Raw genomic sequence first — 52,581 nt, 5'->3', positions numbered from 1 at the left:
CGCACTGAATGCCTCATCCTGTTGTGTTGAGTTCCGCCACGGAAAAATGACGCTTGAAAACCCGTCATCAGAGTTGCTGTTCGTGCTGATCCGCAAGCTGACCGGGAGGACACAATGATATCCCTCCCGTCAGGCACCCGTATCTGGCTGGTTGCTGGCGTCACAGATATGCGAAAATCGTTCAATGGCCTGGGCGAGCTGGTACAGCATGCACTGGATGAAAACCCGTTCTCCGGCCACCTGTTCATCTTCCGGGGACGCCGTGGCGATACCGTGAAAATACTCTGGGCTGATGCTGACGGCCTGTGCCTGTTGACCAAACGACTGGAAGAAGGCCAGTTCATATGGCCCGCGGTCCGTGACGGCAAAATCGCTATCACCCGTTCACAACTCGCTATGCTCCTCGATAAGCTGGACTGGCGCCAGCCAAAAACAGCACGTCTTAACTCACTGACAATGTTGTAAAAAGAACATGACCGCATTATAAATGGGGGTCATGAGTCAGGACTGTCTCGCCCGTATCGTTGCGCTGGAAGACGCGCTTCGCCAGAAAGACAGCCAGCTCAGTCTCGTTGCAGAGACTGAGTCGTTCCTGCGCTCAGCGCTGGCCCGCGCCGAAGAGAAAATCGAGAACGAAGAACGCGAAATAGAGCATCTGCGGGCTCAGATAGAAAAACTACGCAGGATGCTGTTCGGTACCCGCTCTGAAAAGCTGCGTCGCCAGGTGGAAGAAGCCGAAGCCCTGCTTAAACGGCAGGAGCAGCAAAGCGATCGCCACAACGGACGGGTAGACGATCCGCAGGTACCCCGCCAGCTGCGCCAGTCCCGCCATCGTCGCCCGTTACCGGAACACCTTCCCCGTGAGATACACCGGCTGGAGCCCGCGGAAACCTGCTGCCCGGCATGCGGTGGTGAAATGGTGTACCTCAGCAAAGTCAGCGCGGAGCAACTGGAACTGGTCTCCAGCGCCCTGAAGGTGATCCGCACGGTCAGGGTGAAAAAGGCCTGCGTCAGATGTGACTGCATCGTTGAAGCCCCTGCACCATCACGCCCCATCGACCGGGGTATCGCCGGGCCGGGTCTGCTGGCCCGGGTGTTAACCGCGAAATACTGCGAACACACGCCGTTATACAGGCAGACAGAAATTCTTGCACGACAGGGCGTTGAGCTGAGTCGTGCACTGCTCTCCAACTGGGTGGATGCCTGTTGCCGGTTAATGGCGCCGCTGGATGAGGTCCTTTACCACTACGTGATGGACTGCCGCAAACTGCATACGGATGATACCCCGGTGCCGGTACTGGCACCGGGCAGAAAGAAGACGAAAACCGGACGTATCTGGACGTATGTACGCGATGACAGGAGCGTGGGATCGTCAGACCCGCCAGCGGCGTGGTTCGCCTTCTCGCCGGACAGGCAGGGGAAGCATCCTCAGCAACATCTTCGCCATTATCATGGCGTACTGCAGGCCGATGCCTTCGCGGGGTACGACCGGTTGTTCAGCGCGGAGCGTGACGGAGGCCCGTTAACAGAAGCTGCATGCTGGGCTCACGCGCGCCGAAAAATCCACGACGTCTATATAAGTACTCAAACGGCGACGGCAGAGGAAGCTCTGAAACGTATCAGCGAGCTGTACGCAATCGAAGAAGCAATACGGGGCCTCCCGGCAACTGAGCGGCTGGCAGCCAGGCAGTCCCGGAGTAAGCCGCTGCTGATATCCCTGCATGACTGGTTGGTGGAGAAAAGCGCCACGCTGTCGAAAAAATCCCGGTTAGGTGAGGCGTTCGCTTATGCCCTGAACCAGTGGGATGCCCTGTGCTACTACTGCGATGACGGTCTGGCAGAAGCTGATAACAACGCCGCTGAACGTGCGCTCCGGGCCGTCTGCCTGGGGAAGAAAACTATATCTTCTTCGGGAGCGATCACGGTGGTGAGCGTGGTACACTGCTGTACGGTCTGATCGGTACGTGCAGGCTGAATGGAATCGATCCGGAGGCTTACCTACGCCATATCCTTAGCGTACTGCCGGAGTGGCCTTCCAATAAAGTGGCTGAACTTCTGCCCTGGAACGTTGAGCTCACCAGGAAATAGCTGTCAATATGGCACTTACTGATCGCTTACGTGATGGGCAACAGAAACGATGTCATGGATGCCCGTGCTATCTGGATGGTGGTTCAGCAGCCGGCTAAAGCCGTCGCTGTGAAAACCGAGGAGCAGCAGGCGGTGCTGTCGCTGCACAAGATGCGGCGCCAGTTGGTGAAGTTCCGCACCGCGCAGATCAATGCGCTGCACGGCTTACTGCTGGAGTTCGGCGAAACGGTGTGCAAGGGCCGGGCATCACTGGACAAGGCAATGCCAGAGGTGCTTGAGCGCCTGAAGGAAAATCTGCCGCCGTTCCTTATCTACCAGATTGAAGACCAGTATCGGCGGCTCAGTGACCTTGATATGCAGATAGATGGCATCGAAAAACAGCTTGCCGCCTGGGCGAAACAGAATGAGGCCTGTCTGCGGATCATGGATATTCCGGGCGTCGGCCCGTTGGTTGCCACAGCAGCAGTCGCCATTATGGGCGATACAGCAACCTTCCGCTCAGGGCGAGAGTTTGCGACCTACATTGGCCTGGTGCCAAAACAAACAGGCACTGGCGGCAAAGTACGACTTCTGGGTATCCGTAAGCGCGGCGATGCCTATATGCGGACACTGTTTATCCATGGTGCCAGGGCAGCGACGTTGCTGGCAAAAGAGCCGAATCCGTGGGTGACGGAGCTGCTGAAAAGACGGCCGGCCAGCGTCGCGGTGGTGGGGATGGCCAACAAGATAGCGCGTACGGTGTGGGCCCTGGTAGCCCATAACCGAAACTACGACAAAAAACACGTTAGCGTCAGGCCGTTCTGAACGGCCTGTGCTGACAAAACATTAACTCTTTTAACAGAAGGGTGAATGCTGAAAGGTTGCCAGGGCAGCCGTAGTGATGACAACGACAGGTAAGACCGTGACTTGCTAAACCTGAAGCGCGTCCAGAGCCTGAAGCTCGTAGTGGGAATAAGGGGTAAGTCAGCGAATCTCATCGGGGCCCGCAGCAGTGGCTGCAACAAGGCCGGATATAGAGCTGCAACCTACCGTCAACGTCAAAACCACGAATGCCTTGCAAACGGGATGCGTTCATATAGATGCGCTGAACGTCTTCTGCCGTAATGGCTGGGTGGAAACCGACAATAACCTGTGTGAAAGCGCTCTTCGTGTTGTGGCGCTGGGTCGCCGTAACTGGCTGTTCTTCGGTGCCGATGGTGGGGGTGAGGCCGCAGCGGTCATGTACAGCCTTATAGAAATCTGCAAACTGAACAAGGTCAAGCCGGAAACCTGGCTGCGTTACGCCATTGATCATATCCAGGAATGGCCGGTAAACAGGATCCATGAACTACTGCCGTGGAATGTAGCGCTGCCTGTAAACTAAACCTTACTCTGCGTCCCACGCCGTGCGCTTACCATTGGGGTAGCAGGTCTGCCTCATTTTATTAACGATGTCGATCATAACCTTCTTCAAATCACCCGGGATATCCCACCTTTTTCGCGGGATATCTGGATACGCGTACATTTCATATCAGTATCCCTCACAAAAAAGACTTTTTCCGTCTGTGATACCGGATCGATTGTGGTGATTTTCGTGACGCTATCATTGCCCATCAGGCGCGGTAACTCAACGTTTCCCCATATATTACCTTCACGCAGCGATTGCCCCACTACGGTCCTGACTTCTCCGGATACCTGTTTTACATAAGACGCGGAGACGTCCTTCCAGGCCTTAATGCTCTGCGGGTTGTTGAAATCCTATTCAGGCATTTTAATGTTTTTATCTTTGATTGTGGGTTCAGGCGTGGCACCACCGCGGGACTTGGCGATGGTTTCTGCAACGTCAGGGCCGCCGACACCTTCAGTGCGTCCTGACCAGAAAAAGGCACTGTCCGGATCGGTGGACATCAGGGGTTCTATTTCTTTAAGGTTGATGAGGCTCTTAGACGTGTTGCGCCATGCATTGAAGGCTGAGCCTCCTTTTGCGCCGTCAAGGCATCCTGCAAACGCCCCCCGTCCAGCGAAAGCCACTTCTGACCGTCAGAACCTTCTCCCCATAATTCTCCGCCTGTGTAATCCCCACCATAGCCCCCACCCATGCCTCCCGCAAAACCCAGCAGGGCTATCGCCGGAACAGCCAGAACTGCCGTAGCAGCGAGTCCCACGCCCAACAGTACTCTATCCAATCAGTCCGGGATTCCCGGACTGATTACGTCAGTCTGCTCTTTACTGCCACCAATATTGACATTGGGAGAACCGTCGCTGATTACATCACTGCATGTCAGGCGGCCCCCCCAGTCCGTTGATATAGACGCGTGAAGACTCTTCTGCCACCCGCTGTCGGGCCGTACTCGTCACGGTCACCCGCAGAAATTACGACATAACTGCCGGCCTTCCGTTGATGAACACGCTTGATGAACCGGTGACCAGATGGCCGGTTTCGTGGTGGGTGCCCATGACATGCTGCCCAGAACTTCTCCCAGTCCACCGCCACCTGCAGCACCGGTGACCGTCGAGGCCAGGACTATCGTTCCTATGCCCCCCGCCTCGCCTATCAGACCGAGCATCAGCCAGCCTTTAGAGCAGAGTGTTCTATACCGTCCCCCACGCGTGCAGCGGAAAAGGCTTCAGTTGCACCACTGGCTGAGGTAAGCCTCAACGACTTCAATCGTATCCAGACCGTCGGACAGGAGCAGTCTTGATATCAGTCCCGGTATTCTGGCACCGGTTATCTCCCGCAGCACAGATCGGCCAGCATGCTCGCCGTCAGGTATTGGAGACAGCATCAGCGGTTTGCCATCATCATCAAAGAACAGATAGCTTCCGTTTCTGACCCGGCTGAGATCAACAGATGAGTAGGTCAGAAATTGAAAGGAACACAGTCAGTTCGCGGCTGTCATGGTTATCCCCTCAGCCCCTACAACCTGATTAATGTTTAACTACTGACCGGACTTTTCGACCAGATGCGTTTTACCTGACTCACACTGCATGAGTGGCTGTGCGCGAAATTGTCATGCCAGACATGCGAAGTGCAATGATGCGTTCGTGCGTTTTGGGATCCGGCCTGCGCTCTTTGTACTTATCCAAAGCTTTTGCCAGCTCAACGCCCTGCCGCTGCCTTTCACGACGGGTCTCATAATCGTCACGTGCCGTCTGCAGGGCCACCTTAAGCAGCATCGGACTCAAGCATGATTCTGGCGACTCCGTTCTGACTGACGGCAAAGCCCGGACAGGTCCACTATGCGGGGATGACCAGCTTTACCCCTTTTGCTTTTATAGAGCCGATCAGCTGCTCGGCCTCTGTTAGCGGAAGACGGCTTATGCGGTCAATCGTCTCAGCCACGACGACTTCACCAGGCTGCAGGTCGGCAATCATGCGCTGAAGTTCAGGTCGGCCTGCCCGGGCACGGATGCCTTCTCTTTATAGACGCCGGCGACATAAAAACCCCTGCCCCGAGCATCTTCAATAATGCTGTTCTGCCTTGTCAGCTCCTGCTCCTCGGTACTGACACGTAGATATATACGTGCGGTCTGCATAGTCACACTGACAACACTGGCGAGTGAAATTCCATGTATACCGCTCCCTGGAAATGAATATTCCCATGAACTTTAAGTCCGACGTAAGTGCCCGGGCTGAGAAACGCAATTTTCTCAGCATGTACAATCTCAGTCGTGTAGATGCGCAACCATTCCGGCTGCCCGGTAAGCAGAACGGCACTGTTGCAAAGATCAGCAACCTAGTAAAATTTGGTAATAAATCTGTCAACGGTAGCGCCAATGAACGTATTTAAAGGTCGTCATTTTAACAGGGACATTATTTATTGCAAATACGGCTCAGCCACCGTGAACTGCAGGAGATGCTGGCTGAACGTGGTGTCAGTGTTGACCACACCACCCTTTATCGCTGGGTTCAACGCTATGCCCCCGAAATGGAAAAAAGGCTGCGCTGGTACTGGCGAACCCCTTCCGGGTTCTGCTCCTGCATCCCGATGAAACTTATATCAAAGTTAATGGCCGCCGGGCTTACCTCTACCACGCCGTTGACAGCAGAGGGCACACCCTCGATTTTTATCTCTCCCCCGCGCCGTAACAGCAAGGCCGCATACCGGTTCCTGAGTAAAATCCTCAACAACGTTAAAGGCTGGCAGATCCCCCGCCTCATTAACACCGACAAAGCTCCCACATATGGTCGCGCGCTGGCGTTGTTAAAACAGGAAGGCAGGTGTCCACTTGACGTTGAACACTGGCAGATAAAACACCGGAACAACGTGATTGAATGTGAGCATGGCAAACTGAAACGGATAATCAGTGCCACTCTGGGGTTTAAATCAATGAAGACCGCCCGTGCCACCATCAAGGAAATTGAGGTAATGCGTGCGCTGCGCAAAGGTCAGGCTGAGTCATTTTACTTCGGTCATCCCCAAGGTGAGATGCGTCTGGTAAACCGGTTTTTTGAAATGTAGGGCTTTTCAGTAATATAAAAGGCCACTTCATCGCGAACTTTGCAACAGTGCCTACGCAGGAACCTCAGTTTTTCCCCGTTGGAATTTTCGTAAGTGTGTATCGGAGGCCATATTGAACGATGTGTGTTATTCATCAGACGATATGACATTTGATGACAGCGGTCAGAAAGCACCTCCGCGCTGCAACGCGGAGGGCTGAGGGTTCAGAAACTTTTCCAGCCGGCATCGCTGGCCAGTGTCAGGTGCGCCGGCGCCTTACTGCCCGCTGCCGCGGCGGGTTCCGCCAGCACAAACCTGGCGACCAGCTGATTCAGCGTCTCTGCCTGCGCCTGCAGCGATTGCGAAGCGACCGAGGCCTGTTCCACCAGGGCGGCGTTCTGCTGCGTGACATCGTCTATCTGGTTCACTGCCTGCTGCACCTGGCTGATGCCCTGGCTCTGCTCAACTGCAGTCGCCGCGATTTCGCTCATTAGTTTGCTAACCTGATGGATAGCGTCATTCATCTCCCGCATGTTGCTGCTGACGTCGCTGGCCTGTGCGGCCCCGACTTCGGTCAGAAGATGTGACGCTTCGATCAGCCCTTTAATCTCACGCGCGGCGGAAGCTGAGCGCTGTGACAGGCTGCGTATTTCACCAGCCACCACCGCAAAGCCTTTACCGTGCTCGCCGGCGCATGCAGCTTCAATCGCTGCGTTAAGTGCCAGAATATTGGTCTGAAAGGCGATGCCTTCGATCATTGAAATAATGTCAGTGACCTTGTGCGAACTGCTGCGGATATCATCCATGGTCGAGAGCATGGTGGTGAGCGAGGTGCTGCTTTTTTCCGACAGCGAACTGGCATTGGCCGCCAGCTGGCTGGCCTGACATGTGTTGTCGGCGGTCTGACGTACGGTTTCACCCAGTTCAGTCATGCTGGCAGCGGCCTGCCCCAGCGAGACAGCCTGCTGCTCGGTACGCGAAGAGAGATCTTCGTTACCGGCAGCAATCTGCACTGACGCGCTGCCCACCGAGTGCGACGCGCTGCGCACGGCGCTCAGCGAACTGGCAACGCTGCGCATCAGCTGGTTGAAGAAGTGCGCCATATTGCCAACCTCGTCATGGCGGCTTTCGTCAGCGCTCAGCGTCAGGTCGGAATTTTCGCTGGCGCACATCATCACTTTGCCGACATCTGCCAGGCTGCGGCGGATGCGCAGCACGGTGAACAGGGCAAACAGACCGAAAATCACCACCGTTACCCCAACGCCGCTGATAGTGGCCCACAGCACATTATGGAAGATGCTGTGGTTAGTGGCGCGTAACCCATCACCGATAGCTATATTCAGCATCAGCTGCTTTTGATAAGCGGCGATCAGCTGGCGGATGGCAGCGCCAATGCCGTTCTGGCCTTCAATCAGGTCCAGGCTGATGACATTCTGATGCGCCCGCGACGCGTTGAGAAAGGCAGGCAGCCGCTCGTTCACACGCTGAATGTTGCTGAGCGACAACTCCGTCAGGCGTTTGTCTTCCTCACTGGAAATGTCATAGTTTAAGTAGTAATTGGTGAGCGACCTGAGACCGGCAATCTGCTTATCAATGTCCGTTTCCACCGCAGGCATGTTGCTGTCCTGCAGCTGGATCTGGTGTTTGTAAAGCGTCAGCGCCAACTGATTGCTGCGGTCAATCAGTGTGTTGAGGTTTTTAATCGACGGGATGGCACTGGTCTGCACATACTCAAAGCGCTTCTGAAAGTCGGCAAGCAGCGAGATGGCGAGCACCGCCTGCAGGATAATGGCACCAAAGAGCATGGAAAAAGTCAGCAATAGTCGTCGGGAAATGTTCATCTTATTATCCTTATCTGGGGTTCCGGCGTAGAACCCCATGCTCATTCAACACCTTCCACAGTCCCTTAGTCGGATTCAGGGCTGTAAGGCGGCAGACAGTGGCGTTCAATATTCATCACCATCGCCCGGTTCTGTGCCAGTGACGCACGGTGATGTGGCGCTTCGTCCAGTATGAGATAAATTTGCCCGCCATACTGCGATGAAAAACTCATAAATCGTTCTGGCATTAATTAGGTCCGGTGGTCGTGAGCCAGTTCAACCATCCGAAGTTTGAAGTCACTGGAATAGACGGTACGCGATTCAGGGTCGTGACGCAGACTTAGTGGTAATGGTTAATCGTCGGATACCATCCGATGATCTTATCGTGCATTGCTTCTGCACCTTGAGAAGCAGATGGTCCTGCGGGCGGGACGTTTGATATGTGTTCGCAGGTTCAGGTTATGCCGCTCGATACGCTGCGTGTATTTTCTGCTGACAACATGGCTGATTGAGTCCAGCAACGTCTGATATACCGGCCAGGCATCGGTCATGTAAATGCGATTGTAAGCATACCTGTTTTAGTTCCACACACTTTTTGAGACTTCCGGGCGCGTCAGTATTTTAATATCGTCTGCTGTCAGGTTTCCCTCAAATTGATTAATTCGAAGGCTGGATAAGCCACGAATTACATCTGTCTTTTATTTTCTTTTATATGACTGTCTTTACGAATGATATACTTTATAGAAAGGAATATATTTTTGATTGAAACATAGGTTCCTAGGTATAACAACCCACAAATTGATTAGAGAAGGCTCTTTGGGTATGCTATCATGCTCAAATTTAGATGTAATGCCGGAACTATCAAAAATGAAATAACAAGGCATAAATAATGCCATTTTTTCAAAATGCATCGCAAGCACCTTCATCGACTGTACCAGAACCAGTGAACTGGTTCTGGTATGATGCAACAAATCCGTGGGATTATCGGCAGGTTCCACCAAAGCCGCCATCATTACAACTACTGCGGCCTCGGTTATCTGAATTGCTGTTATCAGAACCTTTGAAGCACCCTTCTGCGATAACCCCGCCGATCAATCCACCTGCAAAGCCGAGCGGAGTACCGGATGACAGGCCTTTTATAAGACCACCTGCAACTCCATTTGAACAATCTCCCTGACCTAAGCCTTGGTTTTTAGCGGCAGTATTACCCAAACGTCCATTAACCTGCGCATCATAGCCTATCCCGCCCAAGGACAAGCTATCCCGGGATCTTCCAAAATTGGTTTCATGATATCCAGAATTACCACCTCCACTTACTTGAGCTATCCCATCAAAAGGCAATCCTCTGATATTTTTCATAAAATCCCACTTCTTTTATCTTTGTTAAATGTACTCTCGGTACCATTGCATGTGCAACATGCGCATTAAGAGTGAATAACCGTAATATTTTGTAAGTATAAGTGGATAATATCTTGGGTGATTGTAAGCAAATTACAGTATTCTCTTTGCACAGAATTACAATCGGTTATTTTATAACAGTTTATTCTGTGGGACACCTTAAGGCTAACCTGCATTTAGTGCAACCCGGCGGGACCGGGCGGGCGTCAATGGTGTACTTTATTGATCGCCGCCAGAATCTGTTCGGGAGAAGCCAGACCGGCAAAGACTGTGATGGTTCCGGGCGACGCATTCCCGACAGGCATCACAATCAGTCCTGGCGTATCCGTGAGCGCCTGCGCGAGCGCATCATTTTTTCCAGAATAGGGGCATGGTCCACGGCGTTCAGCTCATCCACGCCGACGGCGTGAGCCACAGCTTTAACATCCTCTATCGTCAGGTCACCCTCGATATGCCCGGTGTGGTAAATTTCGTTGCGGTATGTCAGGCAGCCAGCTGCGCCTTTTGTTTTCCAGACCCCGATACAAAGGGGCGACACCTCCCGCTTCGATGCAAATATCGGCCACATCTTTAAAGATGTACCGCACGGCGGATTTTCATCATCTGCTCCTGCTGTTGTTGCTGCAGCTTCTGGCTGACCTGCACCAGTTCTTCCGGGTGCGCCAGCAGATAGTCAGCCGCTATTCTCCCGATCCGGGCTTCCCGCTTCTGGCCTGTCGTCAGAACTTTCGGCCCAGTGCCGTCTTAAGTGCTTCCTTATCCAGCATGGCTTAAGCGAGCGACTTCTTGAGGCGGGTGCTCTCATCTTCAAGGGACTTGAGTCGCTTCACTTCAGAGGTTTCCATGCCGCCAAACTTCTTGCGCCAGGTATAGAAGATAGCATCTGAAATAGCATGCTTGCGGCAGAGTTCCCGGACCGAAACCCCGGCTTCGGCTTCGCGAAGGATACTGATGATTAGTTCGTCGGAAAATCGCTTCTTCATGGGTATGGCCTCATGTGATTTATGAAGACATTACTGACATCGCGGTGTGTTAATCAACGGGGAGCAAGTCAGACAGTCTGATGGCGGTAATAATGGCGCAGGCCATGAATCACGGTAATCTGACGATGTCCCAGACCAGCGATATTCCCTACCATGCTCTCAACGATTCCTACGAGCAATACCTACGTCTCCCCACTCTGAAGGCCGCATGTGACTGTATTGGCGACGGAATTAAGACGCTTCCAGTTTTCCCGTATTATTCACTGGAGTTGGGGGAACTGTATGGCGCTGTCGATGGGCAAAAATTCAGCGTCGAACGCCCGACGATCAAAGCCCGGGCATCAAAAAAATATTTTGGACTTGGGAAGGGCGTGGTGGCCTACACTCTGCTGTGCAACCATATTCCACTAAATGGTTATCTCATCGGCGCCCATGAGTATGAAGCACATCACGTTTTCGATATCTGGTACAGGAATACCAGCGGGTATTGTACCAACGGCGATAACCGGTGACATGCACAGTATTAACCAGGCCAATTTTGCCATTCTTCACTGGTTTGGGCTGCGTTTCGAACCCCGCTTTATCTCAACAGAGGACATGCTGAAAGAGCTATACTGCGCTGGCGATCCGGAGCGTTATAAAAAATGTCTTATCCAGCCTGTAGGTCAAATAAATGAGCAAGTTATCATTGATGAAAAACCACATCTGGAGCAGATTGTCGCCACGCTGGGGATGAAAGAAATAACTCAGGGTGCCCTGATCCGAAAATTGTGTACCTATTCAGCGGAAAACCCGACAAGGCAGGCCCTGTTTGAATTTGATAAACTGATCCGCAGTCTTTACATCCTCCGGTATCTTCGTAACCCGCAGGTGGTCAGAAACAGCCACCGGTCTCAAAATCGCATTGAATCCTGGCATCAGTTTCGTTCAGCAATCGCGCAGATTGGTGGTAAAAAAGAGCTGACCGGACAGAATGATATTGAACTGGAGATCAGTAATCAGTGCGGGCGGCTGCTCAGCATCATTATTATTTATTATAACTCAGCCCTGCTGTCACGGTTGCTGCAGAAGTATGAAGAGGTTGGTAACACCCGGGGCCTTGCTCTTCTCAAACGAATGTCCCCCGTAGCCTGGCAGCATATTTTTCTGAATGGGCATTACACCTTTATCAGTGAAGGGAAAGAACTCGATCCGGACGCCATGATTGAGGGGCTGACGTTGTCATAAGCCGTATGGCAAGTCCGCAAAATTTTGGCGGCTTCCCGCTTACAACCCCTAAAACGCGGAAGTTCGCGAAAGAACTGAATCTGGAGCCGTGCACAACGGCGGTGAGCAGCTTGCAGAACAATGGGATGGCCGAACGGTTCGTGAAAACGATGAAGGAAGACTATACGCGTTCATGCCAAAACCGGATATGAGAGCAGTCCTGCGAAATCTTGCAGTAGCGTTCACGCATTACAATGAAAACCACCCGCACAGCGCGCTGGGATATCCCTCTCCGAGGGAATACTGGCGGAAGCGGACACCGTTAACTTAAGCTACAAAAGCTGTCCGGAAATGGCGGATCAAGATCAAAACATTCGTGACCAATTTCACAAATGAATACAGAGCGAATAGACAAATAAAATAATTCTAATAGTGTATGCCGTGTCTAATGGAGAACGTACATTATGAACATCATAAATAAATCGTATAAGATTTCAAAATGGTTTAATGTTGACAGTATTATTGTCAATCGCCGTCCTTAAGTCCTCAAACTTCTCCGCATTAATATTACGTCAAGCAGATTAATTTTCTGTTTGCAACATCCCATACGAATTTTGTGATTCTGAGTTCGCTACAGCGATCGGCTTAAGCATGTATTTAACACATCTGAGCTAAATATTGCTGTGATCACCAGACGTCAAGAATAAGCATTCGTATTGCGCAAAAAATAAATGGTATTCATTACCCATGGATGCCAGCAGGACGAGTGCGTCTAAATTTAAGGATTACACATGAACAATTTTAAACATCTGCCAGAACCTTTCCGTATCCGCGTTATCGAACCGGTAAAGCGCACCACCCGTGAGCACCGTGATAATGCCATTGTCAAAGCCGGGATGAACCCGTTCCTGCTGGACAGTGAAGATGTTTTTATTGACCTGCTGACTGACTCTGGCACCGGTGCCGTCACGCAAAATATGCAGGCGGCGATGCTGCGCGGTGATGAAGCTTATAGCGGCAGCCGCAGCTATTATGCGCTGTGCGATGCGGTAAAAAATATATTCGGTTACCAGTATACAATTCCCACTCACCAGGGACGCGGCGCCGAGCAAATTTATATTCCGGTGTTAATTAAAAAACGCGAGCAGGAAAAAGGCCTCGACCGTAGCAAAATGGTGGCCTTCTCTAACTATTTCTTTGATACCACCCAGGGCCACAGCCAAATCAACGGTTGTACCGTACGGAACGTTTATATTAAAGAAGCTTTTGATACTTCTGCCCGCAATGATTTTAAAGGTGATTTTGATCTCCAGGGGCTAGAAAATGGCATCGAAGAAGTCGGGCCAAAGAACGTCCCTTATATTGTTGCAACCATTACCTGTAACTCTGCAGGTGGCCAACCGGTTTCTCTGGCTAACCTGAAAGCGATGTATGAAATAGCAAAAAAATACGATATTCCGGTGGTGATGGACTCCGCGCGCTTTGCTGAAAATGCCTATTTCATTCAGCAAAGAGAGCCCGGATATCAGGACTGGACAATTGAGCAAATCACCCGCGAAACCTACAAATACGCTGATATGCTCGCCATGTCAGCGAAGAAAGACGCGATGGTGCCAATGGGCGGCTTGCTGTGTATTAAGAACGATGGCTTCTTTGATGTCTACACCGAGTGCCGTACCATTTGCGTGGTGCAAGAAGGCTTCCCAACCTATGGCGGTCTGGAAGGTGGTGCAATGGAGCGTCTCGCCGTTGGTCTGTATGATGGCATGGGTCAGGACTGGTTGTCCTATCGCATTACGCAGATCCAATATCTGGTCGATGGTCTGGAAGCCATTGGCGTAACCTGTCAGCAGGCGGGTGGGCACGCAGCGTTTGTCGATGCGGGTAAACTGTTGCCGCATATTCCGGCCGACCACTTCCCAGCCCAGGCGCTGGCCTGCGAGCTGTATAAAGTCGCCGGGATCCGTGCCGTGGAAATTGGCTCCTTCCTGCTGGGTCGCGATCCGAAAACCGGTAACCAGCTGCCGTGTCCGGCAGAGCTGCTGCGTTTAACTATTCCACGCGCCACCTACACCCAAACGCATATGGACTTTATTATCGAAGCGTTTGAACACGTGAAAGAGAACGCCGCTAACATTAAAGGCCTGACCTTTACCTATGAGCCAAAAGTCTTACGTCACTTTACGGCAAAATTAAAAGAAATTTAATCTTCAACTATTCCAATGGCTATATCTCTGATATAGCCATTTTTGATTATGGCACTTGGCACTATTTTATTACTAGCACAACATCAACTTAACCGTTATTATTAAGGGAAGACCATGGACGAAGATTCAAAGACAAAACATTCCTCATTCTGGGGCATTATGGTCATTGCTGGTACTGTCATTGGTGGCGGTATGTTTGCATTACCGGTTGACCTTGCTGGGGCCTGGTTTTTTTGGGGCGCATTTATTCTCATCATATCCTGGTTTTCAATGCTCCACTCCGGACTACTTTTATTAGAAGCCAATCTTAATTATCCGGTCGGCTCGAGTTTTAACACCATCACCAAAGATTTAATCGGTAATAAATGGAATGTGGTCAGCGGCATTACGGTGGCCTTTGTACTGTATATTCTCACCTATGCCTATATCTCCGCCAATGGCGCCATTATCAGCGAAACGATCGCTATCAATGCGGGGACACACGTAAACCCGCGCATTGTCGGGATCGGCAGCGCGATTTTTGTCGCCAGCGTACTGTGGGTGAGTTCACTGGCTGCAAGCCGTATCACCTCCTTTTTTCTCGGTATCAAGATCATCGCCTTTATTGTGGTGTTTGGCTCTTTTTTCTTCCAGGTCGACTACTCCATTCTGCGTGATATCGCGGTCCCCGAGCATAACAGCCACTATTTCCCCTATATTCTGATGGCCGTACCAGTGTGCCTGGCCTCGTTTGGCTTCCATGGCAATATTCCCAGCCTGATCATTTGCTATGGAAAGCGCAAAGATAAACTGATTAAAAGCATCGTCTTCGGTTCCATTCTGGCGTTGGTGATTTATCTGTTCTGGCTCTATTGCACCATGGGGAATATTCATCGTAGTAACTTTAAAGAGATTATTGCCTCAGGTGGCAACGTGGACTCGCTGGTTAAATCCTTCCTCGGAACCAACCCGCACGACGTGATTGAGTTCTTCCTGCTGATTTTCTCTAACCTGGCGGTGGCAAGTTCGTTCTTTGGTGTCACGCTGGGGTTGTTCGATTATCTCGCCGACCTGTTCAAAATGGGCAATACGCCGTGGGGACGATTCAAGACGTTGTTATTGACTTTCTTACCGCCAGCGGCTTTGTATCTTATTTTCCCGAACGGTTTTATCTATGCCATTGGCGGTGCCGGATTGTGCGCCACCATCTGGGCGGTGATTGTGCCTGCATTCCTGGCGCTGAAATCGCGCGAGCGATTCCCGGATAAAAACTTTACCGTCTGGGGCGGAAAAGTCATCCCTGCGGTGGTGATTGCGTTCGGGGTGATGGTGATTCTGTGCTGGTTTGGCAACACGCTGAACCTGCTGCCGCGCTTTGGCTAAAAACGCGCTCCAGCCGGGCGGCGAGAGCGGCCGATTACTTCTGAATCAGATGTACCGACGGCGAAATGGGTCAGATGGTGGTTACCATCCTGTTTGCCGTAGCCCAAGCTGAAAGGCGGAGAATACTGGAACGTACGAATGAGGGGCGGTAGGAAGCTAAACTGAAAGGTATCCAGTTTGGCCGCAAGCGCACCATCGACAGAGAAAGAGTTCTGGCGTTTCACCGGAAGGGGACTGGCGCAACTGAAATTGCCCGGTTGCTCAGCATTTCTCGCTCAACGGTAAGATACTAGGGTGTGTCCCTTAACTTAACAACCACTTTAAAAATAACCTGATTGCTCCCAGTTTCAGCATACTCAGATAGTTTCTCGCCGTTTTTTCTGAACGTGTTGCGATACGGCGATTTTCTTTTAGTATCGCAAAACAGCGCTCCACGACATTGCGTTTTTTGTACCGTTGTATATCGAGTTTTCGACGCCTGTACTGACTGGCTTTTTCATTCGATTTGAAAGGAATTACTGTTTTTATTTCTTTTATTTTCAAATGAATACGAAAGTTTCCATCTGAGTATCCCTTATTTGCCAGGACTGCTTTTGGACGTGATTTCAGGCACCCACTTTTGCGAATAACGCCGACCCGGTTGAGTAAAGCTTTCGCATACTGGCTTTCATGAGCCTGTCCACCGCTCAGGCAAAAACTTAACGGCAATCCGGTGCCATCTGTCGCCAGATGGATTTTGGTGCCAAAGCCGCCGCGAGAGCGACCAGGCCCATGATCGTTGAGTTCATCAGGATGTTTTTTTTCGCGCCTGCGGCTGCTTTCAGGGCACGAATGTTGCTGCCATCAAGCGCTATGACATCCCAGTCAACCTGCTCTTTTTCATCCAGAATTTGGAGTAATCTATTGAAAATACTGTTCATTATCCCGGCTTTAGACCACCGGTTAAAACGGTTGTAAATCGTTTTCCAGCGACCATAACGTTCAGGTAAATCCCGCCAGGGCGCACCGGAGCAAAGCACCCAAAATGTGCCATTCATGACGTGGCGGTGCGCAAAGTAAGGGCGTCCCCCTCTGGAGGAACCTCTCTCCGGGGGAGCATAGGGGAAATCAGTGTCCATGCATCATCAGGGAAATCGTAACGAGCCAAATTAAAGAACTTTTTGTAGTCAAACCGTGCATCAGATTGTACAAAAAATAGTTACGGGACACACCTTAGAAGATGTCACAAAAGTTATAATATGATTTTTATTGAATATTACATATTTAGGAAAGAAACAAAACCATTCGTTTTGAATGAGATCCTCAAAAAAACACTTTTTCTTTAGTCAAAAAATGCAATCGATTTTCATGAAGTTAAAATTTTCATTTTAGGAACAGGATACTGCAAAGTCGGACAGGCCAATATAGAATGGAGTGGCGGAGAGAGCAGGATTCGAACCTACGACACGATAAATCGTGTGGACTCAGGAAATTTTGCAATTACCTTAATCTGGCTTAAACCACTCGCCCACCTCCCCGCATTTAATTCAAAAACACATAACCATATAAAAGAAATGGATAAAAGATGCCAAGTGATGTTTTGTGAGTTGAATCGCAGAATATCACTGTCGGCGGGTGTTTTTTTTAGTATTTGACGTGAGTGGCAAAATTAAATCTGTAGTTGATGTAGGTTCCACCTGATTTGCCACACATTAAGGGAGATATTATTATGGATGATATTGAGTTGCTTGCCTTAAGAGAAGAAAACTTCTACAAGACTGCAGAGTGCGTAATTTTCAGGGATTATAAATGCAACTGTACCAAAGGATGGAAAGACGTTGACAGATTCATTGTCTACAGAGCAGATGAAACTGGTGTGACTGAAATAATTAATGATGAAGTCGGCGACCATAATTTAGACATTCTGATTGAGCTGGCCAGGAGTAATCTTGGCAAAAAAATTATTATTTCAGGAGGACATACTGTTGTAAATCTTGACGATCGTTTTGCAGTAAGCAATGAGGTTGAGAAATCAGCCAGATTCTGTATCGATTATATTGTAAAATCAAAGAAACAGTTAAACATTTAGCCTGATTTTCTCATGGAAATCAATGATTTTTACATGGAGAAAAGCGACGGACATGAAATCGATGGTGCTAATAATTACAGAAAGATGGCGACATCACCATATATTATCCCGGAAAAAATAAATGCCTACATCAAAGAAAATAACAAACGCTATGGTATAGATATCAGGTCATTTTATGTCAGTGAAAAGACCATGGCAGATCGGTTCAAAAGACACATCAAAAATTCTATGGATGATAATATTTTGTTTAATCGACAGGGTAGCAATATTTTAATGACAGTTGACGAACAAACATTTGCCATTATAGACGATAATAAATCTACCTGCGCTGCAGGCAATGCAGCCACGTTCAGGGCGATCAAGTATTAAATTTCCTCCAATAAGATTTTTGATAATTACACTTCTCATATCGGTGTATTCCCACTTTGCTCGCGAACCAATGTTCTTAACGGATACAGGGCAGCGTCAGCGTTCTATGGAAACCTCTCTTTACCTTCGCTGCTGGTGTTTTTCGGAAGATCCTGTTTTGAATAGCACTTGTAGATAATAAGAAGACTTATGTTCATCATTAGATGAGTAATATTATGCGAATTTCATATTTATACTGGCCTGTAACTTTTTTTCTACTGCCTTTGGGACCGGTATTTTCTTTTTACCTCAGGCAGTAGGCCCCGTTGTACTTGGAATGGTACCTTTTTTTGTATTTATCACTGGTGCTATGTTAGTTTCACTAATGGCTCACTATTTTTTTTAAGTTTATCACTTTTCACCCAGATAAAGATTACCTGGCAGCCTCCTCGAAATTTATTGGACGCCGTTCTACATCTGTAATTTGTGCATTGTTTATAGTTTCGATGATGATTATTGTTCTTATAAACTTCATAGCACTGGTTAATGTGGTAAGTTCATTTCTCTCAGAGAGTTTAATTGTCCGTTTTTTTGTCTCGCTGTTTTTAAGTTCAGCCCTTTCTGTGATCTGGCTACTTTTTAATAACGAGGTGGAAAAGCTTATTTCGCGGATCGCGCTTCTTTCTATCATTTCGGTTGCAGGGGTGGCTGTATTATTTTTCTTTCAGCCAGTCCGGGAACAGTTAATAAACTTACCGGCTATGGGCTCTTTTAATAGCCTCGCTATTATTACCTGTTTTTCTTTTCACTTTCAATTTTACCCCATGCATCCAGCGCTTCACTAAAAACTCCGAAAATCCGGAAGCGCGAAAAATGATTGCAGGAAAAATAATTATCTTTGCGTTTATTATCATTTTTGTCTTGGCAGTCAGTCGGTTATTAACACCCGAAGATATTAATATTATCAACCACAGAAATATTGATGCTCTTTCTTATACTGCGAATCTCAGCGGTAATCAGGTTGTGTGGTTTGGTGCAGCACTGCTTCTTTCTCTGCTGACTGCTGGCGCCTATACAGGAACACTGACAGGTGTTATTGACGGGACAGGTTCTTTTGGTGCATTGAACAAGAGGGTTATTTTAAGCTGCAACATTTTCATCTGTACCGTGTCCGGAACAGCAAATCCCAGCATAGTGAAAATAATTGCTAATGGTTCGATGCCAGTCACAGTCACTACGGTGTTCTTTATCCCATCCGTATATTTTATAATCAAGGGAGGCATGCTGATGAAAATCGTCGGCACCCTGGTGCTGCTCAGTGGCTGTGCCGTGATAGTAACTCTGTTTATTTAAACCCTACCCAAGAACATAAACATCACCTGTTGCCGGAGAGACTGCTTCCGGCAACCACAAGCAACCCCATTTACCAGTACAATGACAACCCATTATTTTATCTGGTTTGTGAAGGTGTAGAAATTGTCTTATCTTCCAGAGCCTTAGAGGTGATGCACAGCGCAGATGAAAACCACCGAAAATGGCATGAATATGATTTATCCCGGTTATATTCTGGCAGTGACGTACGATATCAATCAACCCACGATGACCACAACCGATAAAAATGATCAACCCAAAGTCGGATTTATAAATTAAAACCCCCTCATCTTTTACATAATCCTCTTTCGTATTCTTATGACCGATTACGCCGTAAGCACGCGGTTTGGCTACAGGGATCTCTCCTGACCACATAAAACGCTCCCCGATATGTAGTGGGGTACTGCTGTACTCCATGCGAAAACGTGAAAAATCATTATGTATCGACAATTTTTTAATTCTGGCGGTATAGCCTGGAAACCTTACAGCCGAGTAGCGCTCATCCGCCACCATTGGATGGCATATTATCCGACATGCGTCAGGTATCCACGGAACACCGCCACAATGGTCATAGTGACCGTGGGAAAGTACAGCTGCGGTAAGGTTTGTCAAATCGACTCCCATTAAACCTGCATTATGCATGAAGCTATCATCAGGGCCGGTATCAAACAGAACTGAATCATTTTCATCCTGAATCAACAGACTGAGTCCGGCTTTAGCACGCAGCAAATTTTTAGAGCCGGGCTTAAGCCGGTTTTCCAGCAGGACGCTGATGGTTATGGACATGTTCGCTCTTTCCCTGAAATAATTCGTTACAGCCAGGCTGCGATAACTCTGTGAGGCACAGTCAATAATACTCCATTCCCGGAGTGGAACACGATTTATATACAGGCAGCTTTTGCTCATCTCCGGAGTCAGGACGAAACGCTGAATGATGAGGATATTGCTGTGCCACGGGCATACATTATGCTCGGCCATTATTCCTTCACACTGGCAGTGCTGGTGACTAAAGGGCATCGGCGACCATTAAAAGAGGCGTCAGAGGAAGAAAACATTGCTTAACGAATGGAAGGGACTTCCCCTGGATATGCGCCTGATTAACTCTTGTGCGATCATGGGGTAAACACAGCCCCGGAGGGATTCGTTATGACCATCACTACTGTCGGTATCGATCTTGCTAAAAATGTGTTCGCTGTTCACGGTGTTGACCTGAATGGCAAAACAGTTCTGATTAAATCCAGAGTAAGCCGCACCGCTCTTCCCGGATTGATTGCTGGTTTGCCGCCCTGTGTTATCGGAATGGAGGCCTGTTCCGGAGCGCATTACTGGGCAAGACTGTTCCGGCAGTATGGTCATGAGCCACGTCTGATGGCCGCTAAATTTGTGTCTCCTTACCGGCATGGCCGGCAAATCAGGGAAGAATGATGCAGCTGATGCTCAGGCTATCTGCGAAGCGGTTCGTCGCCCACATATGCGGTTTGTACCAGTGAAAGACGAAAGCCAGCAGGCCATGCAGTGTTTACATCGTACCCGTCAGGGTTTTATCGAAGAGAAAACAGCAACATATAATCGCCTGCGGGGCCTGATATCAGAATTCGGCGTCATTGCGCCACAAAGTACTGATGCCCTGCGACATATGGTTTCTGCACAGAAGGGTTCTTTACCCCTTAAGGTTCAGCAATGTGTTGATGATTTGCTGGAGCACGTTGATCGCATTGAAGCTAACATAGCTGAATATGACCGAATTTTGTCCCGCATGGCCAAAACCGATCACCGCAGCCAGCGGCTGATGGAATTGAAGGGAGTTGGCCCTACAACTGCCTGTGCGCTGGTCGCCAGTATCGGTAATGCCCATGATTTTAAGAATGGGCGCCAGCTGGCAGCCTGGCTGGGACTGACGCCATCGCAGTACAGCAGCGGCGGAAAGTCAAAGCTCGGCAGGATCACAAAAGCCGGCGATTCGTATCTGAGAACACTTCTGGTCAGGGTGCCCGCCCGGTCCTGATCGGGGCGGAGAAAAGGACTGACTCATTCAGTCGTTGGGTCTGATCACTGGTCGAACGCAGAGGATACTGGCGCGCTGTTGTTGCCATCGCCGCCAAAAATGCAAGGCTGTGCCGGGCATCATTGCATTACGGTGATGATTTCAGGCTGTACTCAGCCAGCTAACGCACGAAGGAACAGAATGACCATCTGATCTGCAACTCGTTGATGATAAAGGGTTAGACCCCGTGAGGATTATCTGTAAAACGTACAGGATATACGTATCCGCTTAGCGAACAAGAACCTCACGAGCGTCTTTCATCAGGGTCCGAATCGATAACGATTCATTATGACCGTTTATAGTACCGCAGTCTCTCCCCTTTATTTTTAACTGTAGTGCAGACCCACTCCATTAACACCGGCGTTGACATGCCGGGGAAGCCCTTATAGTACGTTTTCGTACGGTTGGGCTTCAGACCCCGTTACCTGAAAACCCCGTATTTTTCTTTAGCTCGATCATTCGAATACGAGCGAGCACGCTTAATCCTTTTCTCTAAATCATCGGTCAAAATCACCCTTACGTGTAAGTCACCATCATTAGTTTCAAGTCCAACGGTTAGATCCTCTTGCAAGGTTCTTCCAGTAAGCGCGCAAATAATAGTCACAACAACAGACACCCATGAGCCAGGATCCTCATACGGTTTAACACCATATATTCGGATAATATTACTTGCAGGGAATATATAGTTTTTCCCTTCATTCCTAATCAACTTAATCATCCCTTTATCTGAAATCTGAATGTCATCGAAATATTGATCCATGTTCCTAATCCCTTAAATAAAATGTAAATTTTGTCATAAACTAAGCAGATTATCAGCATTCCTGCTGAATGCTTTCTGAACCCGCCGCAAGGTCTAATTAAACATAACATCTCTTAGCGGAAGTTATTAAAAGGCCGCTCGTAAGCAGCCTTCAGACATGTTCAATAGTGATAGCGGCAGGATGCTATCAGCAAGGCATCATCGCTTACGGCATAGACAAGCCGATGTTCAGCTGTGATCCTCCGAGACCAGAACCCCGCAAGGTTGTGCTTCAGAGGTTCGGGCTTTCCCTTCCCCTCAAAAGGCGCCCTGCTGGCATCCTTGGTGAGCTCATTTATTTTTTTTACCGTTTTTTTATCCGTATCCTGCCAGTAAAGATAATCTTCCCATGCTTCAGCAGACCACGTCAGTTTCACTCAATGATTTCCCTTTCCACACCGTTACCGCTTTTAAGGCTTTCTATCGAGTCCATAAGTCTGCGCGCATTTTTCGGAGACCGAAGCAGATATGCAGTCTCTTCAAGTGAGTTGTACTCTTCAAGTGACATCAACACGCATGATTCACCGTTCTGACGGGTGATAAGTACGGGAGCTCTGTCCTCAACCGTTTGCAGCATTGTTGTAGACAGATTCTGTCTTGCTTCACTGTAACTTACTGCTCTCATATAAACCTCCAACAATTGTACATTTCATTGTACAATGATTTTTATAAGGAAGAAAGTCAGCGAATAAGCATTCAAAGCTGCCCCCTGATTTACCATAACTACCCTGTTGCGAATTACGGTTATCCGGGTAGTGTGTTCTTGCCCCGCGGTCTCCAGACAGCTTTTGTATCTTAAGTTAACGATGCCCGCTGGCGTCGATATTCCCTCGGGGAGCGGTATCTCAACGCACTGTGCGGATGGTTCATTATAATGACTGAACGCCGTTGCAAGGTTCTGCAATGCCGTTCGCACATCGGGTTTTGGCATGAACGCGATGTAGTCTTCTTTCATCGTTTTCACGAACCGTTCAGCCATGCCGTTACTCTGTGGGCTGCTCACTGCTGTTGTACAGGCTTCCAGATTCAGCTCTCTCGCGAACTTACGCGTGTCATGTGCCGTATACGCCGAACCGTTATCTGTCAGCCACTGCACCGGTTTATCCGGGAGCCTGGCACCGAAGCGCTTTTCAACCGCACCCAACATCACGTCCTGAACGGTAATACTGTCATAGCCGCCGGTACTCGCAGCCCAGTCTATGGCTTCTCTGTCGCAGCAGTCCAGTGCGAACGTCACCCTTAGCTTGTCACCGTCATCACAACCGAACCCGAAGCCATCGGAGCACCAGCGCATATTACTTTCTGCTACCGCGATCCTGCCTTTATGTTCACGCTTCGGTCTCTCAGGTTTATCATGTAACAACAACAGGTTATGCTCACTCATCACTCGGTAGACTCGTTTGACGTTTACCGGGGGAAGACCTTCACCACTAAGCTGCTTTCGCAATATCGCCCAGGTCCGGCGATAACCATAACTGGGCATATCACTGATAATATTGAGGATGCGTGACAACACCTCCGCATCAGCTTCCTCATTGCATCGGTTAAAGCAACCATCCTGCCAGTCAGCAGAACGATGAACCCGCGGTGATAACTGCGCACGCGACACACCCATAGTGCTGCTGACCTGAGCTATTCTTGTCCTTTGGCAACAAGGGCGCATGCGCTATCCATTTTCGCGACTGTCCATACTCCACGGCCTCTTTGAGGATCTCAACCTCCATCGTCTTCTTACCCGGCAGACGCTGCAGTTCACGAGGAGTTGCCCCCGCTAAAACGGACACGGCTAATTTATAGCGAGTAGCGAACTTCTGTACTCTCCCGGTGACTGCATTTTCAGTCCTTTATGGGGATGCCAGTTATTATAGTCTTCCATCCATTCTGTCAGTTTTTCCATTACGGTCACCGCATCCGGCAGGTCATTCACATACACGTAGTCACGCCTGAACGTTTTCACGAACGATTCCGCCATCCCGTTGCTCTCCGGACTGCGCACGGGCGTCGTACACACGTTGAACCCGGGTGAGGCAGCGAACGTCCTTGTCGCGTCCGCTATGTAGCAACTGCCGTTATCGGTCAGCCACTCAACGGCGTGTGGCAGGTAAAGCGTATTTCCAAAGCGCTTTTCTACACTCTCTGTCAGCAGATCCTGTACCATAACGCTGTTTATACCACCTGTTGTGGCCGGCCAGCAGATGGCTTCACGATCACAGCAGTCAGGGCTGAACACCACCCGCACGACTTCCCGATTCCAGCAGCGGATTTCGAAACCATCTGAACACCAGCGCGTATCCGGCTTAAGTGTCACGACGTTGCCGGTATGACAGCGCTCGGGTTTTTTATGGCCAGATTTTGCCAGTAAAAGGTTATTCGCCTGCATGATCCGGTAAATACGTTTGGGGTTAACCCGCCAGTTCTGTTCCTTCAGCGCACGATTGAGGTGCGCAGTCACGCGACGATAGCCGTTTGTCGCCCACCCGCTGCATATCTGGCGAATAAGCGATAACAGTCGGGCGTCATCGTCTTTGCTGTAGCGGACTGACCGGTGCTGGCGTTTCTCCAGCAACCGGTCATACAGATTCGAACGCGATACACAGAGCACTTCAGCTATCCGGATAAGGGGGTATCGTCCGGTGGCAGCAATGGCATGCGCGATATCAACTTTTTTGCCAGGGCTGTCTCAGGCGCGTCCCGAAGGATTTCGGCTTCCATCGTTTTGCGTCCGGGCATCTGTTCAGGCTGTTTGACTTTTTTCTCCAGCGCTTTGAGCCCGGAGACGCTGACCACCTCGTCGCCTGCGGCGATTGCAGACTTGCCACCCTCGTTCATGAGTCGTTTCCACTTAAAAAGAAGACTGGGTGTGATGCCATATTGCCGGGCAACGAGTGAGACGGTGTAGCCGGGCTGCATGGCGAGCGCAACAAAACGGGCTTTCTCTTCGGGAGTATAACGGCGGCTCTTTTGCCCGCCAGTGATCACTTCGATTCTTTGCACAGGACACTCCTTAAACATAGCTCTATGCCTATGTCTTACTGGTGAAGTGTCCGGTTTAAACGGGGGCTATTGCATCACGTTTGTTTCATTCTTTGGATGCTTGTCGCCAGCGCCAGTGTTCTGTTTGTCCCGGGACTGACCATAGGCCGATATTTTTGCCTCTGGCAGTGCTTTCCAGTTGTTCGTATTGCGGGTTTAATGCCCTGCCATGATAACGGTAAGCCCAGGCCATTCCATTTTTTACCTGGAGTGCATTCACATCAGAGCCTTCCATCCATACCGTCTCGAGCAACCTGCCATACTGGTCATTCTTGTCACCTTCAATCTGAACTGTTTTCTGTGCCAAAAATGAGCTCAGTGCCTGGCGGGAGCGCTGTCCGAATGGTTGATTTTTTTCCGGGGCATCTATACCGGCGAGCCTGATACGGACACTCTGTCCAGAGGCAGACAGAACCTCAATCGTGTCACCATCGAGAATGCGTACCACCCGACCATCAAAATCTGCACGGGCAGTGAAGATGATAAATACACCGAGCAGGATACCGTAACGCCATTGTTTTAATATTAACTCCGAGGTGAGATAAGAGGGGCTGTATAGGTAGGTTTGGTTACTTAATCTCCGGGGACATCAGGCGTGAAATTACACGGGACGCCAGACTGATGTTCAGTCCTGTCATATTGGTGTTCAGTTCTGCGAGCATGCCGGAATGGCTTCGGTTTAAATACGGCAGAAGAGGTACCGGACATCCACCGAATGAGACGACCGTCAGTTGCGCGTTCGCGTCGTTCAGGTTGTCTTTCCCCTGCATAAGATCCTAAAGTATTGCCGTAAGGTAGTGTGGTGATGCAGCAACGACAAATTGATCTTCGGGAAATCTATACATTAGCTTTGACAACGAGTTACAACGACCTTTAATAGGCGGCTTTTCTGTCAGTTTTTTCCAGACTTCGGAACCCTGGAAGGGCATCATCCGGAAAGTAGCCTCATAAGGGACAGCAGGATCGGTCGCATGGCGCAGGCCAAGTCCAACTGAAATGATCCACAGTTCCAGATCGGAATGGCGAGTGGCCACTTTCCGTGCCCGCGACCAGTGAAGCCCACGGTAAAGGTGTGCGGCTGGTAGTATCGTGCAAACGTTGCGTAGCAAGTTCCTTCAGGCAGACAGAGCTACATCAACCCCAGGCAACTGGTACAGAAACACTGTTTCCCCAGCTGGGGTGGTTTTTCCTGCAGAACATGTCGTGATCAGATGAACTCTCATTTTACCTGTTTCTGCCAGCGAACGGTTGTAGCAAAGTCTTTTGCATTTTCCCTGCCGAACGTCTCTTCAAGGTACATCAGCGCCGGCAGAGCCTCCTCCCGGGAGCGGTCACTGTAAAAATCAAACATTCTGGCGTTCTCCCCGATCGCCAGCCACTGCAGACGCTGCTGCCAGCTTTCATACGGGCTGCGGGACGGGGAAAACATCAGGGTTTCCAGGCTGCCACGATCGCAGTGAATGTGCCAGCGGGCCAGCCGGGCCAGGAGGTCATTAAGGGCTTTACGCTCCTGGATCTCCGTCTGCGGTCCGGTATCCTCCAGTGTGGTCACGGCCGGAACCCGACCCTCATTAACCTGAACATGTCCTGGGAGACCGGCGGCGAGACAAATCTGGTACCACGTGGCCACCTGAAGCGCATCACCTGCCAGATACTCCACGTAGCCGCCGGCGCGCGTCAGCTGCAGGCAGGTACACCCGTCTAGTCGTACCACAAAATCGCCTCGGCATGCCAGGTACGGCCTGCCATCAATCATCACCTCAGTGTCGGTATCGGGCACCGGATGTCATATACCGGCAGCACGCGGACATCGGTGGCACGCTGCTCCGCCCGATTCCGTTCCCGTTCGGTACCGAGTAACGGGGTGGCCAGCTCACGACCGGTATCCGTCAGCTCGACGGCCAGTTGCAGGTTCGGTGCGCGCAGTAGGCGCAGCCAGCCCGCGGCTTCCATCCGCCGGCAGGAGGCGCGCAGGCTGTTGCCGTACACCGGCCGATCGCCACCTTCGGCCAGCATGCGCTCCAGGTCACGGGTACGTACCGGTCCGGGTACGGCGTCATCGAGGGTGGCCAGCACGATGAGAATACTCCGCTGCAGTGACGATAGCTGGCGGGACATTACGGCTGCCATGAGCGTTGCTCTGCAGTAGGCGCACGCAGGATAATCTCAGTCAGCCTCAGCTGGTCCCTGTCGATGATGTCGTCAGGTGCACGACCCGCCAGTGCTAGGCAGTACCAGAATTCAATGGCACTGCGTGCCCGGGCAATCTCCGCATCGGCATCATTGCAGTCCGCACGGTTTGCCCGTTCAAGACATCCGTTAACAAAATCTTCCGTGTCGCCGGTCATCGTTTCATAGCTGAGGCGAAAGTATACTTTATCACCCATTCTGCACGCTCCGTCTGATTATTTACCGTAAGGGGTAAATCATACATGGGTTTATTTTGTATTAGTCATATCAGATATTAATATATGTTTTATGATAAATATCATATCTCATATTATTTATTCGCCATTAATTTAAATCATACCTCTTACCTCTTACCTCTTACCTCTTACCTCTTACCTCTTACCTCTTACTGATGTAGCCCCCTGAAACACCAGACAGTAGCTGTATCTCCAGATAAGAGATAGGCTTGAATATATGTCTAACACTAACGCCAATTTTGAGATGACCGGGATCCTGTTAGGGCAAGAAGTCCGTAAACGTAAAACTCCTCAGGAGAAGATCGCCATTATCCAGCAGACTATGGAACCCGGTATGACCGTGTCTCATGTCGCACGCCTGCATGGCATCAATGCAAATCAGATATTCAAATGGCGCAGGCAATATGAAGACGGTTCGCTGACGGCTGTTGCATCAGGCGAAGAGTGGTGCCGGCCTCCGGGCTCGCTGCCGCCAATAAGCAAATCCGTGAGCTCCAGCGCCTTCCGGGCAAAAAAACGATGGAAACCGGGATCCTTAAAGAGGCCGTGGAGTTCGGTCGGGCAAAAAAATGGATTGCGCACGCGCCCTTGTTGCCCGGGGACGACGACTGACCGACGTCTGCCGGAGTACTGGTGTGTCGCGTGCGCAACTGAGCATCAGGGTTCACCGGCCCTCTGACTGGCAGGATCACAGACGGCAGCCCCGCTCTGACGATACCATCGTACTATCCCGGATAAACATGGCGGTGGCTGACCTGCCGACGTATGGTTATCGCCGTGTGTGGGCGCTGCTGCGACGGGAGTCAGAGCGGGAAGGCCTGCCTGTGGTTAATGCGAAGCGGGTGTATCGCATTATGAGGACACATAATCTGCTTCCTGAACGTAAACCCGCTGATCCTTGCCGTAAGCGGGCCCATAAGGGGCGCGTAGCAGTGCTGAAAGTGACCGGCGCTGGTGCTCAGATGGCTTTGAGTTCCGCTGTGACAATGGCGAAAAGCTGCGGGTGACCTTCGCGCAGGACTGCTGTGACAGGGAGATAATCGACTGGGCAGCCAGTACCGGGGGCTATGACAAAGAAACGGTGCAGGATGTCATGTTGGGTGCGGTAGAAAAACGCTTCGGAAGGGAGTTGCCCACAGCGTCGCTGGAATGGCTGACGGATAACGGTTCAGCGTACAGGGCGCATGAAACGCGGGCGTTCGCCCGGTTGCCGGGACTGGAGCCTTGCACGACAGCAGTGCGAAGCCCGGAAAGCAACGGCATAGCAGAAAGCTTCGTGAAGACGATAAAACGGGACTACATCAGCATCATGCCGAAACCGGACAGCCAGGCAGCGGTGATGAATCTGGCGGTGGCGTTCAATCATTACAACGAACATCATCCGCATAGTGCACTGGGATATCGCTCCCCACGGGAATATATACGCAGGAAGTTATCGCAATCATAGAGAGCAAAAACGTCTGGATACATAGGGTCAAATCCACCACTCCACAGGGCGGCGATCGAAAGCAAAAAAACCGGATATCTCATTTTCATTTCTTAATGCTTAATGTTTTCGCAATCATACGGATACAGGCAACAGTGTTGCCTGTTAATAGGGATATTCCCCGCTCCGGATGCAGAGATCCCCTAGTAATAGGGCTGTATAAAAAACAAGTATTTAAATGTGATCTAAATCACATTATTTAATTAATTGAAGTACGTAAGGGATCCTTTTCGGTGGGCTTTGCGGTCTGCCGGGGAGAAAGGTACAGGCATCCGTAACCGGCCCGGCGAGGCGCAGGGGGCTCCGAACTTCCCCATCTTCAACGATATCTGGCTCTTCTGCGTCGTTGATGCTCATGCGGGAGGGCGTTGCTGTGGCACAAATGGACATTAATGCCCAACATAATGCCTCTATCCTGAATTACTACTCTGTACGCTTCGCAGTGTGCCAGACTGTCAAAGCAGAACAAACACCGGAATAACGTGGCTAAATGTGATCACGGGAAGCTGAAAAGAATAATCAGCATCACCCCGGGATGTAAATCGATGAAAGCAGCGCATGTCACGATCAAAGGTATTGAGGTCATACGTATCCTGCGCAAAGGCCAGGCCGACTCATTTTATTTCGGGCATCCCTTGGGCGAGAGGCGTCTGGTAAGCAGAGTCTTTGACATGTAAGGCCTTTCAATCAACCAAAAATTAGCTCATCGCAAGCTTTACAACAGTGTCCGGGTAACTGCATCTGACAACTCCTTTCGCTATTTTTGTTTGCTTCCGTTTCGTCTGGAAACATGGGATTAATGTCACTCTTCCGGCCTTGGTCGGCTCGTATACTACAATAGTGATTCGGAGTTCATTATGTTTCTTGAAGAACGTAGAAAGTTTATTTTGCGATATTTAGATGAGCATGAGCGTGGTTACGTAAATTATTTTTCCGCTCATTTTAATGTCACAAAAGAAACGATACGCAGTGATTTAAATACTCTTGCAGAGATGGGTCTGGTGCAGCGCTGCTACGGCGGAGCAATTATTTCACGCCGTAGTTTGCTGTCCGAACTTATTTCTGAAACCGGTGATAGTTTTGAGGTGCTACTGCAATCTATTAATCACCGTAAATCACCCAGTGATGAGCGACAGAAAGGAAAATTTATGCAGGGTAAGGTATGTGTATTTGGCTCGTTCAATGTTGACATTGTGGCTAAGGTTGAACGCTTCCCACGGGGAGGAGAGTCGCTAATGGCGCTGGGCAGCAATCTGGGGCCAGGCGGGAAAGGGGCTAACCAGGCAACGGCCGCAAGTAAAGCCGGTGCTCAGGTACATTTTGTCGCAAAGGTGGGTAAAGATCAGTTCAGTAACTTAGCCGCGGATCACCTAACTCGCTCTGCAATTCACTCTTACACGCTTTATCAATCAGACAGTGAACCAACCGGTAATGCGATTATTTATGTTTCTCAGGAAAATGGCGAAAATATGATTGCTATTCATTCTGGGGCAAATAAGACTATTACCCATAATGAAATTCAGGCAATGATTCCGGAATTATCTTCGTCTGACGTTTTACTGGTTCAGTTGGAGAATAATTTCGATGCCACTCATTCGATCATTAAGATAGCTCACGAACTGGATAAGCGAGTGATTCTGAATCCTGCTCCTTATTCTGCTGAAATTTTATCCAGCATTCCCTTTGTAGATGTGATTACGCCGAATGAAACGGAGGCATCTTTATTGTCGGGTATCGACATTAACGATCTTGATACGGCAAAAGAAGCGGCCCTGCGCATTGCCGGACTGGGAGCCAGGAAAGTGCTGATTACAATGGGGTCGCGTGGTGCACTGCTGCTGGACAACCGCCAGTTTAGCCATATCCGCGCCTTCCCTGCCGTCACCGTGGATACCACCGGTGCTGGCGATGCTTTTAACGGTGCGCTAGCCGCCTCGCTGGCCGCCGGGAACAGTCTGGTGCAGGCCACAACCTGGGCTTCCGCCTTCGCCTCTCTGGCCGTTGAGCTGGAAGGAGCATCCAACATGCCTGATTTCGAACAGGCAAACGCACGACTCCGTACCCTCTGAACTCAGGAAAAATAATATGAAAACGATCAACGGTATTGTTCCGGTAATGCTGACGCCATTTACAGCTGACGATCAGATTGATTATCCGGCGCTGGCGAAATTAATCGACTGGTATCTGGAGAAGGGGGTTGATGCGCTGTTTGCCGTCTGCCAGTCAAGCGAAATGCAGTTCCTTTCTTTAGAGGAACGTGTTGGGCTGGCGCGCTTTGTGGTACAGCACGTTAATGGACGCATTCCGGTTATCGCCTCAGGTCATATCAGCGATGATATTGTAGCACAAAAAGCCGAGCTGCTGGCGATGGCGCAGACCGGTATTGATGCTCTGGTACTGGTGACCAACCATCTCGATCCGCGTAACGAGGGCAGCGAAGTCTTCTACGCTACGCTCAATACGCTGCTGGATACGCTGCCGACCCCTCTGCCGCTTGGCCTTTACGAGTGTCCGGCACCATATCGTCGCCTGCTAAGCGATGATGAATTTACCTGGTGCGCCAACAGCGGCCGTTTCATTGTGCTGAAGGATGTGAGCTGCGATCTGCCGACCATTGAACGTCGCGTACGTCTGGCTCAGGGGACACCGCTCAACGTCATTAACGCCAACGCGGCGATTGCCTGGCCGGCGATCCTGGCGGGTTCGCAGGGCTTTAGCGGCGTATTTACCAACTTCCATCCTGAACTGTACAGCTGGTTATGGCGGGAAGGGAAAAACCAGCGTGCGCTGGCCGATGAACTGGCGATTTTCCTTTCACTGGGAGCCGTGACCGAAACGCTAGGCTATCCGAAAAACGCCAAAATTTATCATCAGTGCCTCGGAACCTTTGACGGTATCACCTGCCGGGTTAACAAGGATGATGTGCTGAATAAGTTCTGGGGGCTGACGGTGATCCTCGACCAGATTCGTGCCGGAACCGAACAATGGCGTCAGCGTATCGCTGGCTAAGCAGAGGATGTCATTATGATCATAACCATTATGAAGGCATGGCCTGCGCAGGAATCAGCTTACCATCCGGTGATCCGTCAGGCGCTGGTTTTTCTTGCGCAGAATGATTTTCAGGATTTCGTTCCGGGCAAAATCGACCTGATCCCTGATAAGCTGTTCTGCCTGCTGCAGGAGATGGACAGCGTACCTTATGAAGAGGTGTATCCGGAGTCACACCGTCAGTTTATCGATATTCAGTATTTGATCTCGGGTCATGAGCGAATGGGCGTCAGCCGTGTAGAAAGTGGTCTGCATACCGTTGTTGATGACCGTACGCCGCAGCATGACATCATATTCTGGCAAGTTGAAGAAGAAGAAATGCAGGTGACGTTAAAGCCCAGTATGTTCGCGATTTTCTTTCCGCAAGATATTCATCGTCCGTGCTGCCATTCGCAGGGGGGTGAGGTTAATCATCTGCGCAAGGTGGTTGTCAAAATCGATCGTGCGTTACTGGAGGAGACAGTATGAGCACAGTGAATCCGGCTTCCGCCACGGCAATTGCGCCACCGAAGCTCTCCCGCCGTCGCTGGGGAATTATTTTAATTCTGCTCCTGGCTGCGGTGGTGAACTACCTTGACCGCGCCAACCTGAGTATCGCCAATACCACTATTTCGAAAGAGTTTGGTTTCTCCGGCACTCAAATGGGCCTGCTGCTGTCGGCGTTCCTCTGGCCTTATGCACTGGCTAACCTGCCCGCCGGATGGCTGGTAGACCGCTTTGGTCCGAAGAAGATGTTCACCGGTGCGTTGACGCTTTGGTCCGCCGTGAGCTTCCTGATGGGATTTGTGAACACCTACAGTTTTTTCTACGGTCTGCGGGTACTGTTAGGGGTTGCAGAGTCCCCGTTTTTTACCTCGGGTATCAAGATCACCCAAAGCTGGTTTTCGGATAAAGAGCGCGGCCTGCCGACATCGGTCATCAATACCGGCTCGCAAATAGCTAATGCCATTGCTCCGCCGCTGCTGACTGTTCTGCTGCTGTGGGTAGGCTGGCGCGGGATGTTTATCGCCGTAGGTCTGTTGGGGATTCCGTTAGTACTGGCGTGGTTGAGGTTTTATCGCGATCCGGATGCGCGGGAAGCGATGCTGATCCATACCGGTAAAGTAGCCATTACCACAGTGGATAAACCGCAGGTAAACTGGGGCGACCTGTTCCGCAATAAAACTACCTGGCTGATGATTTTCGGCAACTTCTGCATCATGTTTACTATCTGGGTTTATCTGACATGGCTGCCGGGTTATCTGGAAACATCGCTGGGCTTTAGCCTGAAGCAGACGGGCCTGATCGCATCGATTCCGTTCTTCGCCGGTATTCTTGGTGTGCTGTGCGGCGGGATGCTCTCTGACCGTCTGGTGCGCAAAGGGATTAATGCGGTAACGGCGCGCAAGGTGCCTATTGTGCTGGGTGCGGCGATGGCGGCCTGTTTTGTGATGCCAATTCCGTTTGTCAGTAACAGCGGTACTGCGATTACGCTATTGACGCTGGGCTATTTCTGCTCGCAAATGCCATCCGGAGTTATCTGGGCGCTGGCAACAGATATGGCACCAAAAGAGCAGGTTGCTTCCCTCGGTGCGATCCAGAACTTTGGCGGTTTCCTCGGTGCAGCGCTGGCACCAGTAATCACCGGGATTATCCTTGATGCTACCGGCCAGTTCACCAACATCTTTATTCTCGGCGGCTGCCTGCTGTTCCTTGGTGCCAGTCTTTATGGTTTCTTTGTACGTAAACCGCTGGCACAGTAGTTCTCTCCACAGACAAAGCGCTGGCCGGCGCTTTGTCTGTCTTACCAGAATTCATTCGTATTCAGTGCATTGCTTATGGTGATTCAGTTTCCGATATACTTTTTTTTCATATCCTGAATAATACAGTTTCAGTCAATGGGGAAAATATCATTTTATGATCTGGCATAAATTATTGTAAAAAAAATTTTGATGGAAGCTTATCCTCTTGCAAGGAAATATCTTACTCTTGATCAAGGTAAAGTCTAACACCACTATTTGGCTTATTTGTTGAAAACAGTCTTCTTGGTCAGTAAACACAGGAATTCACCGAATAAATATAACGTTATTATATTAAAAACAAAATTGTTTCAGCTGCTGTGTTCGGGGGTGTTATTCCTGAACATATATAATATTCCGGATGCATGAAACTGGGTAGTATTCGTTCGGCTGAATTTTTTTCAGTATTGAGACCGGCAATTTATCGTACGTTTCTCGTGTCAAAAAAAATATTCATAATTCCAGTAATTAGATGTTATCCCCGGATTAAATCCGGAGATAACCCATCAAATGAGTCCTTTCTGGATAATGTCAGGCTTGATCAATAATTCATTAATTCTTTCCCACAGGTTAATATCAAAATCATACTGCATTTAGCTGATATATTCAGCTTTCAGCACCCGCGCTGAAAGCTCACAACGTTCTATCCGTATGGACAGACCATCTGCGTCCCGCCACTCAGGGGGATCTATCACACAAAATTTCTTATATGATCTGATCACTGTGTGGATCAGGTTGTCTGTGGAACGTTTCCTGCCGAATGGGACAGCTAAAACAATCCTCCGGAAGTGAGGACAACTGTCCTTCGTTACAAAAACTCTTGCCACAATAAGGTTTTTACCTGACAGCAAGCTGTAACTCACTGTTATATGGCATTCAGGAATCAACGAAATGGAAAATATCCGGAAACTGGCCCACGATCAGAAAGCGCTGATGACTCTGCTTACAGATGCCTGCCGGCCAGGATGGAGCATGCACCGCATGAAATTCACGAAACCGGGCTGCTGCCCGGTTTATACCAGATCCACACCGGGCGATCACCGCGCGGTCAGGAACGCCCGGGCACTTCTGCGGCGTTCCGGGGGGAAGGATGACGATAAATGAGGATGAATTTTTGATGATAGCGTCCTGCCGCTTTCCATCAGCGGGATTTCTCAGGCTGCAGGTCAGATTAATGAACAGGTTCTGCGGGAAAGGCCGCTTTTGCGCTGGGGGTGACTCAGGGGCGGGTCACGCCTGAACAGGCTGATCGTAACCCAATAGCTATTTTTTTAACACCCGCTAGCAGGAGAAGTATATCAGTGTTACGTGGCCGCCATGTATGAGCAGATCATGTCTGACGCTGTTTGCCGTCCAGCTGATGGCTCAGATTTACCCCGTTAATGCTGAACCGCCCGGGAATCCTAGAGACTAAGCTCCCTGAGAGAGAGGCAACAGGATGACAAAAAATAATCATTTTTTCCCCGAGGTACCTCAGCGTGCCATCTGCCTGATTTTTGAAAACCAGCATGAGTACAGTTCGCAGTGGGCAGCGATCTGTCCCATTGCCCAGATTGGTTGTTCCCCTGAGACGCTCAGGGGTAAGCGCACCGCCTGAGACGTCTTTGGGAAGGTAAGGAGGAAACGCTAACTTAGACGCCCATCTGAAACAAACGGACATCTAGGTTATGGAGTCTGAAACCCAGACCTGGCGGACCGAACCCCGCAGCGTTTATTCCAATGATTTCAAACTCCGACTGATCGAGCTGGCCACCCGCCCGGACGCTAATGCCGCCGATATTGCCCGGGCGCACGGGGTCAATGACAATGTCCTGTTTAAATGGGTCCGCCTCTGCCAAAGAGAGGGGTGGGTATCCCGCCACTTGCCGGCCACCGGCATACAGCCCGCTGCACTGCCGGTCGAAATCCTGCCGGATCCTGCCCGGCAGACGGCGTCACAAAATGCCCGGGGGACGATAACAATCTGCTCACTGACGCTGCGCCAATAAACGTACAGAGATTGGATAGCCGACAAGAGCGCTATGCCCGAGGCGGAGATGGTGAGCTTGCCACCACCGAATGTCAGCGGCTGAAAGAGCTGGAACGCGAAAACCGTGAGCTACGGCGCAGCAACGATATCCTGAATCAGGCCTCCGTCTGTGCTCAAATTATAGAGCAGGATCGTCTACCGGGGAGGGGTTAGTTCAGTTCTTAAATTTTCTAGTGGCTCTAATAGCGATAAATATTTTGTTGTTAATAACGAAGCAATTATCGTTGCTTTTCCATGAATCTAATCAAGTGTTTCTTTCCTCCAAGAGTGAATTACGGATAAAAAGGCTCGCAGTCTTAACTCAACCCGGCCCATCCAGCGCTCCGGGTTTTTATGAACTGAACATCAATATCTTCTCTGCCATGCGGTACGCGCGTCGCTTTGACGCAGGCGCTGCGCCCATCCTGGTCATCAGAATAAAAGTAAGCGTTTTTTCGTTGACAGGTTGACCGGATGTTTTGAGGGCCACTACGGCACTTCCCAGCAAAAGAAGTGCCTCATCATAGATGGTTTCGTCACCTTCCTTCATACATGCTCTCTTCACTGATGACTGTAAACATCATGACTGTACCACGCCGAGACTCAGGAACGGAACGCTTTAAAAAAAAATACAGAGGTGTAAAATGGCCGTTCCAGAGGTAGTTTTATGCACTGTGGTTTTATTATTTTCGCCCGCGCCACCGCGGGCTTTTTTTTGCATTTCGTGCTTCACAGTTTGATACTGCGCGACAAGGGTCTATATTTTAACCATAATAAAAAAATGCGTATTCGTGAGTTAACCCGCGTATCCACTACCCGATACAGGAGGCGCGGGTCTTTTTTTCATAGCTATCTATGCTGAACGGGCATAAAGTTACGTTATGCAAAGTTTTCTGAGCGAATAATAAGGGCTGTTGTATGTACCAGTATTTGTCCCGCCCGGACGCTACCTGAAGCCCCCTAATGACGGGATTTTTTTATTTCGCAGGGTGTTCTGACCAGCTGGTGTCCGGTACGGTCGACAGGTCCGGCGCATCAGTATAATCCAGCCAGAAAGTATAGCGTTTTTTCTCATCGTCATTATCTGACCCAGCGCTGCTTCTTCCGTCCACCGCTTGCTGTTGGTATAACTCACAGCCCTCCCTTCATTTAACAATTTCTTTTTTGTTTCCGCACCATGCAAAGCTCTTTCTCAGACCAGTAACCCAGGCTGGATCACTCTTGCCGCCAGTGCCAAATTGTTTATCCGTAGGTGGCGAAACGATATATTTATCGCGCGCCTCGTCAGCGGCTTCTTTCACATCGCCAGGTAGTGAACCAACCTTAATGTTACTAGGCTGTGTTCCTTAATATCCTGAGCTATAGTAACTACCTATTTCCCCGATACATTGAGCTATGGCCCGTTACGATCTCCCCGATAAAGCATCGGGGCAATGCTGAACGTACCTAGCAGCTTCGGCGCTATACCTCTAACAACAATGCTTGTTTTGAGCGGATTTTGTTTTTCATGATTGTGGTGCATTTATTACCATTTTAGGTTATTTTTGCGTTGCTGGTACACCTTTGGGATGGTGTACCGAACGCTGAGCGATCAAACAATGGCCTGCTATAACATAGTCAAACGTCCCCGAGCCGGCGGATAAATTCGTTATCGTGTACTGCTGATATAAAATCCGGTGACAAACATTTTCATCGCAAAACACGTACATTTTCAAAATTTTCACAGACCAAGTCATAGGGATCACGCCGTGCGTCCGAACTTGATGCTCAGGACACTCCTTCTTCCAGTGACAGCACTCAGTTAACCGTACGTGACCTGCTGCCGAGCTTGGAGGCAAAACGGGGAGGACTAAACGGTATGTGCTAGATATGCTGGCTGATTGCGATATCGCTTTTATAAAACTAGAAGATCTTGAAGTCGCAATTATCATTGAGCACTGCCGCCAGCGTAATAGCGCAGGTGCGGGGCCTGTAACTGTGGCACAGGACGTCATAAAATGAACTTTTTATGCTGGAGGAAGGATTACGCAGGCGCAGCTCTCACCAGGCGGCAAGGATACTATTTATTGATATTCTGGAATTCTCTATCCTGACCTGTATGAGAATCGGCGAGGTGTGTCGTATCGAATGGGGTGATCTGGATGAAAAGCAACGAGCTGTTTTGGTGAAAGACCGAAAGGACCTGCGTAAAAAGACGGGCAATCATATGATGGTTCCATTGCCAGGTAAGTCATGGGGTATAGTGTAAAAAAACCCCGCACAGCGAGGCCATTTTCCCTTACAATCCGCGTTCAGTCACAACCGGATTTCAGAGAGTCAGAAATGAACTCGGCATCAAGGATTTAAGATATCACGACTTAAGGCGAGAGGGTGCCAGAAGGCTTTTCGAAGCCGGTTTTTCGATTGAGGAGGTTGCTCAAGTTACGGGCCACAGATCTTTGAATGTCCTTTGGCAGGTTTATACCGAGCTATTCCCTAAATCCCTGCATGACAGGTTTAAACAACCTCATGAACGAACGGCATGCTCCGGATTAAGGTATTGACAAATATACGCGCTAAGCCTTATATACTGTATGCATAAACAGTATATTAGAGGTAATCAGCATGCGTGTCGAGATAACTATTACCAGAGAGAAAGCCAAAGCGATGCCGAAAGGCTCCATCAATGCTCTGACAGAGGAACTGACCAGACGGCTTAGTTCGAAGTATGCAAATGTGGAAGTGATCGTGAAAACAGCCAGCAATGACAGTCTGTCGGTGCTGCGTTCTGCGGACAAGGAAGGGGATAAAGATTTCGTGGAAGGCGTGCTGCAGGATACGTGGGAATCAGCGGATGACTGGTTTTCAAAATAACGGCTGTGTAGAATGCGCCGGTGGTCGTCCGGGCATGAATAACCTGTGGCCACTGGCTCACCCACTGGATCTTGCATACGTTTAGAGGGTGAGCCACCCCTGATAAATCCCACCTATCGCAAGTCAATCTCTCGAGTTAGTCTGAAGAATGTCTGGCTTACCTCAGAGAAGCCGACACCAGCTGACACAACTGAAGCTGTATGCAGGTAAGCCCCTTGCCTTTCAGAAAAATAATCTCTTCTTTAAGACTGAGGAAAATAATTTGGATGACGTGGACCTTGCACAGGAACGCGAAGAAGCTCACCTTGCGGCATCAATGTCTGCAAGAAAACCACGGTTAATTAGTAGCACTGGTGCTACAGGTTGAATCGCCACGGATAACCTAGACACTTCTGAGCCGTTGATAATATAGGTTTTCATATTCAGCCGGTGGCATCTGCTCGCTCGGACCATGCCGACGCTTACTGTTATAAAACATTTCGATATAATCAAAAATATCGCTTCTGGCTTCGTCTCTCGTTCCGTAGATCCTTTTCTTAATCCGTTCACGTTTCAGTAGCTGGAAAAAGCTTTCCGCAACCGCGTTGTCGTGGCAGTTACCGCGACGACTCATGCTGCCTTCCAGACCGTGTGATTTCAGGAACGACTGCCACTCATGGCTCGTGTACTGACTGCCCTGACCAGAGTGAACCAGTACCTGCTTTTGAGGATTACGCCTCCACACCGCCATCAGTAATGCGTTCAGGACAATCTCTTTTGTCATGCGGGGTTGCATTGACCAGCCGATAACTTTTCGGGAGAACAGGTCAACCACCACGGCCGGATACAGCCAGCCTTCGTGGGTTCGGATGCAGGTTATGTCCGTCACCCAACGCTCATCCGGTGAGTCCGGATTGAACTGCCGCTGGAGCCTGTCGGGTGTCACGATGCTGGCTTAGCCTGTACGTGCCCGTGGGCTACGGTACCCAACCTGAGCCTGTATTCCGGCACGCTTCATCAGCCGCCAGACCCGGTTCACTCCGCACTGCTGTCCGGTATCACGCAGATCGAGACAGATCTTGCGATAATCATAGACGCAGCCAGACTCAGGCCAGAACTGTTTGATCTGCCTGGTCAGCATCTGGTCTGTCTGGTGACGCTGTGAATGTGGCTGCTGAAGCCAGAAATAAAATCCACCCGGATGGACATCCAGAACCCGACAGAGCAAACGAACAGGCCAGCAACGGCTGTTGTCGCGGATAAAGGCGTACCTCAGCCGGACAGCTTTGCGAAGTACGCCGCGGCTTTTTTTAATATGTCCCGTTCGTCCGTAACCCGCTTCAGCTCTTTCTGAAGACGGCGGATCCCGGCCTGAGCATCTGACTGTTCATTATGAGTGGAAGAATCCGGACCGTACTTCTTTATCCAGGCGTAAAGACTGTGAGTGGTGATATCGAGACGTGTTGCAACACTGGAAACAGAATGACCACGATCAACAACCTGTTTGACAGCTTCAATTTTAAACTCTTCAGGATAACGCTTACCGCTCATGGGCACCTCTCTTTAAGTCATCTTATATGACTCTGTGGTGTACAATGTTCAGTCCTGCCTACACACACGCTGGAAAGAGATCCCTCTGACCCGGATTGGATAAGCCTGGTGGTTCCAGTCTCTCCTTCACACAAGCACGGCAGGATAGCGTGTGAAGCCCCGATCTGATTAATCGCACGGTAACCCGGTGCAGCCGGACAGTTCTTTCAGTCCGGGTGTGACGGGTTGAGCAAGCCCGGGGGATTCCGGGCGCGACAGTAGATTTATTTTGTATGCTTTCACTGACAGCGGGATTACCTCCTATGAACCAGGCAGCATACACATAAAAATGTCGACGAGATAATTGCGTTGTTGTTGTTTTTTATCCAGAAGCAATATATGTCTGTAACTTGTGTGGTACATTGATGCTGACTAATTTTTAACCATGGAGAACATAGCGTGGACAGGAAAATGTTTGCCGAATGGCTTCGGGATATTGCTCAACATATCGAAGAGCATAGCCCATTGATCCGTGATTTGAGCGTCGTAGAAGACATATCAGATGACGGGCTTACCAGAAAGAACATATCTATTACCTTCAACGCATTTGGGCGTTCCGGAGAGCAACTCCCACCGGAAGGAGACGGATAACAGGCTTAACACCCTTGATCAAATATTAACAGCATAAAGTGTTCTGCATTGGGCTTCGTTTTTGGCTGGGCTAATGCCACCAGCGCGGCCCAAAGAAGAACCAGTTTTCAATAATCGCCTCCCGGTTGATGAGCTGCATGTTACGTCCATGAACATTGCAAACTCTGGCTGTCTCTGCACCACTGGTCTTCTCTTCAAAGGGCCAGTTATGAATAATTCTTTCCCGAAATTCAGCTGGTATTTTACCAAGCAGTAAAGTTTCTCCCTACCGTTTACCTCAATTACAGGTATAAGTTTGCAGGATGATGGCTAGTGATTCTCCTAGAAGTCAGCGTTGCTAACGCAGCCCACCGGTACATCTTTTGGCATATAATCAGAAGAGGGATCCTTTTCTTTAAGTGATTTCGCATGCGAACTGAACGGCGAGTTCTGCATTTCAATAGAGGTGCTACCTCAAAACACCAATTTGCTGTTCCCGATCGTTTGGAGAACGCATCACTTTAAAGGTGACCATGCATCAGGCGCTGTGCCAGTAAGCGCCGCGCTCAGCCAAAAAAACCCAAGGCGAACGGCAGTTCTGGGTGCATCAGCGTATTCATCCGAACCTCTCCGTACGCATTTTACGGGGCGTTTTATAGCAACTCCGCTGCCTATAAACTAAGTTTGTCGACGCAGGATACCCGCGACCTCATTGAATTGACTATGCGATCACTTGATCGCATCTAACTGGAATGCCGATGGCACATGAAAGCCGGCATCCTACTTGATGACTATCTCCAACGGCGTTAGCCAGCTGAACCTTTTCGACTGTGTACAACCGCGGGCAAACAGCGCACAGCTGATGAAGGCGCTGGACGGTATCAACCAGTCCAGACTAAATAACGCTTGGTTTGCAAGGCAAGGGGTAAATACAGAGAGTAGATGATACGGGAGATGCTTTTTCCGGTATTGACAACCCTGTAATAACCCCTATTTAAACCGGACACCTCATCAGGAGACATAGTCATAGGGCTATGTTTAAGGAGTGTCAGTGCAAAGAGTGATCACTGGCGGGCAAAAGCGCCGTTAGTATGCTCCCGAAGTAAAGCACGTTTTGTTGCGCTCGCCGTACAGCCCGGCTACACACCATTCGTTGCCCGGCAATATGTCATCACATCCAGTCTTCCTTTTAAGTGGAAACGGCTCATGAACGATGGTGGGAAGTTTGCGATCGCCGCAGACAACGAGGTGATTAGAACCTTCGGGATCAAAGCGCTGGAGAAAAAAGTCAAACAGCCTGAACAAATGCTGAGATGCAAAACAACGGAAGCCGAAATATTTCGGGACGCGCTTGAGAAAGCGCAGGCAAAAAAGTTGATATCGCGCATGCCATTGCTGCCACCGGACGATCCCCCCCCTCATTCGGATGGCCGAAGTACTCTGTGTATCGCGTTCGAATCTTTATGAACGGCTACGGGAAAAGCGCCAACCTGAAGTACGAGGCAATCCCGAAGGGGCTGCCTTACCCGATCACCCGAGGGTTGCGCGCCGAACAGATGCGGGAACTGCTGAGCGGTCACTATATTATCCACAAGAAAATCCTGCTGATCACCGGCCCGACGGATGCAGAAGAGCTGGAGCGCCAACGCGCTGAGTGAGCAGGCGTGCCGGCAGAAACACAGTGTCCAGTGCTGGCGGACAAGTCGGTTACTGGAGCAACTGGTGCAGGGGCGCGTTGACGGGAACTGGTGAACAGTCGCAGAAAACGCAGGTGCTCATCCTGGACGATCTGGAGCCGCTGAGCAACGCATAATGAACGACCTGCTGGAGATCATAGAAGACCGCTACGGGCAAAGCAGTACCATCGTTGTAAGCCAGTTCCTGGTAGACAGTGGAACGGTCTGATGGAGAATCCGACAACGGTAGATGCGATTTTGGACAGGCTGGTGCATAACGCGTCCAGACTGGTACTCCAAGGAGATTCAATAAGGAAAAATCAACCAGCAGTGGAAAACGTCGGAAAAATAAGTTAAAAAGCACCGGAAATGGCTCGCGCTACTACGATCTTACGTCAGGAACGTACTGGCACTACTAAGCTCAGGCAACATCAGTGACATCATCCAGGTATCTTACTCGCCTGTTGATTGACGAGTATCAGGATTGCATCACGATTCAGCATGAGCTTGTTAATACATTGGCAAAATATTGCTTATAGTGGTTTTCGGTGATCCCATGCAATGTATTTTTAGTTTCATCGGCTCAATGCCAGATTGGGAGCACGAAGTAATGACCTGCCCTTTAATGCATACGCTTTAGGCTCCATGGTGCTGGAGCAATGCCGGAACTCATGTTTTGGGGAACTGGCTGCTAGAAAAGCGGGAAGATCTTCTTGAGGGCAGAGTATCACTCGACATCTGATCAGCGTTTGTAGCTTACCGTCGCCTGAGCGGTATTGCATCGATATACAGATGCAACAGCAGGATTTTTACAGGCTAATTCGGTATGATGAAGGCGGATCTGTTCTTGTTCTTGGAAACTCAAGAAGATCGTCCGCACGACATGCATTCGTGCAGAATACTTAACGTGCTCGATGTTGTTGAACCAGTTGATCTTTGGGATGTACTCAGGCTGTGTTTAAACTGTCACATGGCATTACAGGCTTTGCAACAACAGATATTCCGCAACTGGAATGGTGCAGTTGTGGAGATAGATATCCAAAAATACTTCTGAACCGCCCCGATTTTCCGGGAGAGTGTTTTGTCTGTGAACTCAGATTGCCAGATCACCGTTTACGATGGAAACGTAATATGCCTGTTCTGCCTCAGCCGGTAGAATATGACCCAGTCGTTCCAGCAACCGCCAGTCCATCCACGCCAGTGTCGCCAGCTCCACTTCGGTGTGGTTTCTGTGTATTACCTCCGATTTGTAAAACCCGTTGATGCTCTCCGCCATTGCGTTATTGTATGAGCCACCTGTGAAGCCAGCAGCTCTGCGTCTTTAAGCCGCTGCGTGTACGAGCGATACATACTGAGAGCCTTATCTGAGTGATGAATTGTGCCGCTGGGGCGTCTGGCCCACAACCCCTGTTCAAGTGCATCCAGCACTAACGTCGTTTCGTTTCCATCGACGATGAGCCCCGCCAGCCCACGATGTGACCGGCGAGCACATCGATGATGACCGCTACATACGCGAAGTCGTCCACCCACAACTGGTCGGGCCGTTCTACCACGAACTGACGGTTTATCCGGTCACCTGCGGCAACATCTTTCCGGCTGACAGTGGTGCAGACCTTTTTACCCCACTGCACACCGTCAAGCCCCATGACAGTCATTAGACACGCCACCGTGCATCTCTGGCCACTCTGATACCCACCCGCAGCAACTGCCGTCAGATCTTGCGCACACCGTACACGCGCTGTATCTCCGGTTTCAGCAGGCCATCTCGCTCTGCATCTGCCCGGATACTGCCACGCTGCAGATGCCTTTAGTATGTTGACGGGGTAATATTCAGCTGGTGGTATACCGGTCCGACCCCGTGTCCATTGCGCAGGGTATCCACCAAGGGCACTATTTTCCCACAGGCTCTTCCTTCGCAAAATAAGCGGAAGCTTGGTGCAGGATATCTTTGCTGCGGCGCAGCTCACGAACTTCCCGTTTCAATTCTTTCAGGCACTGGCGGTGAGGTCACTCACCGCCTCCTGCACGCGTTCATACTGACGAAGCCAGATACGCAGGGTCTCAGGCGTATAGCCGATTTTAGGGGTGTGGAGCTGGCACCCATTATTGTGAGTCATAGTCGTTCTGACCTTCAGAACCATCTGGGTGGCCCGCTGACGAACCTCAGGGGAAAAACGCGTGTTTTTAGTCATCCTGTTACCTCTCTCTCAAGGAGTTTAGTCTCCAGGATTTCGTGGCGGTTCACTTCAACCGAATACCGCACGGTACACTGATGGGGTTACTTCGCAAGAAAGTATCAGATCGCCGTTTTCTCAGGCTGGCGAAGTGCTGGTAACTGCACCGGTTCTTGAAGAAGGTAATCGCACAGTAATAATATCGGCTGTGCCCTCAGAGCTCCCTATTGTCCACGATACTTGCCAATATCTACCTTCATATACATTAACCATATGATATATGGATGGTTTTTTAAATCAGTCGTTCTCATATCAGGGGTAAGGCAGGCATCGTCAGATATGCAGATGATATCGTATTTACTTTCGAGTACCAGTATGGGGCAAAACGCTTTTATAGTGCACTGCTGAAAAGACTGGGCCGGTTTGACCTCAAACTCCAGAACAGGAGGCTCATCTACAGATGGTTCAACCGCAAAGGTGGCCGACATTTAATGACATGGGAAAACCTGGATCTGATTTTGAAAATGCTGGAATATCTATCACGATACTAAGTCAATGTTGCATTCTCGCTGAATATGTGTAGGGACACTGATCTGTCGGGAGCCGAATGCGGTAGATAGCAATCGAAAGAACTTTATACAATCAATCACTTGGTACTGTGTTCTATCTGCCCTGATCTCCATGATGACCGGAGTGTCTGAAACGCAATACCAAACAATTTTAATGCAAACAATGGATTAACCTCTTGGCATGGTTTTTTTATATTATTGACCCTCAAATCCCTATAAAGGTAATATTCAATGAAAAAATGCATCAACGGACTGTTACTGTTTGCCGCAGGATATGCCGCTGCCGCGCCCTCTCCTGCTTTTGCGCCTGACTGGGCGTCATGCGACATTAGTACTCGGCATAATGCGGCAGGCGAAACCGGAGGCAGTATTCATGATCCATTGCAGGCACACATATCCGTGCGTGCAAATGTACTGCAGGCCGATATCGACAACGCCCGCATTCTTTCTGAGACACAGGCCGGGAGGCTGTGGCGTGAGGTTGACAGCGTCAGAGCCGATGCGAACGATTACGTGAAAATACAGGGATTTCTGAGCGCTGCCGAAAAGGCAAGCTACGATCGTGCACTTGACGACATTGCGGACAGATTCTGCCGCGCCATCCGGTAACCTTAAACAAAGCAGCCCGTTTGCCCGAGGTCCTCTTCCCCGCGTTGCGCAGGTTGTTCGTTTATGGTACGCCCGCATTCCGAAGACAGGCCTGATTAACATCAGGCCCCAGCAGACCCGCTGCAGCAACCACGTAATTTCCTCTTATGACGCACCCTACTGAAATACCGGCTCAGTAAGTTGTGTGCGATTGCTAGGGCGGCTGGACGCTTCTGTCGGCGACAGCAACGAGTATCCACAGCCGGGTGGGCCTGAGGCATGGCCCAGTGAACGTCACCTGCAGGCGGCGATCACCTAGATAGAAAACGACGTCCCGGACCAGATGACGCCGGACTGACGGAAGATCGGCAACTGCAGCCTGTGGAAGCCTTCCGACCTGTCGAACGGTACGATACGGACGACGGCCCGGTGTGTGTGGCTCCGCTCCGAAGCGGAGGTACCGGACGTATGAAGCGTTTTTCCCTTTGCCTGCTCACGGTGGGCATCATGGCCAGGCCGGTGATGGCGGCAACCAGCAACACCATCACCGGCCGCTGGGTAAACCCAATCAGCAAAGTGTGTTGAAAGTGCCTGTTTCCCATGGCACTTGGCAGCATCCGGCTTGCCTCCATAGTTCAACTGTGCCCCTACGATATTTTTTACCAGTTGGGGCTATACATTGGCTTCTGGGAGCCCATGAACATAACTGACGTCTACTCTAAGCATGGGCGATTTTAGGATCGAACTCCTGCACAAGCTACGCGACAACCTGTACCAACTGGGTCTGGATAAGACTATTGCAGAGGTAGCAGGGAGTATCCCCGACGCGCACGACAGACTCGGCTACGTGGTGACCCTGACCCGCGACGCGGTTGGCTGTGTACTGAACAGCGTCGAGCGGCGTAACCCGGGCAGGAACTGCTGGCAGAGAGCGCAGCCAGTCTGTCGTTATGTTGGGAAGCCTGGTTTGACAGCCCGGTGAGAACACGCAGGCCCGCACACTGGACTGGATACCAGAGACTGGCTGGCCTCGGTTGCACCTGTTGCCGGTGCAACGCGACAGCACCTGCATGCCATTATGATGGCGCAGGAGTTTCAGGATCTGATGGGGCAGGTTGTGCAGCATATGATGATCGTTTTGAACGAGGTGCAGTAGCATCTGGTCTAGGTGCTGCGCGACAATGCCCCTGAGAAAGGCCGTACCAGACTCACCGCAATATCTGTCTCTGTCCTGACGCGGATAAACCCGCCCGTCAGGACACCGTGGATGACCTGCTGGCCAACTTGGAGCTATAACTTCCCTCCCGGCGCGCTAATTTCATCCGCATGAACAGCAAAAAGGATGTCATCCATCAGTGCATTCTCAGTACTCTCCGCTGATTGGAACGGGTACTCCATTTTGCCGATGTCTAACTAGGCCTAACTAGGGCAGCGGTGCAGAATGCTGTATCTCCGTCTTCTGCGTCACATATTGGGCAGCTTCCGCGCGATGACGCGGTATAACTTCTTTCGTAGCTCTGGTCAGCGTGGTGTTTTTGACACTGACGTCATCCGGATGCATGAAGGTATCGTCAATCATTAGAGGTCGTGTGACAATTGATATCTGGCAGGCTGAGAGTAAAACTCCCACCAGTAGGATCACGATTCAATATTTATCACCAGTTTTTTTATCCACATATCCACTAGCTGTTTTTATAAGATATTTTTATACATTTTTAGATCTTTCTTTTTAGACAGGTCGCCAGTCCAGTACCGGAGCGACCTCCAGGTAAGTGTATGTGACAAACTGCCCTCGAAATGTGACAGCCTGCCCTCAAATGATGGTCTTAATCGTGACAATGTGCCCTCAAATCTGTGACAAATTGCCCACATCCAGAGAGCCTGATCACAGGCTTATTCATGCCGGTTGACTATCTTTTTATAAATGTGACAATCTCCTGACTTGTCACATTTAACATGGAAAGGTCATGACAGAAACAGCCCTGATCAATCAACCAAAACGCAAAAACAGTCCACGTATTGTTCAGTCGAACGAATTGACAGAAGCCGCATACAGTCTTTCCCGCGATCAGAAACGTATGCTGTATCTGTTTGTAGATCAGATCCGAAAAAGTGATGGCACTCTGCAGGAACACGATGGAATCTGCGAAATTCATGTAGCTCAGTACGCTTCAACGTTCGGCCTCACCTCAGCTGAAGCGAGCAAAGATATTCGCCAGGCGCTTAAAGGATTTACCGGAAAAGAAGTGGTCTTTTATCGCCCTGAAGAAGATTCCGGGGGTGAGAAAGGTTATGAAACCTATCCTTGGTTCATCAAGCGTGCCCACAGTCCCGCCAGAGGAGTATATAGTGTGCATATCAATCCTTACCTCATACCTTTCTTTATCGGCCTTCAAAACCGCTTTACACAGTTTCGTCTTAGCGAAACGAAAGAAATTACAAACCCCTATGCGATGCGGTTATATGAGTCGCTTTGTCAGTACCGCAAGTCTGATGGGTCTGGGGTGGTTTCCCTTCGTGTTGACTGGCTGATGGAGCGTTACCAACTGCCGCAGAGTTATCAACGTATGCCCGATTTTCGTCGCCGTTTCCTGCAGGCTGCCGTTGATGAAATCAACTGTCGCACCCCCATGCGTCTTTCGTACATTGAAAAGAAAAAAGGTCGGCAGACCACACATATTATATTTACATTCAAAGACATATTCTCTTTTTCGCCTGTTATAAAATGAGGGCAGATTGTCACATTTTCTTTTTGAAATTAAGGGCTGTTTGTCACACAAGACTTCCTATGAGGTAGCCCTTTTGTATCCCTAGTAATACATCAAGGCGATGTGTCACACTTGTCATGGACTTTTCTGCTGTTGAGTGACAATTTGCCCTGAAATCAAGCTCAGAAATGAGTGCGATTTGTCACTGGAACTGCGTAATGTCCTTATCTTCAGTGTAAGGGTGATTTGTCACAAATCACTGCTGTAGCGGCTGAGTGCAATTTGTCACAGATGTCTATTAGACATTCTTTGTTGGATTTGAAATACAAAGGAGGTGCCCATGAGCAGTAAGCGTTATACTGAAAAGATTAAAATTGAAGCAGTCAAACAGGTTGTTGATCGTGACTATTCTGTTTCCAGCGTTGCAACACGTCTCGACATCAAAACCCACAGTCTTTAGATTTGGATAAAATAAAAGAAGTACAGGCCTGACTCTTCCATCCACAAAGAACAGCCAGATCCACCGACTCCAGAGGGAACTGAAGCGAGTTACTGACGAACGGGATATATTAAAAAAAGCCGCGGTGTACTTCGCAAAGCTGTCCGACTGAGGTACGCCTTTATCCGTGCAACTCTGTTGCTTATCTGTTCGTCTGCTCTGTCGGGTGCTGGATGTTCATCTGGGTGGGTTTTATACATGACTTCAGCAGCCGCATTTCCCACGGTATCAGGCGGATCTGAGGCTGACAGGACAAACAAACAGTTCTGACTGGAGTCGAGCAGCGTTTATAGCTATCGCAAGATCCACTCGACCTGCAATAGCGGGCAACAGTGCAGAATTAATCGGGTCTAGCGGCTGATGAAGCGTACTGGGATAAAGGTTCAGGTCGGATACCGAAACCCACGGGCACGCAAAGGAAAGGCCAATATAGTTACACCCAACAGGCTCTAGCGGCAGTTCAATCCAGATGCACCGGATAAACGTTTGGTAACGAACATAACTTATATCCGAATTCATGGAGGCTAGCTGTATCTGACCGTGGTTGATGACCTGTTCTCGCTCAAAATTATCGGCTGGTCAATGTAACACCGGATGACAAAAGATATCGTCCTGAATGTGCTTTTGATGGACGTGTGGCGACGTAATCCTCGAAAATAGCTGCTGGCTCATTCTGATCAAGGTGGCCAGTACACAAGCAACGAGTGATCAGATGCCCCCGAAGGAATATGAAAATAAATATTATCAACGGCTTAGAAGTGTTTGAATCATCAGTGGCGATTCACCTGGGCGGGAAACGGAAAACCACACGGCACCATCTCCAGAAGCAGAAACAGAAACAGAAACAGAAACAGAAACAGAGCCAGTGCCTGCGCGCCTTCGATCGGAGTCAACATTATCAGGTCTATAACGCTTACTGTATGTATGAGGGGATTCTCTTGTTTTGGCGGCTGAAGGCATGATATTAGTGTATTTAATCGCCAGATATAATCACCATGGACGTATTCTCAACCTGTCCGCTCCGTGGCAGGTAAAAACCCTTTATCTCGATGAAAAGATCGGTTCTGTTACTGTTGGGATCGCTGAAAACACCCGATTCGCGTATTCGACCTGCGATAAATTCTTTTCATCATCACCATCACCATCACCGCCATCGTAAATGGCGTCATCTTGATATCTGCTAGTTCACCACGATTGTCGAAGCCGATGTTCCCCGCATTATGCGTCACGTTGCCTGTTCCGTGGGCTGGCCCCGGCAGTCGGTATACACTGCTGTTCGAATCGTTCGTTCTCTCATGGCTGAAAATCAGTACCGTCGATGCTGTCAGGAAACAACTTAAGCTCAGCTGGTGCGGTTAACGGAATTATGATCCTGGCAGTTAAGAGAGGTCCTGCACGGATAAAAAGGCCATTATCCGTCCGTCATATGAATGTGGATGAGGTCGTCTTTAAAAACGTTACATAACGATGATCTCCGAACGCTTAACAGATGATCGCGCCGCGGACAGTGGAACCCGCTCTGGTTGCTGACAGTGTGAACCGCATCATTAATGATGGAGGCAGGATTGATTATGTTACTGACAAAATTGAAGAAGCTATCGACACCCTGGGTGCCAAAGTGGTCAGCGATCCGCTGATGGCGCTCGCAAAGGAGATAGCCGTTATCAAAGTGAGGGCTGACCGTGCCTGCAGGCAAATACTCCTTTTATCTCCACACTGGCGATCGCACTGGCATGCTGACCGCCGGAGCACTGAAAACCATCTCACAGCCGCTGCGGGGAGGTTCCTCCGCGCTGCCGTGCTGTATCGCGCCGATAACTGACCCCCACTCTGGTGACAGAATTATTTGACGGCATGCTAGCTGGTCAGTCTGCTGGCTACGTTATCGGGGGAGTATCATACCGGTGCAGCACCGGAACCGCAGAAACCGCCTGCCGTGACGGGATCGCCGGCTGACTCTGCCGGTAATGTTGCTCGCAGCCGTTTCACGCTTCAGCTGACTGATTCTCAGGAATCCCGGCGCGTTGCTGGCCTGCTGGAAGGAACCACATCCCGGCAGCGTGGTGTGTTGCTGCGAAACCTGATCATTGCCGGTTCCGCCCTGCACACGCTCGATGCCGCCTCCCGCGCCTGCTGACCAGTATGCCTGTTCTGCCGGGCAGCATTCCTGCACTGAGGGAGTTCACCGGGCAGGTTGCCGGTGTGACCTGCCTGATGAGTGGGAAAAACTGAAGCCTGAGCAGCCTGCCGCCAGTAAAGGAACCGGAGATATGGAGCCGGCACCACCGGTGTCAGCAATCCGTGACAATATGAAAAGATTCTTTTAGAAAGGTGACATGATGGGACGTATTAAACAAAAAGCAGAAGGGTTGACGACGAACCTGCTACGTCGCGCGGGTGTTCCGGAGCAGCAGCTGCATGTCAGGATGCGTAAGACCGGTCGTGGTTTCTTGCTGACCAGTATCCTCTTCATCATTCCCTTGGTTGCTCTGGATAATGTGCCGGTTGCTATAAAGGTGGGGCTGCAGATTATCTATGGCCTGATAGTCATCGTGGGAGTCTTGTTGGCGTTTGACGAAGAGAGGCCTCCCCGTCGCTGATAAAACCTCTGTTCCCCTGTTTCCGCCCCATGAATTGGCCCCTTAAAGTTGGAAAGTTTTCTTAACGAGCTATATAGCCTGTGTTCGGTATTGTACCGGACTCAGGCCATTTAGTTGTCAGCGTGCAGCGAGAACCGTATTGACGGGGTGTGTTATTCAGTCGGCAGTGCTACGCACCAGGGGAGCAGTTCGCTGGCCCGGTTTATCGGCTAGTCAGCAATGACGTCAAGGACATAGCGGAGTTCATTACTGAACTGCGTCAGGCTTAGTCTGGTTAAATATTTGACAAAGGTCATAAGAATTTTTGCGGCCCAGGCTGACCATTCGCAGCGCATTCTCAGCTATGTTGTTATCTGCTTCGGCCCAGCCATCGTCAGTATAGTAAGCCAGCGCCGGCCACTGGTTCAGTACGTACGTGAACGCTTTCGCCAGTTCTGAGTGTCGCGACAGCGTTTTCATCTTTTCACGCAGCCAGCTTTCCAGGGATTTCAGGCGCGGTTCAGCTTTTTGCTGACGTTCTGCAAGGCGTTGCTTTGCCGGCATCCCCCTTATTTCCGCCTCTATGGCATACAACTCGCCGATCCGTTTCAGCGCTTCCTCCGTCAGGGCTGACGGGGTGCGAACGTGCACATCGTGGATCTTCCGACGGGCGTGAGCCCGGCAGGCAGCTTCCGTTATCCGTCCATTGCGGTACAGCTCGTTGAACCCGGCGTACGCATCCGCCTGCAGAACACCGCTGAAGCCAACGGGATGGCTCTGCGGATGGATACCCTTTCTGTCCGGGCTGTAAGCGAACCACACCGCCGGCGCCGGCTCTGACCCGGCGTTATGGTCGTCACGAACGTACGTCCACAACCGCCCGGTCTTCGTTTTCTTATTAC

Annotated in this window: 34 protein-coding genes, 1 tRNA gene and 30 pseudogenes; 40 read left to right on the top strand and 25 right to left on the bottom strand. The window is 50.1% G+C overall.

Annotated elements, in window-relative coordinates; translation table 11 throughout:
* From IAE50_RS26130 to IAE50_RS21180, 5 genes and pseudogenes are all read left to right on the top strand, one after another.
* A pseudogene (locus IAE50_RS26130) lies at positions 1-118 on the top strand (IS66 family insertion sequence element accessory protein TnpB); the annotation flags it as partial.
* Positions 115-465 carry an IS66 family insertion sequence element accessory protein TnpB gene (gene tnpB / locus IAE50_RS21195; RefSeq protein ID WP_009309933.1) on the top strand — a complete coding sequence of 117 codons (351 nt, stop codon included), beginning with the start codon at positions 115-117 and terminating at the stop codon, positions 463-465. The pseudogene IAE50_RS26130 and the gene tnpB, both read left to right, overlap by 4 nt.
* Before the next feature lie 31 nt (positions 466-496).
* A pseudogene (locus IAE50_RS21190) lies at positions 497-2,088 on the top strand (IS66 family transposase).
* 24 nt (positions 2,089-2,112) lie between these two features.
* Positions 2,113-2,892 (top strand): annotated as a pseudogene (locus IAE50_RS21185) (IS110 family transposase); the annotation flags it as partial.
* A gap of 274 nt (positions 2,893-3,166) precedes the next feature.
* Positions 3,167-3,451: pseudogene (locus tag IAE50_RS21180) on the top strand (transposase domain-containing protein); the annotation flags it as partial.
* 374 nt (positions 3,452-3,825) lie between these two features.
* On the opposite strand, the gene IAE50_RS26125 reads toward IAE50_RS21180, so the two are convergent.
* A complete protein-coding gene (locus IAE50_RS26125) occupies positions 3,826-3,975 on the bottom strand; it encodes a hypothetical protein (RefSeq protein ID WP_234467273.1) in 150 nt (49 codons plus the stop codon).
* A gap of 1,027 nt (positions 3,976-5,002) precedes the next feature.
* Positions 5,003-5,604, bottom strand: a pseudogene (locus IAE50_RS21170) (recombinase family protein).
* A gap of 240 nt (positions 5,605-5,844) precedes the next feature.
* On the opposite strand from IAE50_RS21170, the pseudogene IAE50_RS21165 reads away from it, so the two are divergent.
* Positions 5,845-6,530, top strand: a pseudogene (locus IAE50_RS21165) (IS6 family transposase).
* Between the two features lie 203 nt (positions 6,531-6,733).
* Here the strand turns inward: IAE50_RS21165 and IAE50_RS21160 are convergent.
* From IAE50_RS21160 to IAE50_RS21145, 4 genes and pseudogenes are all read right to left on the bottom strand, one after another.
* Positions 6,734-8,350 (bottom strand): methyl-accepting chemotaxis protein, encoded by a 1,617-nt coding sequence (locus IAE50_RS21160; protein ID WP_200581190.1) that lies wholly within the window; start codon positions 8,348-8,350, stop codon positions 6,734-6,736.
* A 65-nt stretch (positions 8,351-8,415) separates the two neighbouring features.
* On the bottom strand, positions 8,416-8,562 hold the full coding sequence (locus IAE50_RS21155) for a hypothetical protein (protein ID WP_200581189.1): 147 nt from the start codon (positions 8,560-8,562) through the stop codon (positions 8,416-8,418).
* Between the two features lie 107 nt (positions 8,563-8,669).
* Positions 8,670-8,883, bottom strand: a pseudogene (locus IAE50_RS21150) (IS1 family transposase); the annotation flags it as partial.
* A 427-nt stretch (positions 8,884-9,310) separates the two neighbouring features.
* Entirely contained in the window at positions 9,311-9,688 is a 378-nt protein-coding gene (locus IAE50_RS21145) for a hypothetical protein (protein WP_200581188.1), read from the bottom strand.
* 248 nt (positions 9,689-9,936) lie between these two features.
* On the opposite strand from IAE50_RS21145, the gene IAE50_RS21140 reads away from it, so the two are divergent.
* Positions 9,937-10,137 carry a hypothetical protein gene (locus IAE50_RS21140; RefSeq protein ID WP_200581187.1) on the top strand — a complete coding sequence of 67 codons (201 nt, stop codon included), beginning with the start codon at positions 9,937-9,939 and terminating at the stop codon, positions 10,135-10,137.
* A gap of 160 nt (positions 10,138-10,297) precedes the next feature.
* Here the strand turns inward: IAE50_RS21140 and IAE50_RS26775 are convergent, their stop codons facing one another.
* Positions 10,298-10,393 (bottom strand): hypothetical protein, encoded by a 96-nt coding sequence (locus IAE50_RS26775; RefSeq protein ID WP_375287815.1) that lies wholly within the window; start codon positions 10,391-10,393, stop codon positions 10,298-10,300.
* Between the two features lie 30 nt (positions 10,394-10,423).
* Positions 10,424-10,710, bottom strand: a pseudogene (locus IAE50_RS21130) (transposase); the annotation flags it as partial.
* A 68-nt stretch (positions 10,711-10,778) separates the two neighbouring features.
* Here IAE50_RS21130 and IAE50_RS21125 point away from each other — a divergent pair.
* The 5 genes and pseudogenes from IAE50_RS21125 to IAE50_RS21105 all read left to right on the top strand — a co-directional run.
* A pseudogene (locus IAE50_RS21125) lies at positions 10,779-11,937 on the top strand (Tn3 family transposase); the annotation flags it as partial.
* A 50-nt stretch (positions 11,938-11,987) separates the two neighbouring features.
* A pseudogene (locus tag IAE50_RS21120) lies at positions 11,988-12,247 on the top strand (integrase core domain-containing protein); the annotation flags it as partial.
* 460 nt (positions 12,248-12,707) lie between these two features.
* Positions 12,708-14,123, top strand: coding sequence for a tryptophanase (tnaA, locus tag IAE50_RS21115; protein ID WP_200581186.1), 1,416 nt, complete (start codon positions 12,708-12,710; stop codon positions 14,121-14,123).
* 114 nt (positions 14,124-14,237) lie between these two features.
* Complete coding sequence (gene tnaB / locus IAE50_RS21110) at positions 14,238-15,485, top strand: low affinity tryptophan permease TnaB (RefSeq protein WP_200581185.1); 1,248 nt, start codon at positions 14,238-14,240, stop codon at positions 15,483-15,485.
* A gap of 53 nt (positions 15,486-15,538) precedes the next feature.
* A pseudogene (locus IAE50_RS21105) lies at positions 15,539-15,778 on the top strand (helix-turn-helix domain-containing protein); the annotation flags it as partial.
* A 10-nt stretch (positions 15,779-15,788) separates the two neighbouring features.
* On the opposite strand, the pseudogene IAE50_RS21100 reads toward IAE50_RS21105, so the two are convergent.
* Together IAE50_RS21100 and IAE50_RS21095 are read right to left on the bottom strand one after the other, a co-directional pair.
* Positions 15,789-16,632 (bottom strand): annotated as a pseudogene (locus tag IAE50_RS21100) (IS5 family transposase).
* Positions 16,633-16,899: 267 nt separating this feature from the next.
* A tRNA-OTHER gene (locus IAE50_RS21095) sits at positions 16,900-17,002 on the bottom strand.
* A 191-nt stretch (positions 17,003-17,193) separates the two neighbouring features.
* On the opposite strand from IAE50_RS21095, the gene IAE50_RS26120 reads away from it, so the two are divergent.
* The 3 genes from IAE50_RS26120 (at position 17,194) to IAE50_RS26110 (ending at position 19,254) form a co-directional block, all read left to right on the top strand.
* Complete coding sequence (locus tag IAE50_RS26120; protein ID WP_234467272.1) at positions 17,194-17,553, top strand: hypothetical protein; 360 nt, start codon at positions 17,194-17,196, stop codon at positions 17,551-17,553.
* A gap of 33 nt (positions 17,554-17,586) precedes the next feature.
* Positions 17,587-17,922, top strand: a complete 336-nt coding sequence (locus tag IAE50_RS26115) for a hypothetical protein (protein ID WP_234467271.1) — start codon at positions 17,587-17,589, stop codon at positions 17,920-17,922.
* 852 nt (positions 17,923-18,774) lie between these two features.
* The gene (locus tag IAE50_RS26110; protein WP_234467270.1) at positions 18,775-19,254 is read left to right on the top strand and encodes a hypothetical protein; all 480 of its coding nucleotides are present in this window, start codon (positions 18,775-18,777) and stop codon (positions 19,252-19,254) included.
* A 3-nt stretch (positions 19,255-19,257) separates the two neighbouring features.
* Here IAE50_RS26110 and IAE50_RS21080 read toward each other — a convergent pair whose 3' ends face one another.
* Positions 19,258-20,058 (bottom strand): MBL fold metallo-hydrolase, encoded by an 801-nt coding sequence (locus tag IAE50_RS21080; RefSeq protein WP_200581194.1) that lies wholly within the window; start codon positions 20,056-20,058, stop codon positions 19,258-19,260.
* Between the two features lie 84 nt (positions 20,059-20,142).
* On the opposite strand from IAE50_RS21080, the pseudogene IAE50_RS21075 reads away from it, so the two are divergent.
* Positions 20,143-20,334 (top strand): annotated as a pseudogene (locus tag IAE50_RS21075) (hypothetical protein); the annotation flags it as partial.
* A gap of 84 nt (positions 20,335-20,418) precedes the next feature.
* A pseudogene (locus IAE50_RS21070) lies at positions 20,419-21,441 on the top strand (IS110 family transposase).
* 296 nt (positions 21,442-21,737) lie between these two features.
* Here the strand turns inward: IAE50_RS21070 and IAE50_RS21065 are convergent.
* The 8 genes and pseudogenes from IAE50_RS21065 to IAE50_RS21030 all read right to left on the bottom strand — a co-directional run bounded on the left by IAE50_RS21065 (position 21,738) and on the right by IAE50_RS21030 (position 27,535).
* Positions 21,738-22,076 (bottom strand): hypothetical protein, encoded by a 339-nt coding sequence (locus tag IAE50_RS21065; protein ID WP_200581184.1) that lies wholly within the window; start codon positions 22,074-22,076, stop codon positions 21,738-21,740.
* Between the two features lie 161 nt (positions 22,077-22,237).
* Entirely contained in the window at positions 22,238-22,492 is a 255-nt protein-coding gene (locus IAE50_RS21060) for a Txe/YoeB family addiction module toxin (protein ID WP_200581183.1), read from the bottom strand.
* A complete protein-coding gene (yefM, locus tag IAE50_RS21055; RefSeq protein ID WP_024176566.1) occupies positions 22,489-22,740 on the bottom strand; it encodes a YoeB-YefM toxin-antitoxin system antitoxin YefM in 252 nt (83 codons plus the stop codon). The genes IAE50_RS21060 and yefM overlap by 4 nt, the downstream gene beginning before the upstream one ends.
* Positions 22,741-22,910: 170 nt before the next feature.
* Positions 22,911-23,872 (bottom strand): annotated as a pseudogene (locus IAE50_RS21050) (IS3 family transposase); the annotation flags it as partial.
* Between the two features lie 29 nt (positions 23,873-23,901).
* A protein-coding gene (locus IAE50_RS21045; protein ID WP_200581182.1) for an IS3 family transposase occupies positions 23,902-25,109 on the bottom strand; the annotation gives its coding sequence in 2 pieces (ribosomal slippage) (positions 23,902-24,788 and positions 24,788-25,109; 1,209 coding nt in all).
* 85 nt (positions 25,110-25,194) lie between these two features.
* Positions 25,195-25,596 (bottom strand): thermonuclease family protein, encoded by a 402-nt coding sequence (locus tag IAE50_RS21040; RefSeq protein ID WP_309228102.1) that lies wholly within the window; start codon positions 25,594-25,596, stop codon positions 25,195-25,197.
* 1,113 nt (positions 25,597-26,709) lie between these two features.
* Positions 26,710-27,278 (bottom strand): annotated as a pseudogene (locus tag IAE50_RS26105) (hypothetical protein); the annotation flags it as partial.
* Positions 27,266-27,535: a hypothetical protein gene (locus IAE50_RS21030; RefSeq protein ID WP_200581181.1), complete on the bottom strand. Its 270-nt coding sequence runs from the start codon at positions 27,533-27,535 to the stop codon at positions 27,266-27,268. The pseudogene IAE50_RS26105 and the gene IAE50_RS21030, both read right to left, overlap by 13 nt.
* Positions 27,536-27,818: 283 nt before the next feature.
* Here IAE50_RS21030 and IAE50_RS21025 point away from each other — a divergent pair.
* The 9 genes and pseudogenes from IAE50_RS21025 to IAE50_RS26600 form a co-directional block, all read left to right on the top strand.
* Positions 27,819-29,021 (top strand): annotated as a pseudogene (locus tag IAE50_RS21025) (IS3 family transposase).
* A gap of 497 nt (positions 29,022-29,518) precedes the next feature.
* Positions 29,519-29,737, top strand: a pseudogene (locus tag IAE50_RS21020) (DDE-type integrase/transposase/recombinase); the annotation flags it as partial.
* Positions 29,738-29,917: 180 nt separating this feature from the next.
* A complete protein-coding gene (locus IAE50_RS21015) occupies positions 29,918-31,129 on the top strand; it encodes a PfkB family carbohydrate kinase (protein ID WP_200581180.1) in 1,212 nt (403 codons plus the stop codon).
* A gap of 16 nt (positions 31,130-31,145) precedes the next feature.
* Positions 31,146-32,069, top strand: a complete 924-nt coding sequence (locus IAE50_RS21010) for a dihydrodipicolinate synthase family protein (RefSeq protein ID WP_200581179.1) — start codon at positions 31,146-31,148, stop codon at positions 32,067-32,069.
* A 15-nt stretch (positions 32,070-32,084) separates the two neighbouring features.
* Positions 32,085-32,576, top strand: coding sequence for a YhcH/YjgK/YiaL family protein (locus IAE50_RS21005; protein WP_200581178.1), 492 nt, complete (start codon positions 32,085-32,087; stop codon positions 32,574-32,576).
* Positions 32,573-33,850, top strand: a complete 1,278-nt coding sequence (locus IAE50_RS21000) for an MFS transporter (protein ID WP_200581177.1) — start codon at positions 32,573-32,575, stop codon at positions 33,848-33,850. Before IAE50_RS21005 ends, IAE50_RS21000 begins: the two co-directional genes overlap by 4 nt.
* Positions 33,851-35,324: 1,474 nt before the next feature.
* Positions 35,325-35,465 (top strand): annotated as a pseudogene (locus IAE50_RS26100) (IS3 family transposase); the annotation flags it as partial.
* Positions 35,466-35,553: 88 nt separating this feature from the next.
* Positions 35,554-35,874 (top strand): transposase, encoded by a 321-nt coding sequence (locus IAE50_RS20995; protein WP_200581176.1) that lies wholly within the window; start codon positions 35,554-35,556, stop codon positions 35,872-35,874.
* 26 nt (positions 35,875-35,900) lie between these two features.
* Positions 35,901-36,053 (top strand): annotated as a pseudogene (locus IAE50_RS26600) (IS3 family transposase); the annotation flags it as partial.
* Positions 36,054-36,246: 193 nt separating this feature from the next.
* On the opposite strand, the gene IAE50_RS20985 reads toward IAE50_RS26600, so the two are convergent.
* Complete coding sequence (locus IAE50_RS20985) at positions 36,247-36,444, bottom strand: hypothetical protein (protein ID WP_200581175.1); 198 nt, start codon at positions 36,442-36,444, stop codon at positions 36,247-36,249.
* 595 nt (positions 36,445-37,039) lie between these two features.
* Positions 37,040-37,195 (bottom strand): hypothetical protein, encoded by a 156-nt coding sequence (locus IAE50_RS20980; protein WP_200581174.1) that lies wholly within the window; start codon positions 37,193-37,195, stop codon positions 37,040-37,042.
* Positions 37,196-37,492: 297 nt separating this feature from the next.
* Here IAE50_RS20980 and IAE50_RS20975 point away from each other — a divergent pair.
* A pseudogene (locus tag IAE50_RS20975) lies at positions 37,493-38,437 on the top strand (tyrosine-type recombinase/integrase).
* Between the two features lie 61 nt (positions 38,438-38,498).
* Positions 38,499-38,747 (top strand): DinI-like family protein, encoded by a 249-nt coding sequence (locus IAE50_RS20970; protein WP_200581173.1) that lies wholly within the window; start codon positions 38,499-38,501, stop codon positions 38,745-38,747.
* Positions 38,748-39,129: 382 nt separating this feature from the next.
* Here IAE50_RS20970 and IAE50_RS20965 read toward each other — a convergent pair.
* Positions 39,130-40,277 (bottom strand): annotated as a pseudogene (locus IAE50_RS20965) (IS3 family transposase).
* A 1,815-nt stretch (positions 40,278-42,092) separates the two neighbouring features.
* On the opposite strand from IAE50_RS20965, the gene IAE50_RS20960 reads away from it, so the two are divergent.
* The 3 genes and pseudogenes from IAE50_RS20960 to IAE50_RS20950 all read left to right on the top strand — a co-directional run bounded on the left by IAE50_RS20960 (position 42,093) and on the right by IAE50_RS20950 (position 43,616).
* Positions 42,093-42,353, top strand: a complete 261-nt coding sequence (locus tag IAE50_RS20960) for a hypothetical protein (RefSeq protein WP_200581172.1) — start codon at positions 42,093-42,095, stop codon at positions 42,351-42,353.
* Positions 42,354-42,364: 11 nt separating this feature from the next.
* A pseudogene (locus IAE50_RS20955) lies at positions 42,365-42,919 on the top strand (ATP-binding protein); the annotation flags it as partial.
* A 469-nt stretch (positions 42,920-43,388) separates the two neighbouring features.
* Positions 43,389-43,616 carry a hypothetical protein gene (locus IAE50_RS20950; protein ID WP_200581196.1) on the top strand — a complete coding sequence of 76 codons (228 nt, stop codon included), beginning with the start codon at positions 43,389-43,391 and terminating at the stop codon, positions 43,614-43,616.
* Between the two features lie 39 nt (positions 43,617-43,655).
* On the opposite strand, the pseudogene IAE50_RS20945 reads toward IAE50_RS20950, so the two are convergent.
* Positions 43,656-44,754 (bottom strand): annotated as a pseudogene (locus IAE50_RS20945) (IS3 family transposase).
* On the opposite strand from IAE50_RS20945, the pseudogene IAE50_RS20940 reads away from it, so the two are divergent.
* The 5 genes and pseudogenes from IAE50_RS20940 to IAE50_RS20910 all read left to right on the top strand — a co-directional run.
* Positions 44,754-45,287, top strand: a pseudogene (locus tag IAE50_RS20940) (group II intron reverse transcriptase/maturase); the annotation flags it as partial. The pseudogenes IAE50_RS20945 and IAE50_RS20940 overlap by 1 nt on opposite strands.
* A gap of 249 nt (positions 45,288-45,536) precedes the next feature.
* On the top strand, positions 45,537-45,914 hold the full coding sequence (locus IAE50_RS20935; RefSeq protein WP_200581171.1) for a hypothetical protein: 378 nt from the start codon (positions 45,537-45,539) through the stop codon (positions 45,912-45,914).
* A gap of 703 nt (positions 45,915-46,617) precedes the next feature.
* A pseudogene (locus IAE50_RS26770) lies at positions 46,618-47,049 on the top strand (protein phosphatase CheZ).
* An 811-nt stretch (positions 47,050-47,860) separates the two neighbouring features.
* Positions 47,861-48,622 carry a replication initiation protein RepE gene (gene repE / locus IAE50_RS20915; protein ID WP_200581169.1) on the top strand — a complete coding sequence of 254 codons (762 nt, stop codon included), beginning with the start codon at positions 47,861-47,863 and terminating at the stop codon, positions 48,620-48,622.
* A 313-nt stretch (positions 48,623-48,935) separates the two neighbouring features.
* A pseudogene (locus IAE50_RS20910) lies at positions 48,936-49,757 on the top strand (IS3 family transposase); the annotation flags it as partial.
* A gap of 113 nt (positions 49,758-49,870) precedes the next feature.
* Here IAE50_RS20910 and IAE50_RS26515 read toward each other — a convergent pair.
* Positions 49,871-49,996, bottom strand: a complete 126-nt coding sequence (locus IAE50_RS26515; RefSeq protein WP_255563708.1) for a hypothetical protein — start codon at positions 49,994-49,996, stop codon at positions 49,871-49,873.
* A 62-nt stretch (positions 49,997-50,058) separates the two neighbouring features.
* On the opposite strand from IAE50_RS26515, the pseudogene IAE50_RS20905 reads away from it, so the two are divergent.
* The 4 genes and pseudogenes from IAE50_RS20905 to IAE50_RS20890 form a co-directional block, all read left to right on the top strand.
* Positions 50,059-50,609: pseudogene (locus IAE50_RS20905) on the top strand (helix-turn-helix domain-containing protein); the annotation flags it as partial.
* Positions 50,595-50,730: pseudogene (locus IAE50_RS26765) on the top strand (StbA family protein); the annotation flags it as partial. The pseudogenes IAE50_RS20905 and IAE50_RS26765, both read left to right, overlap by 15 nt.
* 306 nt (positions 50,731-51,036) lie before the next feature.
* Positions 51,037-51,237: a plasmid partitioning/stability family protein gene (locus IAE50_RS26660; RefSeq protein ID WP_200581167.1), complete on the top strand. Its 201-nt coding sequence runs from the start codon at positions 51,037-51,039 to the stop codon at positions 51,235-51,237.
* Positions 51,238-51,436: 199 nt separating this feature from the next.
* On the top strand, positions 51,437-51,700 hold the full coding sequence (locus IAE50_RS20890) for a hypothetical protein (RefSeq protein WP_234467268.1): 264 nt from the start codon (positions 51,437-51,439) through the stop codon (positions 51,698-51,700).
* Between the two features lie 152 nt (positions 51,701-51,852).
* Here the strand turns inward: IAE50_RS20890 and IAE50_RS20885 are convergent.
* Positions 51,853-52,581: pseudogene (locus tag IAE50_RS20885) on the bottom strand (hypothetical protein); the annotation flags it as partial.

Origin of the sequence: Kosakonia sp. S42, from assembly GCF_016624785.1 — a bacterium.
Taxonomy (GTDB): Bacteria; Pseudomonadota; Gammaproteobacteria; order Enterobacterales; family Enterobacteriaceae; genus Kosakonia; species Kosakonia cowanii.
The sequence above is the reverse complement of the archived record's forward strand: the minus strand, read 5'-3'. Positions and strand labels throughout refer to the sequence as shown.

Bases quoted from the DNA above. Each gene is read 5' to 3' on its own strand.
- tnaB (WP_200581185.1), top strand. From the start codon at position 14,238: ATGGACGAAGATTCAAAGACAAAACATTCCTCATTCTGGGGCATTATG.
- IAE50_RS21080 (WP_200581194.1), bottom strand. From the start codon at position 20,058: ATGTCCATAACCATCAGCGTCCTGCTGGAAAACCGGCTTAAGCCCGGC.
- tnaA (WP_200581186.1), top strand. From the start codon at position 12,708: ATGAACAATTTTAAACATCTGCCAGAACCTTTCCGTATCCGCGTTATC.
- IAE50_RS21155 (WP_200581189.1), bottom strand. From the start codon at position 8,562: ATGAGTTTTTCATCGCAGTATGGCGGGCAAATTTATCTCATACTGGAC.
- yefM (WP_024176566.1), bottom strand. From the start codon at position 22,740: ATGAGAGCAGTAAGTTACAGTGAAGCAAGACAGAATCTGTCTACAACA.
- IAE50_RS21000 (WP_200581177.1), top strand. From the start codon at position 32,573: ATGAGCACAGTGAATCCGGCTTCCGCCACGGCAATTGCGCCACCGAAG.
- IAE50_RS21030 (WP_200581181.1), bottom strand. From the start codon at position 27,535: ATGGGTGATAAAGTATACTTTCGCCTCAGCTATGAAACGATGACCGGC.
- IAE50_RS21140 (WP_200581187.1), top strand. From the start codon at position 9,937: ATGGTGTACTTTATTGATCGCCGCCAGAATCTGTTCGGGAGAAGCCAG.
- IAE50_RS21160 (WP_200581190.1), bottom strand. From the start codon at position 8,350: ATGAACATTTCCCGACGACTATTGCTGACTTTTTCCATGCTCTTTGGT.
- IAE50_RS20995 (WP_200581176.1), top strand. From the start codon at position 35,554: ATGGAGTCTGAAACCCAGACCTGGCGGACCGAACCCCGCAGCGTTTAT.
- IAE50_RS21145 (WP_200581188.1), bottom strand. From the start codon at position 9,688: ATGAAAAATATCAGAGGATTGCCTTTTGATGGGATAGCTCAAGTAAGT.
- IAE50_RS20985 (WP_200581175.1), bottom strand. From the start codon at position 36,444: ATGAAGGAAGGTGACGAAACCATCTATGATGAGGCACTTCTTTTGCTG.
- IAE50_RS26110 (WP_234467270.1), top strand. From the start codon at position 18,775: ATGATTGCAGGAAAAATAATTATCTTTGCGTTTATTATCATTTTTGTC.
- IAE50_RS21010 (WP_200581179.1), top strand. From the start codon at position 31,146: ATGAAAACGATCAACGGTATTGTTCCGGTAATGCTGACGCCATTTACA.
- IAE50_RS26125 (WP_234467273.1), bottom strand. From the start codon at position 3,975: ATGTCCACCGATCCGGACAGTGCCTTTTTCTGGTCAGGACGCACTGAA.
- IAE50_RS21015 (WP_200581180.1), top strand. From the start codon at position 29,918: ATGTTTCTTGAAGAACGTAGAAAGTTTATTTTGCGATATTTAGATGAG.
- IAE50_RS20950 (WP_200581196.1), top strand. From the start codon at position 43,389: ATGATGAAGGCGGATCTGTTCTTGTTCTTGGAAACTCAAGAAGATCGT.
- tnpB (WP_009309933.1), top strand. From the start codon at position 115: ATGATATCCCTCCCGTCAGGCACCCGTATCTGGCTGGTTGCTGGCGTC.
- IAE50_RS26515 (WP_255563708.1), bottom strand. From the start codon at position 49,996: ATGTTGACTCCGATCGAAGGCGCGCAGGCACTGGCTCTGTTTCTGTTT.
- IAE50_RS20970 (WP_200581173.1), top strand. From the start codon at position 38,499: ATGCGTGTCGAGATAACTATTACCAGAGAGAAAGCCAAAGCGATGCCG.
- IAE50_RS20960 (WP_200581172.1), top strand. From the start codon at position 42,093: ATGAACGATGGTGGGAAGTTTGCGATCGCCGCAGACAACGAGGTGATT.
- IAE50_RS20935 (WP_200581171.1), top strand. From the start codon at position 45,537: ATGAAAAAATGCATCAACGGACTGTTACTGTTTGCCGCAGGATATGCC.
- IAE50_RS21005 (WP_200581178.1), top strand. From the start codon at position 32,085: ATGATCATAACCATTATGAAGGCATGGCCTGCGCAGGAATCAGCTTAC.
- IAE50_RS26120 (WP_234467272.1), top strand. From the start codon at position 17,194: ATGGATGATATTGAGTTGCTTGCCTTAAGAGAAGAAAACTTCTACAAG.
- repE (WP_200581169.1), top strand. From the start codon at position 47,861: ATGACAGAAACAGCCCTGATCAATCAACCAAAACGCAAAAACAGTCCA.
- IAE50_RS26115 (WP_234467271.1), top strand. From the start codon at position 17,587: ATGGAGAAAAGCGACGGACATGAAATCGATGGTGCTAATAATTACAGA.
- IAE50_RS20890 (WP_234467268.1), top strand. From the start codon at position 51,437: ATGATGGGACGTATTAAACAAAAAGCAGAAGGGTTGACGACGAACCTG.
- IAE50_RS21065 (WP_200581184.1), bottom strand. From the start codon at position 22,076: ATGGATCAATATTTCGATGACATTCAGATTTCAGATAAAGGGATGATT.